We start from the raw sequence: 55,684 nt of genomic DNA, 5'->3' as shown, positions 1-55,684 counted from the left end.
CTTCGCAAATCCTTGAGCCGGATAGACCTCATCCTCACCTATGGCGGCGGCAATCCCGTGGTCGACGCCTATCGCAGCCTCGGTGCAGCCGACTGCGTGCCGATCTATAACGCGCTCGATCCTGAAACCCATCATCCGGTGCAGGAAGAGGCGCGGTTCACCGCAGATCTTGCCTTTCTCGGCAACCGTCTGCCCGATCGTGAAGCGCGGGTCGAGCAATTTTTCCTCGAACCGGCTGCACGCCTGCCGCAGCAAAAGTTTCTGCTCGGCGGGTCCGGCTGGAGTGACAAAGCGTTGTCGTCGAACATCGTTCACATCGGGCATGTCCCGACCCGCGACCACAACGCTTTCAACGCGACGCCGAAAGCGGTGCTCAATATCTCGCGTGCAAGCATGGCGGAAAATGGCTTTTCGCCGGCAACCCGCGTTTTCGAAGCGGCCGGCGCAGGCGCCTGCCTGATCACCGACTATTGGCAGGGCATCGACCTGTTTCTCAAGCCCGGCGACGAAATCCTTGTGGCGCGCGACGGCCAGGATGTCGCCGATCTTTTGGCCGGTCTGACATGGCAGCAGGCCAGGGCGATCGGACAGCGGGCGCTGAGACGCGTGCTTGCCGAACATACCTATAGCAATCGCGCCGAGACCGCCAATGCCATCTTCCGCGCCCGGGCCACGCGAGCGGAGGCTGCCGAATGACCAGTCCGCTCGATATCGTCATCCTCGGCCTCTCCTTGTCGTCGTCCTGGGGCAATGGTCACGCAACGACCTATCGCGCCCTCATCGGCGGCTTGCACGCTGAGGGGCACCGGGTGCTGTTCCTGGAGCGCGACGTGCCCTGGTATGCAGCGCATCGAGATCTTCCGGATCCCGACTTCTGCCAGCTCGTCCACTACAGCGACATCGATGAGATGATCGAAAACCATGCCGATCGGATCAAGGCGGCGGAAGCCGTGATCATAGGGTCATATGTCCCATCCGGCGTCACCGTTATCGACAGGATCGCCGCCCTTAAGCCACGACGGCTGTGCTTTTACGACATCGACACCCCGGTCACACTGGCGAAACTCGACCGTGGCGACGAGGAATATCTGGCGCGCCGACAGCTTGCGACCTTCGACGCCTGCTTCTCGTTTTCGGGCGGAGAGGTGTTGGCGCGGCTCGAACGTCGATACGGCGCGCGCAAGGCGATCGCTCTCTACTGCTCCGTCGATGCGAGCCGATATCAGGCAACGGGCGAGCCGTTCCGCTGGGATTTCGGCTATCTCGGCACCTACAGTTCCGACCGGCAGCCAACGCTGGAGCGGCTGCTGGTCGAGCCTGCCAGGCAGCTGCCGCATCTGAGCTTCGTGGTTGCCGGTCCTCAATACCCCGACAATATCGACTGGCCGGCAAACGTCGAGCGGATCGAGCACCTGCCTCCTGCCGATCATCCGAGCTTCTACAGCCGGCAGCGTTTTACGCTCAACGTCACGCGAAGCGACATGATTGCCGCGGGCTGGTCACCCAGCGTGCGGCTGTTCGAGGCCGCTGCCTGCGGCACGCCGATCATCAGCGACGACTGGCCCGGGCTGGAAGAACTCTTTGCCGACGGTCAGGCAATCATCATCGCCAAAGGATCGGATCATGTGATCGACGCCCTGACGAAAATCTCTCCCGACGGGCGTCGTGCGCTGGCATCGGCCGCCAGGGCGACGGTGCTTGAGCGCCATACCGGCGAGGTGCGGGCTCGTGAACTCGCCGCCGCCTTGCGAGAACTGCCAGAAGAAGGGGTGAACGACAGCGCCCCCGAACCTCAATCCATTTCAGCCTAGGAGACGCATGATGCTGCAAAGGACGCGAAACGGAAGAGTGAAGACTGTGCTTGTCGCCGGAGGAGCCGGTTTCGTCGGCTCGCATTTATGCGATGCGCTGCTTGCCCGCGGCGATCGGGTAATCTGTGTCGACAGCTATATCACCGGATCTGAGGACAATATCCGGCCGCTGATCAACCATCCGAAGTTCCGTCTGATCGAAAAGGACATCTGCCATCTGGATAGAATCGACGAGCCTTTAGACCAGATCTACAATCTCGCCTGTGCGGCATCGCCCCCACAGTATCAGGCAGACCCGGTGCATACGATGATGACCTGTGTTGCCGGCACCGGCAATCTGCTTTCGCTGGCCGAACGGCACCGCGCCTCGTTTCTGCAGGCGTCGACGAGCGAGGTCTACGGCGATCCCGTCCAGCATCCGCAGACGGAGGACTACCGCGGCAATGTCAGCTGCATAGGCCCGCGCGCCTGCTACGACGAGGGCAAGCGGGCGGCGGAAGCACTTTGCTTCGATATGCTGCGGACCGGCAAAGTGGACGCACGTGTCGCCCGCATCTTCAACACCTATGGGCCGCGTATGCAGCCGAGCGACGGGCGGATCATCTCCAATCTGCTGGTACAAGCCATATCAGGCGCGCCGCTGACGATTTACGGAAGCGGCGACCAGACGCGCTCCTTCTGCTTCGTCAGCGATCTCGTTGCAGGTCTGCTGGCGCTGATGGATGTCGATCCCAATCCGGGCGTCCCGGTCAATCTCGGCAATCCCGGCGAATTCACGATCAACCAGCTGGTCGACATGGTGCTGGCCATGATGCCGTCGACATCGGTCGTCGTCCACAGGCCGCTGCCGCAAGACGACCCGCAGCGCAGACGGCCCGACATTTCGCGGGCAAAAGACCTTCTCGGCTGGCAGCCGACGATCCCGCTTGCCGAAGGTCTGCGCCTGACCGCCGATTGGTTCATCGCCGCGGCCCGTCCTGACGGAGGCTTCGATGGCGCGAAGGTCACGCGGCGCTCGAACTGGAGGCAAGGTGCAAAAGCCGGACGCACTGCGATCGGCGTCTGACATGTGAGCGATGAACGACGAAGGAGAGCCAGATGGATGCAGCACAGCCGACAAGAGATCAGGACCTGCAAAAGCGGATTCAGGAACTCGGGCCGTGGTTTCAGAATTTGAACATCGGCGGCCACATGACAGCGGCCGATCATTTCCTCGGAGACTATCCCACCTTCAAGTGGAAAGGGTTTCAGCATGTGCTGCCGGCCGATCTCAGCGGCCTCAGCGTGCTCGACGTCGGCTGCAACGCCGGCTTCTATGCCCTTGAGATGAAACGCCGCAACGCCGCCCGTGTCGTCGGCATCGATTCCGACCCGCGCTACCTGGCGCAGGCCCGCTTCGCGGCGGAACAAGCGGGAGCGGACATCCAATTCCGGCAGATGTCGGTCTATGACGTCGCCCAACTGGGTGAAAAATTCGATCTGGTGATCTTCATGGGCGTGCTCTATCACCTGCGCCACCCCCTGCTGGCGCTGGATCTTCTCTATGAACACGCTGTCGGCGACATGATGCTGTTCCAGTGCCTCCAGCGCGGCGACGAGCGCATTCCCGACCTCAAGGAAGATTACGACTTTTCAGAATGGAGCATCTTCGACCAGCCGGAATATCCGAAGCTTTTCTTTGTCGAGGAACGTTATGCGTCCGATCCGACAAACTGGTTCATTCCCAACCAGGCGGCGGTCGAGGCGATGCTGCGCAGCGCCGGCTTTCGAATCGACGATCATCCGGAACGCGAGGTCTATCTGTGCCGACGAGGCCAACGCCATTATGCGGTTGAGGAGCCGCCCCGGATGGCCGCGCCTTGAAAGGCTCGTTTCGTCGGGCCACAGCTGCGGGAAGCATTGGATTTCAATAAGGCGGAAAGCCTGCCGCAGCATGCGGTGCACGGGCTTCAACCGGCCGCTTGCTCAGCCGTAGCCGAATATCGAAGTGGTTGAGGGTGCCGGGCAGGTCGTCGACTGTCAGAGACGGCTGAAGCAGCGTGATATCTGCCTGCGACAACAGCGCACCGATGGCGAAGCTTGCAATCGCCGGTACGAGATTGTGGGCTGGACAAATGGCAACACCAGCGCTGAAAGGTACGAATCCGACTGTCGGCAAGGTGTCGTTGGGCCCCCAGATACTTGGTTCCATCCGGTTTGCATAAGCCAGCTCGGGATCACGGTGAAAGAAGGGCGCGAAGATGATGACGCCCGTGCCGCGCGCCACGGTCCTGTCGCCTTTGATCTCCTCGGTCAGCTCTCTGAGGATGACGGGTGTCGTCGGCCAGAGGCGCAGAGCCTCGAGCAGGCAACTGCGCGTGAAGGGACGATCAAGTTCGGGATCTTTAACTTCGTCAACGGCTTTGGCCCAGTAGCTCGGATGGCAGGCAAGCAGCGCAAGCGTCCGGAAAACGGCAATTCCAGCAGCGTCGAAGGCAAACAGCCATTGGGCCACCTGACTTTCTAAATCGAAATCGCTGCCTTTCGGCAGCCGACCAATCAGGCTGCCCTCCTCCGGCTGGCGCAGATATTGACCCAGCTGCTGCTGAAACTGCCGAAGCTTGCGCCGATCGATGGAAGCTGCAAAAGCCCAATTCGCCCGACTTCGAAGGTCGTTCAAGGTCTTCGTCAAAGTGACGTCGTTGCGCGCGCGATCGCCGAGTACGGTCCGGCGAACAATCCGGAACCAGGCTTGCGAGAACGCAGACCAATCGAGTTCGTTCGGCCGGTCGGCACCAATGCCGTCCAAAATCTCCGGGAGTTCGGAATCGACGATCGTCTTGAAGCGGGCCGAAGAGGGATGCAACCGGTCCGCGCTTGCCAAAGCATGTTCATGAATCGGCCGAAGCTCGGCCCGCCGCGAGGCATCTGAGATCAGCACGTTTTTCGGTTCGAAATGCGCAAGAGCGGCGCGCTTCTCCCAGGTTGCCGTGGCAAATGGCTGGGGCGAACAGTGGAGCACCGTGGAGACGTCGGCAGGGTCAAGGATAAGCAGCTGCGGCCGGAACGGTATAGACAAGAGGAGGGGTGCCCGGCCATATTTTTTCACCAGCCGCTGCATCTGCCTGACGGCGCTGATATCCAGACCCTGCCGCTGTGCCAGGCGTTCCATGATCGGGCGGCGAATGATGACGCCTTTGGCCGCCGTCGGAACCATGACAGCCGCAACCACGCGCAATGTGTCGATCCAGCTGGCGCGATTTATACGGGCGAAGCCGGCGGGTCTTGCGTTGGAAAAGACGGCCTGGCTGCGAGAGTTCATGATCCCAAAGCCCCTTGCTGCATGGAATATCCGATCGGCTTTATTTCCGAACCAGGACAACGGCCGATTGTTCCGGCCTGAACCACGATCCCCGATAGACGCATACCGCTTGGAGGCAGCGGAACAGAAGCTGGCTCGCTTGCGTTGTTTCGAGCGCATAGATGCGTGGAGGCCCCATGCCTGACGAACCTGCCGCAACCGCACCTGACCTCGAACCGCGAAAGGGCAGCCCGAGCCCTCGTCTCGACGAGAGCGAGTTCAAGAAGCGTTTCCTGAGCCAGTTCAAGGATCGGGCGTACGAGACTTTGGAACATGAACTCGGCAAAGTCGCCGCGGCTGCATGGGATGCTTACGCCAATTCGCGAAAGAGCCCGATAACCAGGAAGGCTGGACCGGGCTTTGCCGATCCCGACTATGATCTCGCCACCGATTGGCTTGCGGCGAGAGACGAAATCCGCGCTGCGCAAGCGCGCTTCGAGGATGAGAGCGCGCCATTGCGCGTCCTCCTCATCAATGGTTCGTCGCGAAGCGAACATAGCTGTCCGGGCGAGCTTTCCAAAAGTTTTCGGATGGTCGAAATCGCCAAGGAGGTGTTTGCCGCCGCCGGCGTGATCGTCACCGTCCTCGACCTCAGTCGCATCGCTTCCGAATACGGCCGACAGATTCATCCGTGCAAGGCGTGCTTCTCGACATCGGCCGCACTCTGTCATTGGCCGTGCTCCTGCTATCCGAATTACTCTCTCGGACAGATCCACGATTTGATGAACGATATCTATCCGATGTGGGTCGAGGCCCATGGCATCATGATCGTCAGCCCGGTGAACTGGTACCAGACGCCCTCGCCGCTGAAACTGATGATCGACCGGCTCGTCTGCGCCGACGGCGGCAATCCGGACCCGACAAGCACGCATGGCAAACATGCCAAGGAGGCCAAGGAGCTTGAGATGCAGGGATGGGACTATACACGCCATCTTTCCGGCCGCCTTTTTTCGGTCGTCGTTCACGGTGATACCGAAGGGGTCGAGAATGTCCGGCGCAGCGTCTCCAACTGGCTGACGTCGATGGACCTCATCCCGGCCGGAGCATTGGCCGAGGTCGAACGTTACATCGTTTATTGGGAGCCCTACGCCACTAGCCACAATGCTTTTGAAAGAGACAAAGCCTTTCAGGAGGAGGTGCGCAATGCCGCCCGAACGCTTTTGGAGGGCATCACGTTACGCCGCAACGGCAAGATGGTGGCGGCCGGAAGACGATTGAAGCAGCCGCGTGAGAAGTAGACGGGATTGCCGATCTCGTCTGGATCGACGCGTCAGGGTAATCTACTCCTTGCCTGAACCTGGTTCAGCCATTTTGGCATGCTGATGAGCAAGAATGCTTGCCGGCGTCACATTGGCGACGGCCGCCTGCAGTTTATTCTTCCAGCCGCTGACGATATCCCCTTCACCGTCCATCATGGCATCGAAGCCGATCTTGGCGACGTCAGCCGGATCATCCTTCTTGGCCTGCCCGACGGAGGTATCCATGAGATCGGCGCGCTCGAAAAATTCAGTATCGGTCGCGCCGGGCATCAGGCAGCTGACGGTCACGCCAGTCTCTTTCAATTCCTCGCGCAGGGCGAAGGAGAAGCTGTTGATGAAGGCCTTCGTTGCATTGTAGACGGCCTGGTAGGAGCCGGGCATGAAGCCGGCGATGGAGCCGGTCAGCAGAATGCGACCCTCGCCGCGGCTGCGCATCAGGTTGCCGACCTGCTGGACGAGATAGATGGTGCCGACGATGTTCGTATCGACGACTTTTCGCGCTTCCGCAAAATCCTGGTCGAGGAAACCCTTGCCGAGGCCGCGCCCGGCATTGGCCATCAGCAAATCGACCGAACGCCCGGAAGCTTCGATGGCTTCCATCAGCCGGTCGACGCCGTCTTCGGTGGAGAGGTCGGTTTCGATCGCCTGGACCGACGTGCCAAACTCCTTCAGGCTCGCCGCTGCCTGCTGGATGCGTGTCTCGTCGGCGGCGATAATCAGATCATAGCCTTCCTGCGCCGCGCATTTGGCAAGTTCATAGCCAATGCCCGTCGAGGCGCCGGTGATCACCGCGAGACCTTTTCCAAGTTCATTCCTATCCATGTTTTGTCTCCTAGAGTTCGGAAAAAGCTGAAGCCACCGAACCTGAAAAGAGAGGATATGTTCCGGCGGGCGGCGTCTCGGCGTGCGGTGCGGGAGCCTCGGCGGATGCGCCATGTGGCTCCCGACGTTCAGCCTCACAAAGGACGGCTGTGTGATGATTGCTGATTGGCGGCGACGGAAACAGAAGCGCGATTAGTCGATGAGTTGGTTCCCCAGCAGCGACTGCAGGGTCTCGCGGGCGCGGCTGACGCGGCTTTTCAAGGTGCCAACCCGGCAGCCGCAGATCTTGGCGGCATCTTCATAGCTCGTTCCGGCCGCCACCAGCGTTAGCGCACGGCGTCTGTCGTCGGAGAGGCGGGTCAGCGCCTGTTGCAGCTCGCGCTCGCGAAGCGCCCATTCCTGGCTCGGGGCAATTGCGACTTGCTCCATCGTCACGTCCATTCCGACCGGCTCACGCTGCCGCCGGCGATAGTTGCTGCAGAACGTATTTCGAAGGATTGTGAAGAGCCAGGATTTGAGAGAAGTGCCGGGATGGTAAAGATGAATTGAATTGAACGCTTTCAGCAGCGTTTCCTGCACGAGATCATCGATGTCGTCCTCACTGCGCAGGAATCTCCGGGCAAAGGCGCGCAACGCCGGTGTCAGTTCGACAATCTCCAGCTCGATCGAGGATGTTTCTTCGCAATGTGACGCAGGACGTGGTGAAGATAGAGACGTCATTTTTCTCTCCTGGGATTGAAAGGAAAGTCCCGAACATCCTAATCGTTGCCGTGCGGTATCGGACAAACATGTCGTTTCGCTCATCGGCGGACCTCTCCCCAAGCGACGGAAACACAACGATGCCGGGAGGCTGTGGCGGACCGCGCGCACTAGCGTTGCCGGAAGGGATTTTCGCGGCGCGATTCGACTTTAGAACGGCAATCCGGCCGGATCGTTCCTGTGCGATGTCGCACAGTATTGATAACCTTCGCATTATCCGCCGTGCATCAGAGAGCTGCGTTCGAATCCGGTGAAAAATGGCGGCAGGCCGGGAACAACAGGTGTTGGCAACTGTTGGAACTGTCGGCGGCGACAGGCCAGCGATAGACGATTGTCTTCCTGCCTCAGTGTTAAATGAGTTCAAATATGAGCGTAATCAGTTTCAACAAACTTCGCGACGCCCGCGAAAGGCCCGACGCTCAGTTCGTCCGAATGGACGAACACGGGCGGGCAATCTATCTGTTCGCCCTCGAATACAAGATGGGCCTCTCGACTTGGTCTGCCAAAATCTGGGCCTATTCATTCGAAGATGCCGAGATGCGCGTGAAGGCAATGCGCGAAAGCCTTACGGTCTGCGGCCAGCTTCATGCGTCGATACGCGCTTAGCCGGCCTAAGAGGCTTGACTTGCGAGTGATCTGAAGTCGCGCCTGGCAAAACACAAGGCTGGGGCTCTCAAACATCGAAAATGTCTTGCCGTTCAAGTCCGCCTCCAATCCCCTTCCGATCGCCTTTGCCATTTCCTCAATAGGACGATGTATGCTTGTTGCCGCAATCTCAGCGATTCGGCTCCAGGACCTTCAGCCAATGACCAGAGCAAGACGCCGCCGCATCATCCGGACCCGACGAACCCTGACCGGGCTTGCCCTCGTCGGCTCGATTTCGTTTCTGGCCGGCATGACCGATGCGACCGGTCTTCTGCTGACCGGCGATTTCGTCTCCTTCATGACGGGGAACACGACGCGGGCGGCACTGGCCTTGAGCGACGGCAATCTTTATCACGCCGCGGTGCTGATCTCCGCCATCGTCGTTTTCGTGCTCGGCAATGCGGCAGGCATCGTCATCTCTCATGTCTCGCAACGCCGCATTTTCGTGGTGCTTGGCTGCGTCGGGCTGGTTCTGGCGCTCGCCTCGATGATGACGGTGCAGAACATGCTCTTCGCACGGTTCTACATGATCGTTTTTTCCATGGGCATGGTGAATGCTGCCGTCGAACACATCGAAGGCCTGCCGATCGGGCTGACCTACGTGACCGGCGCCCTGTCGCGTTTCGGCCGCGGCATCGGCCGCTGGATCATCGGCGATCGTCGTGTCGAATGGACGATCCAGATCGTGCCCTGGGGCGGTATGGTGCTCGGCGCGATCGCCGGGGCCGTCCTGACACGGCTGACAGGCGCCCATGCGCTGTGGCTGGTCTCCCTCTTCGCCATGGTGCTTGCGCTTGCCGCCATGCTCATCCCGCGGCCGCTTCAGCGCCGCTTCAACCAGAAGATCGCACCGAGCGGATCGGCCATCACGCGCGCGAAATAAAACCGTCGCATTCCTGTCACCGTCGAATCGGATAGGAAGGACCGCCGTCCATCCTCAAGGAGTGGGTCTTGTTCCTGATTTCGAAGCTTGTCTGGATTTTCGCTCAGCCGCTGTCGCTGGCATTCTTCCTCGTCTTCCTTGCCCTGCTTGCCGGCCTTCTGCGCTGGCGTATCTTAAATATCCTCGGCGCAGCTGGTTCGGCCCTCATCCTCTTCGTCACGCTCTACACCACGGCCGGCAACCTGCTGATGCAGGGTCTCGAGCAGCGGTTTGCAAAGCCCGCCGTCGATCCCGATAGCCTGCAATGCATGATCGTGCTCGGCGGCGCCTTCGAAAACGAGGTGAACACGGCGCGCCACGGCATAGAATTCAATGGTGGAGCCGACCGCTTCATCGAAGCCCTGCGGCTCGCGCAGAAATTTCCGCAGTCGCGCATTCTGGTATCGGGCGGCGACGGCTCCATCTCCGGCATCTATGAAGGCGATGCGGCGGCATCCGAGCGTTTCTTCCCGCTCTTCGGCGTCGGCAGGGATCGCCTGATCGAGGAGAGGCAATCGCGCACGACCTTCGAAAACGCGGTCAACACCAAGGAATTCCTGGCAAGCCAGGGCCTTTCCAATTGCCTGCTGATCACCTCGGGTTTTCACATGCCGCGGTCCGTTGGCATCTTCCGCAAGCTCGGCATCGATATTGTGCCCTGGCCGACCGATTATCGCACCGACGGCCAGGTGAGCCTTGGGTTGGATTTTACCCAGCCGAACCTCAATGCGCAGAACATGGCGACGGCGATCCGCGAATGGTACGGCCTGGTCGGCTATTATCTCGCCGGCCGCACGTCGGAGCTTTATCCGCAATAGAGCGCCGCGCGTCCGATAGGACGCGCAAAGGACGCTCTATCACTTTGAATCAGTGTATAATCCCGAAAGATTTTCGGGATTATACACTGAGAGCTACTTCTTCGAGATGGTGACGAATTTCGTGCCGCGGACGCGGGCCGTCACGATGCAGGGATCACCTTCGGTGCGGTCGCAGAAGCGCGGATGCATCTTCATCGCCAGGACCATGTTGCCGAAGCGCTGGACGAAATCGTAGCCATAGATCTGTGCCGTCGCGATCATGAAATAACCGCCTTCGGCAACCTGCAGGTAGAAATTATAGGTGCAGCCGTCGTCATTGCATTGCGGCCCCTTCTGCCCGTCGCAGGTCAGCTGGCCCTCGTTGACCACCGCGTCGATCAGGCCGTCATTGTTGATGTCCTGCCGGATGATGAAACCGTCGGCAAACTCGGCCGTCTTGCACTGCTCCTGGAAATGTTTCTTCTCGTAGATCTCAGGGTCGGAGATCAGTGATTGCTGACTGAGGGCGACAGCCGGCATGGCAAGCAGCAGGACGATATTCAGAACGGCGAGCACCAGCGTTTTCACGGCTTTCCTCTTTGGATAAAGGCTCCTAATGCGTGTCGCCCAAAAGTATGCAGCGGTTTTGGGACAGCGACATGCATCAAATCAAAGACTTCAGCTTTATGGCCGCGCCGCCTTGCGCCGCCCTTGCCGCCGTGATTGATTCCCGAGAACAGGATGATTTTAGGCCTAGTTGGCCTAAAATCTGAATCCTGTTCTCAATTCAAGAGTGAGAGCATGATGTCGTCCGAAAACCGCTCACACTTTTCGGCATCATGCTCTGAACTTCCGCCGGTTCCGGGGCTCGCATGTCTCTGCTCGTCTATCTCGATTATGCCGGTATTGCGCTGTTTGCCGCAACAGGCGCACTTGCCGCCTCGCGCAAGCAACTGGACCTGATCGGTTTTTTGTTTTTCGCCATGGTGACGGGAACCGGCGGCGGCACCGTGCGCGATATCGTGCTCGGCCGCGTGCCGGTCTTCTGGGTGCTGAACCCCGCCTATATCCTCGTCTGCTGCATCGTGGGCGTCATCGTTTTCTTCACCGCCCACCTGCTGGAATCGCGCTATCGGCTGCTGATCTGGCTGGATGCGATCGGCCTTGCCGCCTATTGCGTGATCGGCGCTGCCAAGGGCCTCGCCGCCACCGGTTCGCCGACAATTGCGATCGTCACCGGCACGCTGACGGCGACCTTCGGCGGCATCCTGCGCGATCTGATGGCAAACGAGCCTTCGGTGCTGTTGAGGCCGGAAATCTACGTGACCGCAGCCCTCATCGGCGCCAGCGTGTTCACACTCGCCAATGCGCTTGGAATGCAGCTCTATCTGGCGTCTGCCTGCGGCGTCGTGGCCGCCTTTGCGGTGCGCGGTGGAGCCCTGTGGTTTGGCTGGACCTTCCCGACCTACAGGCACAAGCCCGGCCGGCATCCCGACGATGTCATGTGAAGCCTAATGCATGTCGCCCAAAAGTGCGCAGCGGTTTTGGGACAACGACATGCATAAAAATAAAGATCTAAAGGGCGTCGCATGAGGCCGATTCGGTGCGACGCGCTAAAGCATGTCGCGCAAAAGTGTGAAGCGGTTTTGCGACAACGACATGCGTAAAAACAAAGATCTAAAGCGAAAGGAGCGAATCTGAAAGATCGCGACGCGCTTTAGAGGCGTCGTCAGCTCTGCTTCGCCCGCAGGCGGATCACCACGTCGACATGGGCGATCTCCATGCCTTCGGGCGGTTCCGGCAGATTGGCGATCGTCAGGTTGCTGACGGGAATGTCGAGCACCTCGTTCTCGCCTTCGACGAAGAAGTGGTGATGATCGGAAACATTGGTGTCGAAATAGGTCTTGGCGCTCTCGACGGCGAGAACGCGGATGAGACCGGCTTCCGTGAACTGGTGCAGCGTGTTGTAGACGGTTGCCAAGGACACCGGCACGCTGGCGGCAACCGCCTCCTCGTGCAGTTCCTCGACGGTCAAATGCCGGTCGCCCTTGGCAAACAGGAGGTCGCCGAGCGCGACGCGCTGGCGGGTGGGGCGCAGGCCTGCACCGCGCAGCCTTACCTCTATTGCGATCGGGAGTGCACCCGTCATCAAAACCAACTCCGGTTATTCTGGCATAAAGCAATCATGTTTCTTTAAGCGGTATAACTTTTGCATCGGAGCCTTTCAATAGTTCAATGGGGACGGGAGCCTGATAAACGCGGCAAAAACGGGCTTTTGACGCAATTAGGTCTGGTCCCAGCCCTAGCCTTCCTGTATGCGACCACCAAATAATGGCGCAAGCCTGGTCCGGGGCGATGAATGAAGCTGCCTTGCTTGTGCTTCATTTTCTGACGAACTTGGACTACACGTTCACATCCATCGGCTTGACGCGGGGGGAAGAAGAAACTTTATGACGACCAGACAGTCCAGCTTCTCGTATGAAGAACTCATCGCTTGCGCACATGGCGAGCTGTTCGGCCCAGGCAATGCGCAGCTGCCCTTGCCGCCCATGCTGATGGTTCACCGCATCACGGACATTTCCGAAACGGGCGGCACCTTCGATAAGGGCTACCTCAGGGCGGAATACGACGTACGCCCGGACGACTGGTATTTTCCCTGCCATTTCGAAGGCAATCCGATCATGCCGGGCTGCCTCGGTCTCGACGGCATGTGGCAGCTGACCGGTTTCTTTCTGGGTTGGCTCGGCGAAGAAGGCCGCGGCATGGCGCTTTCGACCGGCGAAGTAAAATTCAAGGGCATGGTCCGGCCGCAGACGAAGCTGATCGAATATGGCATCGACTTCAAGCGTGTCATGCGCGGCCGTCTGGTCCTCGGCACCGCCGACGGCTGGCTAAAGGCGGACGGCGAGACCATATATCAGGCGGCCGACCTTCGCGTCGGTCTATCGAAAGACAAGACGGCCTGAAACCGCATTTCGAGCGGCTGACGAAAACAACAAAGGTTTGATCAGATGAGACGGGTAGTTGTCACAGGTCTGGGTGTCGTGTCCTCGATCGGAAACGACGCGGCCGAAGTCACCGAATCCTTGCGGCAGGCAAAGTCGGGTATCTCCTTTTCGAGCGATTTCGCCGAACATGGATTCAAGTGCCAGGTCTGGGGCAGTCCCAAGCTCGGTTCGGCGGAACTTGCCGAACTGGTCGACCGCCGCGCCATGCGTTTCCTGTCGCAGGGCGGCGCCTGGAACCATGTCGCCATGAAGCAGGCGATTGCCGATTCCGGTCTCGAGGACAAGGATATCGGCAACAACGAGCGCACCGGTATCATCATGGGCTCCGGCGGCCCGTCCACCCGCACCTTGATCGAAGCTGCCGAGATCACCGTGAAGAACAACAGCCCGAAGCGCATCGGCCCCTTTGCCGTGCCGAAGGCGATGTCCTCGACTGCATCGGCCACGCTCGCCACCTGGTTCAAGATCCACGGCGTCAATTATTCGATCTCGTCGGCCTGCTCGACGTCGGCGCATTGCATCGGCAACGCCGCCGAGATGATCCAGTGGGGCAAGCAGGACGTGATGTTCGCCGGCGGCCACGAGGATCTCGACTGGACGATGTCCAACCTCTTCGACGCCATGGGCGCCATGTCCTCCAAATATAACGACACGCCGGACAGCGCCTCGCGCGCCTATGACGTCAACCGCGATGGTTTCGTCATTGCCGGCGGCGCCGGCGTGCTAGTGCTCGAGGAGCTGGAACGCGCCAAGGCCCGCGGTGCCAAGATCTATGCCGAAATCGTCGGCTACGGCGCAACCTCTGATGGATACGACATGGTCGCCCCGTCGGGCGAAGGCGCTATCCGCTGCATGCGCCAGGCGCTCGCCACCGTCAAAGGCGATGTCGACTACGTCAACACCCACGGCACCTCGACGCCGGTCGGCGACAGCAAGGAAATCGGCGCCATCCGCGAAGTATTCGGCTCGAAGATCCCGCATATCCAGTCGACCAAGTCGCTGACCGGCCATTCGCTTGGCGCTGCCGGCGTGCAGGAATCGATCTATTCCCTGCTGATGATGCAGCAAGGCTTCATCGGCGAAAGCGCCCATATCACCGAGCTCGATCCCGAATTCGAAGGTGTCCCGATCGTGCGCAAGCGTATCGACGACGCGAAAATCGACATTGCCCTCTCCAATTCCTTCGGCTTCGGCGGCACCAACGCTACGCTCGTCTTCCAGCGCTATAACGGATAATAATAATATGACGGGAATCATGCAGGGTAAGCGCGGGCTCGTCATGGGCGTCGCCAACAACCACTCGATCGCCTGGGGAATATCAAAAGCTCTCGCCGCACAGGGTGCGGAACTCGCCTTCACCTATCAGGGCGATGCGCTCGGCAAGCGCGTCAGGCCGCTTGCCGCCGAGGTCAGCTCGGATTTCGTCCTGCCCTGCGACGTCGAGGACCTCGCCTCGGTCGATGCCGTGGTCGACGCGATAAGCGAGCGCTGGGGCAAGCTCGATTTCATCGTCCATGCCATCGGTTTTTCCGACAAGAACGAGTTGAAGGGTCTCTACGCCGATACGACGCGTGAGAATTTCAGCCGCACCATGGTCATTTCCTGTTTCTCCTTCACCGAGATCGCCAAGCGCTGCGCTCCGTTGATGGAAGATGGTGGTGCGATGCTGACGCTGACCTATAATGGCTCGACGCGCGTCATCCCGAATTACAACGTCATGGGCGTTGCCAAGGCAGCGCTCGAGGCTTCGGTGCGCTATCTCGCCGCCGATTACGGCCCGCGCGGCATCCGCGTCAATGCCATTTCCGCCGGTCCGATCCGCACGCTTGCCGGCGCCGGCATCTCCGATGCGCGCGCGATCCTCTCCTGGAACCAGCGCAATTCGCCGCTGCGCAAGACCGTGACCATCGATCAGGTCGGCAGCTCGGCTCTCTACCTGCTCTCCGACCTTTCCTCCGGCGTCACCGGCGAAATCCACTTCGTCGACGCCGGCTTCAACGTCACGTCCATGCCGACGCTGGAAACGCTGCGCAAAGCGGACATCGAGTAAACGCTACCCGTTTTGAAACTCAAAGGCCGTGCGCAGATGATGCGCACGGCCTTTTTGTTGTTCGATGATGGGATCAGCGTCGAAGCCGCGTAGGCTTATTTCTTCGCCCACAGCACCTTGAACCGGGCGTTGCGGCAGGTTTCGCCGCTTTCCCTGAAATTCGCCGCCAGAACCGGCTCGTAAGGCAGGCCGCGATTGGCGACGAGCATCAGGCGACCGCCGCCGCGAAGGGCGGATGCGGCAGTCTTGATAATTGCCTGGCCGAGCGCCGGCTCGGCCGCGTGCCCCTCATGGAAGGGCGGGTTCATGATGACGAGATCGTATTTATCTTTGACCGGCTCACCCGCCAGATCGTGCCAGAAGAAGCGCACAGGCGCGTTCGGGCAGTTCTTAGCCAGATTATCCCTGGCAGCCTCCAGAGCCGCGTGATCGGCCTCGTAGAGGTCGAGGCGCGTCAGTCCACGCGACTTCCGCGCCATCTCGACGGAGAGATAGCCCCATCCGGCACCGAAATCCGCAACGTCGCCGGTGAAATCCTCAGGCAGGCGCGAGGCGAGCAGCTCTGATCCGGCATCGATGCGGTCATGCGAGAACATGCCGGCGGTTGCATTGAAACGGCCGTCGACGCGCACCGGCGCCTTTGCCAGCTTGGAAATAATCTCGTCTGCATCCGCCGGCCGGCCAAACCAGAAGGCGACGCCGTGATATTTCGGCATATGGTCGACGGCGAGATTGAAACCTTCCATCCGCTTGCGCAGCGGCTGGATGCCGTCTTCCTTGGCGCCGGCAACGACGATCAGGCCGCCGAGCCGCGTACGGGCGATAGCAGCGGCAAGATTGGCCTCGTTCTCACCCTTGTGCTTGGTGCAGAGCACCAGAGCCGCATCGTAGTCCTCGCCGTCTATCTCGGGCTTCGCTTCGATCCGCTGGGCCAGCAACTGCCGATAGAGCGGCCGAAAGCCCTGGACGGCGCTGAGCGAGGCGGCAAAGCCTTCCGGCAGCGCAAAGCCTGCCTCGGCGCCGAGGAAGAGCACGCGCTCGCCCTCGCCGGGCGCCGCGACTGTGCCGCTGGCAAAGGGATGGAACAGGGTCTTCAGCGTCTCGCTGCTCATGGTCTCGTCTCGTCTTCTCATACGAAAAAGGGCGCGGAAGCATTCCCGCGCCCGGTAGCAAATTTGGAAGGCGGCTTATTCGGCCGCTTCTTCCTTCTTCTTCTCGTTCGGGATTTCCTGGCCGGTGGCCTGGTCGACGACCTTCATCGACAGGCGAACCTTGCCGCGTTCGTCGAAGCCGAGCAGCTTGACCCAGACCTTGTCGCCTTCCTTGACGACGTCCTGCGTCTTGGCAACACGCTCGGAAGCGAGCTGCGAGATGTGGACGAGGCCGTCACGGGCGCCGAAGAAGTTGACGAAGGCGCCGAAGTCGGCGGTCTTGACGACCGTGCCTTCGTAGACCTGGCCGATCTCAGGCTCGGCGACGATCGAGTGGATCCACTTGCGGGCCGCTTCGATCTCCTTGCCGGAGGACGAAGCGATCTTGACGGTGCCGTCATCCTCGATGTTGATCTTCGCGCCGGTCTTTTCGACGATTTCGCGAATGACCTTGCCGCCGGAGCCGATGACTTCACGGATCTTGTCGACCGGGATGTTCATGACTTCGATGCGCGGAGCGAATTCGCCGAGCTGGCCGCGGCTTTCGGTGATCGCCTTGGACATTTCACCGAGAATGTGGACGCGACCGCCTTGGGCCTGGCCAAGGGCGACCTTCATGATCTCTTCGGTGATACCAGTGATCTTGATGTCCATCTGCAGCGAGGTGATGCCGTCGGCGGTACCGGCGACCTTGAAGTCCATATCGCCGAGGTGGTCTTCGTCGCCGAGAATGTCGGAAAGGACAGCGAAGCGATCGCCTTCCAGGATCAGACCCATGGCGATACCGGCCACCGGCTTTGCCAGCGGAACGCCGGCGTCCATCAGAGCGAGCGAGGTACCGCAGACGGTCGCCATCGAGGACGAGCCATTCGACTCGGTGATCTCGGAGACGACGCGTAGCGTGTAGGGGAACTGCTCAGGCGTCGGCAGCATCGGACGGATCGCGCGCCATGCGAGCTTGCCGTGGCCGATTTCGCGGCGGCCCGGGGAGCCCATGCGGCCGGTCTCGCCAACCGAGTAGGGAGGGAAGTTGTAATGGAGCAGGAAGCGCTCCTTGTACATGCCCGTCAGGCTGTCGACATACTGCTCGTCTTCGCCGGTGCCGAGGGTGGCAACCACGATCGCCTGGGTTTCGCCGCGGGTGAAGAGCGCCGAACCGTGGGTGCGCGGCAGAAGACCGACTTCCGAAACGATCGGACGGACGGTTTCGAGGTTGCGGCCGTCGATGCGGCTCTTGGTGTCGAGGATATTCCAGCGGACGATCTTCGCCTGCAGATGCTTGAAGATCGCGCCGACTTCTTCGGCCGTGTACCGGGCTTCGCCTTCCTCGGGGAGGAAGTGCGCCTTCACCTTCGCCTTGACGGCGTCGACGGCGGCGTAGCGGTCGGCCTTCTGGGTGATCTTGTAGGCTTCGCGAAGTTCACCTTCGGCAAGGCCGAGCATTTCGGTTTCGAGAGCGGAGTAGTCTGCCGGCTGGAAGTCGCGCGGCTCCTTGGCGGCCACTTCGGCGAGCTTGATGATCGCATCGAGGACCGGCTGGAAGCCCCTGTGGCCGAACATGACGGCGCCGAGCATGACGTCTTCGTTAAGTTCCTTGGCTTCGGATTCCACCATCAGCACGGCGTCGTAGGTGCCGGCGACGACGAGGTCGAGGCTCGATTCGTCCATCTCGTCGAGATGCGGGTTGAGAACGTATTCGCCGTTGATGTAGCCGACGCGTGCACCGCCGACCGGGCCCATGAAGGGAACGCCGGACAGCGTCAGCGCTGCCGAGGTAGCGACCATCGACAAGATGTCCGGGTCGTTTTCGAGGTCATGCTGGATAACGGTAACGACAACCTGCGTGTCGTTCTTGTAGCCCTCAGGGAAAAGCGGGCGGATCGGGCGGTCGATCAGGCGGGAAACCAGCGTTTCCTTTTCGCTCGGACGGCCTTCGCGCTTGAAATAGCCGCCGGGAATCTTGCCGGCCGCATAGGTCTTTTCCTGGTAGTTGACGGTGAGCGGAAAGAAGTCCTGGCCGGCCTTCGGCGCCTTGGCCGAGACGACGGTGGCGAGAACGACGGTTTCGCCGTAGGTGGCGAGAACCGCGCCGTCGGCCTGACGGGCGATCTTGCCGGTTTCGAGTTTCAGCGGGCGGCCGGCCCACTCGATTTCGACCGTGTGTGTATCAAACATGTCTTGTCCTTCAATGCGGGAGCACGCGCCATCGCCGATATCAAGGCGCAGCGCACAGTCGACCGCAATCAATGTGACGTATCACGGGCAAGACAACGGGAGGCTTTTCATCCTCGGTTTCCTCAGGCTTTCCAGAGAAACCGGGCCAAAGCTCATTGACAAGCCTTGGCCGAAAGCATCCGGCAATCCTGCCCCATGACAGGTCAACGGTTGGTTTGGCAGAACCGGCCCATCCGGGTCTGCCGGTCTTTCCACCGCTAAAAGATAGGGCGCGGCTGGAACATTTCATCGGGAGCCGTATCCCGAAACACATCCAGCGGGCGCTCGGAAAGCGCCCGCCGGACAATCTTAGCGGCGGATACCCAGGCTGGTGATCAGCTTGGAATAGCGGCCTTCATCCTTCTTCTTGAGATAATCAAGAAGCGAGCGGCGGCTCGAAACCATCGTCAGCAGGCCACGGCGGGAATGGTTATCCTTCTTGTGGTCCTTGAAGTGTTCGGTCAGGTTGTTGATGCGTTCGGTCAGGATCGCGACCTGGACTTCCGGAGAACCGGTATCGCCTTCAACGGTCGCATATTCCTTGATCAGCGCAGACTTGCGCTCAGCAGTGATCGACATCGGGTGATCCTTTCTAAGAGGAGGAGATAAAGTCGCCAAAAGCCGGGATGTCGTCCAGCTTTGGCCGTGAATGCGAGCAGGCAAACCTGACGCTGGCGCTGCCTATAAACCAAATAAGCAGCAATGGAAAGAGGGGAGCTCCCGCAGCGGTTTTCAGCGGCCCGCCATGGCGTCCCGGATCATCGCATCGTAACCCGCGGGATCCTGCAGCATGGCGAAATGGCTGGCATCTTTCAGGATCACGAGCTTGGCGCCCGGAATGTCTTTCGCCATCATCTCCGTATGGTCGAGCTTTACGGCCTCATCATGGTCGCCGATGGCGAGCGTGACCGGCACCGTGATCTTTCCAAGATCCGCTGCCGTCCAGGCCGGCTGGGTCTCCCACATGTGAGAAATCTGTTTGACGAAGGCGTCGTATTCGTTCGGCGTCGGCGACAGCTTCCGGTAATAGTCGCCGGCGACGTTGATGTAGTCGTTGAAGGTCTTGTTGTTCATCACGTCGGCCTTGACGCCGTCGGTCGTGACGTTGGCGGCCTGGGCAATGACGCGCGTCAGCTTCTCCGGATTTTTCATCGCCATGTCGATGCCGATGATGCCGCCGTCCGACCATCCCACAAGCGTCACCTTGTCGATCTTCAGATAGTCGAGAAGGGCGACGTAGTCAGACGTCATCAGGTCGTAACCGAAGGGCTGCTGGCTGCGCGTCGAGCGCCCATGTCCGCGGCTGTCGGCAACGATGACCCGATGATCCCTCGCAAAATCGACGACCTGGTGACCCCAGACCTCGGCATTTCCAAGACCGCCATGAATGAACAGGATGGGGTCGCCTTCGCCATATTCGGCGTAATACATCTTGATGTCGTTCACCTCGGCCATGCCGCTCGTCTTTGCCGCCGGCATCGAAGGAAAGGCCGGAAGCTCGGCCCAGCGCTCGGCGGATCGGGCGCCGGCAACGGCGAGAAACATCGAAAAGAACGTCAGGATTCCGATAGCAGTTCGGCGCATGATCTTTCCCTCTGTCGGGCCCCCATGGCCCGACAGGGAAGATATCGCATCGCTACCGCCTGACAATCGCTGTCGTTGTCAGAAAGCCAGATAGGCTCAGGCGAAAACCCGCTTCGGGCGAAACTCACCCTGGCCGATCTCGCCGATCGCGATCAGCTTGCCGCGGGCCGTCGCATAGGCTTCGCTTTCGGCAACCGGCGCATCGCGGCCACGCACCAGGATCGGGTTGCCCATCTTCAACCGGTGCGCCTGGTCGTCATTGATGACGAGATGGGGCAGGGAGGATAGCGCTTCGCAGGTGTTGATCAGCAGCGCGTCGAGGGCCGCCAGGCGCTCGTCCATATCCTCGATCGCTTCCAATGCCACGAGATCCGCGAGCGGCACCATGGCCTCTTCTGCGAAGGGGGCGACGAAGGTGCGCCGCAGCCCGGACACATGGCCGTAGCAGCCGAGCTCGCGGCCGAAATCACGCGCCAGCGCCCTGACATAGGTGCCCTTGCCGCATTCCACTTCGAAATGCGCGCTATCGGTGTCCGGGCAGGCGAGCAAGGTCAGCCGGAAGATATCGACTTCGCGCGAGGGGATTTCGACGGTTTCGCCTTCGCGCGCCAGATCATAGGCACGTTCACCTGCGATCTTGATCGCGGAAAACTGCGGCGGCACCTGGCTGATGGTACCGATATATCCAGGCAGGATATCGCGGATCTGCTGTTCGCTCGGGCGTTTGTCCGAACTCTTGGTCACTTCGCCCTCGAGATCGTCCGTCGCGCGCTCCTCGCCCCAGCTCACCGTGAATTCATAGATCTTGCGGCCATCCATCACGTAGGGAACGGTCTTTGTCGCGTCGCCGAGCGCGATCGGCAGCATGCCGGAGGCGAGCGGATCGAGCGTGCCGGCATGACCGGCCTTCTCAGCCTTATAGAGCCACTTGATCTTGGAGACGGCTTCCGTCGAGCCGAAATCCACCGGCTTGTCGAGGATCAGCCAGCCGGAAATCGGCCGGCCTTTGGGTTTGCGTGGTTTGGACATGCGTCTCTTCTGTTTATTGTTCGTCATTATCGCCGTCGAGGTCGCGGCTCACCTCGGGCGAACGCAGCAGCTCGTCGATCTTCTTGTAGTTGTCGAAGCTGGTATCGTCGCGGAAGCGCACCTCCGGCATGTATTTCATCTGCCGAAGCTGCGGCCCGAGCCGGCCACGGATGAACCTTGCATGACGGTTCAACGCCTGGATGACAATGCTGTGGTCGGAAACGCCGAGCGGCGTCACATAGGCGGTGGCGATCTTGAGGTCCGGCGACATGCGCACTTCCGAGATCGAGATCACGGTCGCTTCGATGACGTCGTCACGCACTTCGCCGCGCTGCAGCACCTGGGTGATCGCGGCGCGAACCTGTTCGCCAATGCGCAGCATGCGCTGCGAAGGCGCGGAAGAAGTTGGTCTGGTCATTGTTATCTCTATTTGCCGATGCGGCTGGGAATCGAACCCGTCAAAGGAGAGCGTCCATGACTCTTTTGGTCGAAAAGGTCAAGTCAGCAGATGCCCGAAAGCCATCCGCCGGCTGGCGGATGGCTTTCGGAAAAGTTCAGGCGCAGCAGCTTAGAGCGTGCGCGTGATATGCTCGACGCGGAAGCACTCGATGACGTCGCCGGCGCGCATGTCCTCGTAGTTTTCGAAGGCCATGCCGCATTCCTGACCCATCGGCACTTCGGACACTTCGTCCTTGAAGCGCTTGAGCGTCTTGAGCTTGCCTTCGTGAACGACGACGTCGTTGCGGATGAGGCGGACGCCCGCACCACGTTCGACCTTGCCTTCGACGACACGGCAGCCTGCGACCTTGCCGACCTTGGTGATGTTGAACACCTCGAGGATCTCGGCATTGCCGATGAAGGTTTCGCGCCGCTCCGGAGACAAGAGGCCCGACATCGCTGCCTTCACGTCATCCACGAGGTCGTAGATGATGTTGTAGTAGCGGATTTCGATGCCTTCGCGTTCGGCGAACTGGCGTGCCTGCGTATTCGCACGAACGTTGAAGCCGATGATGGCCGCGTTCGAGGCTTCGGCGAGCGAGATATCCGACTCGGTGATGCCGCCGGCGCCCGAATGGACGATGCGGGCGCGGACTTCGTCGGTGCCGAGCTTCTCCAGTGCGCCGGCAATCGCTTCGATCGAGCCCTGCACGTCACCCTTGATGACCAGCGGGAACTCCTTGATGCCGACGCTTTGGCGCTGCATCATCATCTGTTCCAGCGAACCGCGCTGTCCCGACTGGCGGGCAGCCGCCTTGTCGCGGGCCAGACGCTGACGATATTCCGAGATTTCGCGGGCGCGGCTTTCGCTTTCGACGACGGCGAACTTGTCTCCGGCCTGCGGCGTGCCGGAAAGACCGAGAACCTCGACCGGCGTTGCCGGACCTGCTTCCTTCACATGGTCGCCCTTGTCGGTGACGAGAGCGCGCACGCGGCCCCAGACATCGCCGGCGACGATGATCTGGCCCGGACGCAGCGTACCCTTCTGGACGAGCACGGTCGCGACGGAACCACGGCCACGATCGAGCTGAGCTTCGATGACAGTGCCTTCGGCGGTCCGGTTCGCATTCGCCTTGAGATCGAGAATTTCCGCTTGCAGCAGGATCGCCTCGAGCAGCTTGTCGAGGTTCTTGCCGGTCTTGGCCGAAACCTCGACGTCAAGCACTTCACCGCCCATAGATTCCACGAAGACTTCGTGCTGCAGCAGCTGGTTGCGGACCTTCTGCGGATCAGCCTCGTGCTTGTCGACCTTGTTGATCGCCACGATGATCGGAACACCAGCCGCCTTGGCGTGGTTGATCGATTCGATCGTCTGCGGCATCACGCTGTCGTCGGCTGCGACGACCAGGATCGCGATATCGGTCGCCTGCGCACCGCGGGCACGCATTGCCGTGAAGGCGGCGTGGCCGGGCGTATCGATGAAGGTGATCTTCTGACCGTTCTGCTCCACCTGATAGGCGCCGATATGCTGGGTGATGCCACCGGCTTCGCCGGAGACCACGTTGGCATGGCGGATGGCGTCGAGCAGCGAGGTCTTGCCGTGGTCGACATGGCCCATGATGGTAACGACGGGCGGGCGGGAAACCAGTTCGCCATCGTCGTCGGACACGTTGAAGATCCCGAGTTCGACGTCGGATTCCGACACGCGCCTGACCGTATGGCCGAATTCGCCTGCGATGATTTCCGCGAGGTCGGCGTCGATGACGTCGCCCGGCTTCATCATCTGACCTTCCTTCATCAGGTACTTGATGACGTCGACGGCGCGTTCGGACATGCGCTGCGACAGTTCCTGAATGGTGATGGTCTCGGGCAGAACCACTTCGCGGGAGATCTTCTCGCGGGTTTCCTGCATCTGACCGCGGCGGAACTTCTCCTGCCGGCGACGCATCGCCGAGAGAGAACGGCCGCGGGCATTGTCCTCGCCGTCGACGTTGGCAGTGGTGATCGTCAACTTGCCGCGACGGCGCTCTTCATCCGTCTTCGGACGAGTCGTGACCGGCTTTGCGGGTTCCGGGCGAACGACGCGGCCACGGACGGGACCGCCGCGCGCTGCGCCACGATCGTCTTCTTCCTTTTCGTCACGGCGGCCGCGAACGGCGCCGGGGACGGCAGCGCCGGGTGCCGGACGGGCAGCAGGTGCTCCAGCCGCATCGGGACGGCGTGCGGCCGGTGCCGGCGATGCAGGCTGCTGCGGCCGTGCCGCATCGGTGCGTGCTTCGGCCGGAGCCGGTTCTGCGGCTGCGGATTCAGCAACAGCGGGTGCCTCAGCCTGCCGGATAGCCTCTTCAGCGGCCCTGCGGGCAGCGTCTTCCGCTTCGGCTGCCTTGCGGACAACCTCTTCGGCGGCACGGCGCTTTTCTTCCTCGGCGCGGCGGATCGCATCCTGGGCGTCACGCGCCTGGGAGTCGGCAAGCGCGCGGCGGCGGGCATCCATCTCTTCCGGCGACAGATGGTTCAGCACCACCGGGCGCGGACGATCGTTCTGGCGCGGCGGCTGGTGAGACTGCTGCGGCGGACGCTGGTTCGTCTGGTTGTTGTTGCCCTGCTGGACCCGCGGAGCCGGCGTCGGCTGTTGCGGACGCGCCTGCACGGGTGCGGGCGCCGGTTCGGCTGCGCGCACGGGGGCCGCCGGAGCGACGGGCGTGATCGGCTTTTCGTCTTCCGGGCGCATCGGACGCCGCTTACGGGTCTCGACGACGACCGCCTTGGTGCGACCTCGACCCATATCCTGGCGAACGGTGCCCTGGCTCATCCCCGATGGTTTCAGGGTGAGTGTCTTTTTGCCCGCTACGCTGATTGTCTTGTCGTCGTTACTATCAGTCATTCGTTCCCGTTCCTTCGGACAGGGAGCGATGACTAGATCAGACCCTGTCGTTCAATACTGTCGATCAATGAGTATGGGACCGGCCGATGCCGGTGACCGCCTCATTGTTTTTGCCGGCCAGCGCCGCCCGCTGCCCGGGACTGACCGCCATTACGGTACTGTTCGAGCATCTTTGCGCGCTTCACTACACCTTCACCCGCCTGCCCTGCAAGCACTGCGGCATGGATAAAAGCATTCTGGCCCATCAGGCCTTCCATTTCGCTCTCCGAGAAGAGACGGAAGGAAGGTATCTCCTCCTCGGTCTCCATTCCGAGGTGCCAGGCCTTGCGGGCCTGGTCGATTTTCCGGACGCCGTCGTCCGCTGCACCGGTCGCGTGGAACACCGCAAGGGCTGCTCCGCTTCTGACCGCGGCATCCACTTTCGAGGACCCGCTGACGAACTGGCCGGCTTTCCGCGCCATGTTCATCATCTGCATCAATTGCGCAGCGAGCAGCCGATCGACACTCGCTCCGAGATCGTCCGCCGCCTTTACATCCGTCTTCAGCGCTCGGGCGAAGAGCTTCTTCGCCACCGCCCTGTCGACCAGCGACCGGTCGATCTTCACCCAGCATCCGCGTCCCGGAAGCTCGCGCTTCAGATCGGCGACAACTGTTCCATCGGGAGCGGCGACGAAGCGGATCAGCTCTTCCGGCAATCCGCTTTCGCGCGTCACGATGCACATGCGTCCGTTCACGTCATAACCTGCAAGATCGTCGTCCTCGAGAGGAGCGTCCGGTTCATGCGCGGTCATCATGCTTCTTGTTCGGCTTCGGTGACCTCTTCTTCGGTCCCCTTTGCCAGGTCCTCTTGCGTGATCCAGCCAGCCGAAAGGCGGGCCTGGACGATCATTTGTTCTGCTTCGACACGCGAGACGTCGAACTTCGAGAACAGGCCCTCGAACTTCTTCGTTTCGCCGTTCTTGCGCTCCGACCAGCCGACGAGATCGTCGGCAGCGCAGCCGGCAAAATCCTCGATCGTCTTGATGCCGTCTTCGCCGAGCGCCACCATCATCTGGGCGGTCATGCCGTTGATCTCCCGCAGTTCGTCCTGGACACCGAGCGCCTTGCGCTTCTCGTCCATCTCGGCTTCGAGACGCTCGAGGAATTCGCGGGCGCGCTGCTGGATTTCCTGCGCCGTCTCCTCGTCGAAACCGTCGATCGAAGAGATTTCGTCGAGATCGACATAAGCCAGTTCTTCAACCGCGGCAAAACCTTCCGAAGCCAGAACCTGGCCGACCATCTCGTCGACATCGAGCGAATCCATGAACAGGTTGGTGCGCTCGTTGAATTCCTTCTGGCGGCGTTCCGATTCCTCGGCCTCCGTCATGATGTCGATATCCCAGCCGGTCAGCTGCGAAGCGAGGCGGACGTTCTGGCCGCGGCGGCCGATCGCAAGCGACAGCTGCTCGTCGGGAACAACGACTTCGATACGCTCGGCATCCTCGTCGAGAACGACTTTGGCGACTTCGGCCGGCTGCAGGGCATTGACGACGAAGGTCGCCGGATCTTGGCTCCACGGAATGATGTCGATCTTTTCGCCCTGAAGCTCGCCGACGACGGCCTGGACGCGTGAGCCGCGCATGCCGACGCAGGCGCCGACCGGATCGATCGAACTGTCGTTCGAGATCACCGCGATCTTGGCGCGCGAACCCGGATCGCGGGCGACCGACTTCACCTGGATGATGCCGTCGTAGATCTCCGGCACTTCCATGGTAAACAGCTTCACCATGAATTGCGGATGCGTGCGCGACAGGAAGATCTGCGGGCCGCGCTGCTCACGACGGACGTCATAGACATAGGCACGGACGCGATCGCCGTAGCGGACATTTTCGCGCGGGATCATTTCGTCGCGGCGGATGATGCCTTCGCCACGGCCGAGATCGACGATGACGTTGCCGTATTCGACGCGCTTGACGGTACCGTTGACGATTTCGCCGACGCGATCCTTGAATTCGTCGAACTGGCGGTCGCGCTCGGCTTCACGCACCTTCTGCACGATCACCTGCTTGGCCGACTGTGCGGCGATGCGGCCGAAATCCATCGGCGGCAGCGGATCGGCGATGAAATCGCCGAGAGCGGCGTCCGGGTTGCGGTCGCGGGCCAACTCCAGCGGGATCTGCGTCGAATAATCCTCGGCCTTTTCGACGACTTCGAGCAGGCGCTGCAGGCGGATTTCGCCGGTCTTCGGATTGATGTCGGCCCGGATGTTGGACTCGGTGCCGTAACGGGAGCGTGCCGCCTTCTGGATGGCGTCGGCCATTGCGGCCAGCACGATCTCGCGGTCGATGACCTTTTCGCGCGCCACTGCATCTGCGATCTGCAGAAGTTCGAGCCGGTTCGCACTGACTGCCATTGTCTTGTTTCTCCGTCTTTACCCTAGGGTTCCCGTCCCTGGAGCGGTCTGTTGATCGGTTATTCTTCGTCGTCCGCTTCGTTCTGGTTGGCGGCCTGGGCTTTCGCCAGCTTGTCGGCGCGCAACGCGTCGCGGATCAGGTCGTCGGTCAGAATGAGCTTCGCATCGCTAAGCGCCGTGAAGGGAATAGTGACCTTCTGCTCTTCCCCATAGGCGACCTGGTCACGCTCGAGCGTGAAACCATCTGTGCCTGCCTCGACGATCTTGCCGCGGAAGCGCTTGCGATTGTCGATCAAGATTGACGTCTCGCATTTCACAAGGTGGCCCTGCCAGCGGACGAAATCGGATTTCCGTACCATCGGACGGTCGATGCCGGGCGAAGACACTTCCAGATGATACTCTTTATCGACCGGATCTTCCACATCGAGGACGGGAGAAATCGCCATCGAGACTTCTTCGCAATCCTGAACCGTCATCGTGCCGTCGTTGCGTTCGGCCATGACCTGCATCGTCGCACCGTTCTGGTTCATCATGCGGACGCGGATAAGGCGGAAGCCCAGATCGACGAGAACGGGTTCGATGATATCGGCAAGACGCTGGTCGAGCCCGGTTTCGGTAATCAGCCGCGGCTCACGTTCATTGTCTGCGTTTGTCAGATCCGACAAGCGGTGCGCTCCTCGCAATTTCATGCTTTTTCGGCGATCGCGCTAATAAAAAAGAGCGGGTCCTTGCGGCCCACTCTTCATCAAGCGATCAAGAATTTGAGAGGCATATAGTCGGGTTTTTCCGAAATTGCAAGGTCTGCGACCGATTCGGCCAATTCGCTTCCGGCGACGTGATGAGGCCTATGGCCGGCGCCTGTCTTGCGCATATATTGCCGCTGGCGCGCAATAACAAAAGCGGGAGAAATCGTGGCCTACACTTCGTCGACATTGGCGCCTTTGCGGCACGATACCTACCGCACCATCTGGTTCGCGAGCCTTTCCTCGAATTTCGGCGGCCTGATCCAGGCAGTCGGTGCGGCCTGGATGATGACGACGATCACCGCCTCGGAGGACATGGTGGCGCTGGTGCAGACCTCGACGGCGCTGCCGATCATGCTGTTTTCGCTGATATCGGGTGCGCTGGCCGACAATTATGACCGCCGCCGGGTCATGCTGACGGCGCAGTGCATGATGCTCACCGTCTCGGCGCTGCTGACGGCCTCAGCCCTGCTCGGCTGGATCACGCCTTGGCTGCTGCTCTTCTTCACCTTCCTGATCGGTTGCGGCACCGCGCTCAACAATCCCTCCTGGCAGGCCTCGGTCGGCGATATGGTGCCGCGTGCCGATCTGCCGGCAGCGGTCACGCTGAACAGCATGGGTTTCAACATCACCCGCAGCGTCGGCCCGGCGATCGGCGGCGTCATCGTGGCGGCTGCCGGCGCGGCCGCGGCCTTCGCGGTGAACACGCTGAGTTACCTCGCCCTGATCTACGCCCTGCTGCGCTGGCGGCCAGCCGCGCCTGTCTCGACCCTGCCGCGAGAGGCACTCGGCAGCGCCATCTTTGCCGGCCTGCGTTATGTCTCGATGTCGCCCAATCTCGAAAAGGTCCTCGTCAGGGGGCTGCTCTTCGGCATCGGCGCCAGTTCGATCCTGGCGCTGCTGCCGGTCGTCGCCCTCGATCTCGTCGCCGGCGGCCCGCTGACCTATGGTTTCATGCTCGGCGCCTTCGGCATCGGCGCGATTGGCGGTGCGGTGCTGAATGCGAGGCTTCGCCAGGTGCTTTCCAGCGAGATGATCATCCGGCTGTCCTTTGCCGGCTTCGCATTGAGCGCGGTTATTGCAGCCGTGAGCCCGAGCGCCGTCTTGACCTCCGCCGGGCTGCTCGTTTCCGGCGCCTGCTGGGTCTCCGCACTTTCGCTGTTCAACACCATCGTCCAGCTTTCGACGCCGCGCTGGGTGGTCGGCCGGGCGCTGTCGCTTTATCAGACCGTCACCTTCGGCGGCATTGCCGGCGGCAGCTGGCTGTGGGGCATTGCCGCCGATCGCTACGGCGTCGCCGATGCGCTGCTGATGTCATCCGTCGTCATGCTGCTCGGCATCGCGATCGGTCTGCGTTTTTCGATGCCGGCCTTCGCCTCGCTGAACCTCGATCCGCTGAACCGCTTCACAGCGCCGGCGCTCAGCCTCGACATCACGCCGCGCAGCGGCCCGATCGTCATCCAGGTCGACTATGAGATTGCCGACGACGACCTTGCGGAATTCATGGCGCTGATGGGCGAGCGCCGCCGCATCCGCATCCGCGACGGCGCCCGCAATTGGGCGCTGATGCGCGATCTTGAAAATCCGGGGCTGTGGACGGAGAGCTATCATACGCCGACATGGGTCGAATATATAAGACACAACCAGCGGCGTACGCAGGCCGATGCCGAAAATATCGACAGGCTGCGCGCGCTCCATCGCGGCGAAGGTCCGCCTCATGTTCACCGCATGATCGAGCGCCAGGCCATTGCGCCAGGTGACGATGTCTTCCACAAAGCGCCGATCGACCTGCATCATTGAGAACAGTCAATGCATAATTTCAGGCTCGCCCGCCTATCCGATCTTGCCGCCATCGTCCGGCTTCTTGGCGATGACGATCTCGGCGGCGCCAGAGAAATCGTCTCCGATCCCGTCGATGCACGTTATCTCTCGGCCTTCGCCGCGATCGAGGCGGATGCCAACCATTTGTTGGCTGTCGCGACCGATGCGGCCGACCAGGTCGTGGGCAGTATGCAACTGAGCTTTCTTCCCGGCCTCTCGAGGACGGGCATGTGGCGCGGCCAGATCGAAAGCGTGCGTGTGGCAAGGGATCTTCGCGGCTCGGGCCTCGGCGCGCAATTCATCGAATGGGCAATTGCTCAGTGCGCCGAGCGCGGCTGCGGCTTGGTGCAGCTGACATCGGACAAGGCGCGACAGGATGCGATCCGCTTCTACGAGAGGCTCGGTTTCGTTGCCAGCCATGAAGGGCTGAAACGCACTCTCTAGAGCAATTCCAGGAAAAGTGCGAAGCGGTTTTCCGTCCGGAATTGCGTCAAAACAAAAGGTTAGAGCGGTTCGGCGTTTCCATGAAAAGCTGAACCGCTCAAAAGCCGATTACTTCAGCTTGCCCTTCATCGTCGCCTCGGGAAAGCATGTCGGCTTCATGCCGTTCTTTGCCTGCCACTGGCCGATCGAGCGCCGGGTCTTGTAGCCCGGCAGACCGTCGGAACCGCCGACATCATAGCCCTGCCGTTCCAGCGCCTTCTGCATGGCGGCGACGTCCGAGCGCAACATCTTGCCGACATCGCCCCACCGGCCCTGGAAGGCGCCGCCATTATAGGCGATCCGGTCGGCAAGATTGCCGATATAAAGCGCGTAGAGATCGGAATTATTGTATTCCTTGATGATGTAAAAATTCGGCGTGACGATGAATTCCGGTCCGTCGCGGCCGGCCGGAACCAGCATCATGCCCTCAGCCTTCATTTCGCCGGAGGGAAAGCCCTTGCCGGAGATGCGGTCGATGCCGAGCGAGGCCCAGTGCGACAGCGGCTTTGCCAGATCGGGTCCCTCCTGCGCGCAGGAGACCGCCTCCGGTATCGACACCTCGAAGCCCCAGTCGCGGTTGCGCTGCCAGCCTTTCTTGACCAGGTAATTGGCGATCGAGGCGAGCGTATCGGGCACCGAGGTCCAGATATTGCGATGCCCGTCGCCATCGAAATCCACGGCATATTTCAGATAGCTCGTCGGCATGAATTGCGGCTGGCCGAGTGCGCCCGCCCACGAACCCTTGAAGTTGGCAGGTGTGACGTCGCCGCCGTCGAGAATATGGAGTGCGGCCACCAGCTCGGTGCGGAACATCTCCTTGCGCGTCGACATGAAGGCCTTGGTCGCCAGCACCTCGATCGCCGAATTCGGGATCTTCGCCGCACCGAAGCCCGTCTCCCGGCCCCAGATGGCAAACACGATCGAGCCCGGCACGCCATAGGTTTTTTCGATCCGCTTCAGCGTCGAGCCATATTGGGCGGCAAAGCCGCGTCCCGTTGCGGCAAGCTTCTTCAGCTGGTCTTCGTTGAAATAGGGAGCGGGCGAGGAAAATTCGGCCTGCGTCTGCTTCTGCTCCTTCGGCGGCGGGAAACCCGGCGGAGCGAGATCGGGCAGGTTCCAGTTCAGCGTGATGCCGGAGAAAGCGGCTTGAAAGACCCTCTCCGAAATGCCGTTCGCCTTCGCCTCCGGCCAGAGGTCGCTCTGCACCCATTTTTCGAACTGCACCTCGACATCGGTTTTTGAAGGGGCCGCGTAACAGGAGAGGGGCAGGAGAGCTGCCGTTAAAGCGAGTGCGAATATCCGCAGCCGCCGTGGAACACCCCCCTCTGCCCTGCCGGGCATCTCCCCCACAGGTGGGGAGATTGGCTGGGCGCGGAGGTTTCCGCCGATAGTCGACGTTTCTGCGCGGCAAACTGACAATGAAGCGGGAAACCAAAGCCACTTGTGATCTCCCCCCTTGTGGGGGAGATGCCCGGCAGGGCAGAGGGGGGGGTGGTGCAACATACGCAAGCCTCCCTATATCACAGTCCGCGCTCGAAGTGCCGCCGCAAGCGTGCCCTCGTCGAGATAATCGAGCTCGCCGCCGACAGGCACGCCATGCGCCAGCCGCGTGATCTTCACGTCGAGCCCCTGCAATTGGTCGGTGATATAATGCGCCGTCGTCTGTCCCTCGACCGTGGCATTGACCGCGATGATCAACTCCCGGATGCCGCCTTCGCCGACCCGGTCGATCAGCCCGCGAATGTTGAGATCGTCAGGACCGACCCCGTCGAGCGGCGACAGCGTGCCGCCAAGCACGTGGTAGGCGGCGTTCATCGCGCCTGCCCGCTCCAGCGCCCAGAGATCCGATACGTCCTCGACGACGATGATGACGGATTGATCGCGCTGCGTGTCGGTGCAGACAATGCAGGGATCGACCGTATCGACATTGCCGCAGCGCGAGCAGATCTTCACCTTGTCATAGGCCTCGCCCATTGCATTCGACAGCGGGCCGAGCAGCTGGTCTTTCTTCTTGATCAGATGCAGTGCCGCCCGGCGCGCCGAGCGCGGCCCGAGGCCCGGCACCTTCGCCAGAAGCTGGATGAGTTTTTCGATTTCGGGTCCGGTGACTCGTTTTGCCATGCGCCGTTCTTAACTGATATGGAACGAAAACGGAATCGCGGAAGGATCGGCCATCCCATGAAAATCCTGGCCCTGTGCGCCGGCAATCCGGAAAGATTACCGGGCAAGAGCTACAAGACCGGCATCTTCAAACACGCCGTCAACGGCGCGGTGATGATCGACGCCGAAGGTCTCGTCGGCGATGCGATCTGCAACCGCAAACACCATGGCGGCGTCGACCAGGCGGTCTATGTCGAGGGATCGCTGACGCTCGACTGGTGGGGCACGGAGCTTGGCCAGCCCTACGAGCCCGGCACCTTCGGCGAAAACATGGTGATCTCAGGCCTCGACAATCGCGACGTCGCCGTCGGCGACCGGTTCACATCGGGGGACATCATCCTCGAAGTCACCGCATGTCGCATGCCCTGCGCCACCTTCGCCGCCAGGATGGCCGATCCGAAATTCGTCAAACGCTATACTGCCGCTGCTCGTCCCGGCATCTACTGCCGCGTCATCCAAGGTGGCGTAGCCGAGGCTGGGATGCCTTTCGATTATCGACCCTTTACGGGAGAGAAAGTCACGATGCCGGAGCTGATAAAGACGTTAGGCCGCCGCCTGTCCGAGGCGGACCGATCGCGATATCTCGCCGCACCGATCCACTACAAGCTGAGAGCGTTGTTGGAAGCCGGACGCTGACCACTGGGCATACGTGGCGTATAGATCAAAACGGCAGCTTGAAGCCCGGCGGGATCGGCAGGCCTGCCGTCAGCGCCTTGGTCTTTTCGGCGGCCAGCGCCTCGGCCTTGTCCTTGGCGTCCTTGTGGGCGGCGACGATCAGGTCCTCGAGGATCTCGACATCGTCTTCCTTGAACAGCGACGGATCGATCTTCAGGCTCTTCAGCTCGCCTTTGCCCGTGATGACCACGGCGACGAGACCGCCGCCCGCCTTGCCTTCGGCCGTGAGCTCGGCGATCTCCGCCTGCATCTGCTCCATCTTGGCCTGCATTTCCTTGACTTTGCCCATCATGCCCATGATGTCGCGCATCGTCTCGCTCCTTGTTGAAACTTTAGAATTCTATGTCGTCGCCCGGCAGGATGTCACCTTCCTCGGATTCGGCGGCGGCCGGTGGCGTCGCCTCGCCTTCCTCCTCCGGTTCGGGCGCCCGTACGCGTACGTCGATGATCTTAGCACCGGGAAAATGTGCAAGGATTGCCGCCACGTCAGGGTCCTGGCGCGCGTCGATCACATGCTGTTCCCGCGTCCTGGCCTCCGCTTCGACAAGCGTCGGCTGGCCCTCGTCGCGGCTGAGGCTGACGATCCAATGGATGCCGGTCCATTCCTTCAGCTTGACGGCCAACTCGTTGAGCAGCGTCGTCGGCGCACCGGGAGCCAGGCTGACGTCGAGCCGGCCGGCTTCGATCCGAACCGGGCGCAGGAAGGTGCGCACCATCGCCTTCAGCTTCGGATCGCGTTTCTCGGTGGCGAGGTTGACGATATCATTGACCGAATTGACCGGGACGAGCGGCTTCGGTGCCTCCGCCGGTTTTGGCTCGATCCGCCCGACAGGCATGGTCTCCGGCTGGCTGCTCGGCACGGCACGCAGCATCGCCACCGGCGCGGAAGACGGCGGCTGGCTCGGCGCGGTTTCCGCTGCACGCGCCGCGACACTGCTTTGATAGGGAACCCGTGTACCGTTGCCGCCGCTATTGCCGGACGGCGGAACCGCGGGTCGCGGGCCGGCATTGTCGCCGGAAAATTCGGCAAGCCGCCGCGCCGCGTCCTCGGGCGCCGGCAGATGCGCGGCATGCGCAAGCCGGATCAGCACCATCTCGGCTGCCCCTGCCGTCCGCGACGAGCCTTCCGTTTCCGGAATGCCCTTGAGCAGCATCTGCCAGATGCGCGACAGCGTCGTCACCGCAACGCCCTTGGCGAATTCCGCCGCCTTGGTGCGCTCAACCTCGCTGAGCGAAGGATCGTTTGCCGCATCCGGCACATATTTCAGCCGCGTCACCAGATGGGTGAAATCGGCAAGATCGGTCAGCACCACTACCGGATTGGCGCCGGCTTCGTACTGGTTCTGGAACTCGCCGAGGGCGGCGGCGACATCGCCTTTGACGATATGCTGGAAGAGATCGACGATCCGGGCGCGATCGGCAAGGCCGAGCATGCCGCGCACGGCTTCTGCCTGCACGACGCCCGCGCCATGAGCGATCGCCTGGTCGAGCAGCGACAGGCCGTCGCGCGCCGAGCCCTCGGCAGCACGCGCGATCATCGCCAGTGCGTCCGCTTCCGCCTCGATGCCTTCCTTGGCCGCGATTGTCGTGAATAGCCCGACGAGATCGGAGGCGCTGATGCGGCGCAGGTCGAAGCGCTGGCAGCGCGACAGCACGGTAATCGGCACCTTGCGGATCTCGGTGGTGGCAAAGATGAACTTCACATGCTCCGGCGGCTCTTCCAGCGTCTTCAACAGGCCATTGAAGGCCTGCGTCGACAGCATGTGCACTTCGTCGATGATATAGACCTTGTAGCGCGCCGAAACCGGCCGGTAGCGCACCTGCTCGATGATCTCGCGAATATCGTCGATACCGGTGTGGGAAGCGGCATCCATCTCGATCACATCGACATGCCGGCCTTCCATGATCGCCTGGCAGTGCTCGCCCGGCGTGCGGAGGTCGATCGTCGGCTTGTCGATTTCCGATGTCTTGTAGTTCAGCGCCCGCGCCAGGATGCGCGCCGTCGTCGTCTTGCCGACGCCGCGCACGCCGGTCAGCATGTATGCTTGGGCGATGCGGCCGGTCTCGAAGGCGTTGGTGAGGGTGCGGACCATCGGCTCCTGGCCGACCATCAGGTCCGTGAAATCCTTGGGGCGGTATTTGCGAGCCAGCACTCGGTATCCGGTGCCCGTCGAGGCGGCATCTTTTGATTGTCGCTCGGTGTCGCTCATCGCCCTGCTTGTCGCCCGGACTGTCGGGCACTTCGTGGAGAGAAGGTGGGAGGCTGGCACGATGACCCGTGCCGGGCTCGTTAGGGCTGCTTCCTTCCGGACCTGACCCGGTTGGCGAGTGGCTCGTCCACCACCAACCTCCCGGATGCACATATCGGCAATATCGTCATCAAAAGCAAGCCAACATGCGAAAAAACTGCTAGTCGTTGGAAAACATGAGGAGAATGCCCTTTGAACGGTTTCGTGCTCGACCCCAGGCTCGAAAATGACAGCATCAGCATCATGGTCACCGGCCTCTGCGATCTGAGATTGTCGAAGGACGCCCGCTGGCCGTGGCTCATTCTCGTGCCGCGCCGGGCTGATATCACCGAAATCTTCGAACTGACGCCGCTCGACCAGGTGCTGCTTGCCTTCGAGACGGAACTGGTCGCCAAGGCGCTGAAGAAGATCACCGGCGCGACAAAAATCAATGTCGGGGCTCTTGGCAACATCGTCCGCCAGCTTCATGTTCATGTCATTGCCCGCTTCGAAGGCGATGCCAACTGGCCGGGTCCCGTCTGGGGCTTCGGGCGCGCGGAGCCCTACGAAGACGGAAAGAGAGACGAATTTACAGCGAAGCTGCGGGAAGCCCTGTCATCATGAGTCATTCGCTTTTCGATTCGGATGCGCCGCATCCGGAACCCAGCAATCTCACGGCCTTTGCCGCCAACGATCTCAACCGCGATTCCGAGCATCGCGACGAACAATCCGTCGAAAAGGCGCTGGCCAAGGAAGGCACCCATATCTTCGCCTTCACTAGGGATAAGCTGGTGCTGAAGCATGACGGCCAGGTGCTCGACCCGCTCTTTGCCCGCTACGAGCTGCAGGAATTGCAGCCGGATTGGGACGAGACCGTGCTTCTCGGTTACCGCAAGAGCGGCGAGCCGCGCCTTGCCGTTCCCGTCGGCATCGACGTCGACGACCTCACCAGCCACTATAAGCCTGCCGACGGTCGCACGCTGTTTCGCGAAATGCTGATCGACGAAGTGTTGCTCGGCGAATTCGCCCAGGCCGCGAGCCTCATCCGCTGGAATGGCGACAATCGCTTCTGCGGCCGCTGCGGCTCGGCGATGGAGATCCACATCGGCGGCTACAAGCGTGTCTGCGCCGCCTGCGAACACGTAATCTTCCCCCGCACCGACCCCGTCGTCATCATGCTGACGGTCGACGAGCAGCGCGACCTCTGCCTGCTCGGCCGCAGCCCGCATTTCGCGCCGGGCATGTATTCCTGTCTCGCCGGCTTCCTCGAACCCGGCGAGACCATCGAGAACGCCGTGCGACGCGAAACGCTGGAGGAATCGGGCATCCGCACCGGCCGCATCCGCTATCACGCCTCGCAGCCCTGGCCGATGCCGCATTCACTGATGATCGGCTGTTACGCCGAGGCGAAATCCACCGAAATCAGCCGCGACGAGACCGAGCTGGAGGATTGCCGCTGGTTTACCCGCGAGGAAACGATCGAGATGCTGGAACGCCCGAGCGCGACAGGCAAGGCCTCTCCGCCGAAAGGGGCGATCGCCCACCGCCTGATGCGCGACTGGGTGGAGTGGAAGCGCTAGCGTCATGCCCATCGCCCGCTCGGAACGGCTGCTGACGCTGCTCCAGACGCTCCGGCGTTACCGGCGGCCGGTGACTGGCACGGTGCTGGCACAAGAGACCGGGGTGAGCTTGCGGACCCTCTATCGCGATATTGCCAGCCTGCAGGCCCAGGGCGCGATGATCGAAGGCGAAGCCGGTATCGGCTACGTGCTGAAGCCGGGCTTCATGCTGCCGCCGATGATGTTTTCCGAGGAGGAGCTGGAGGCATTGGTGCTCGGCTCGCGCTGGGTGGCCCGCGCCGCCGAGCCGCGCCTTGCCGGCGCCGGCGCCGATGCACTGGCCAAGATTGCCGCCGTGCTGCCGGCCGATATGCGCGAGATGATCGATTCGGCAGCGCTTTTCGTCGGTCCCAAACGCAGGGACGAGGACAAGGCTGACGTTTCGGCCATCCGCAGGGCGATCCGCCTGGAGCGTATCCTCGAACTGCATTATGGCGACGAGCAGGGCCGTATCTCGCGCCGCCGCGTCTGGCCTTTCGGGCTCGGCTATTACGAGCATGTGCGCGTCCTCATGGCCTGGTGCGAACTGCGCCAGGATTTTCGCCATTTCCGTACCGATCGCATCATCGACATGGCCTTGCACGAGGTGCGTTATCCGCGCCGCCGCACAGTGCTCCTCAAGGAATGGCGCGAGACGCAGGACGTGCCGATGGAGAACTGAACGCTGCTGCCATAAACTGTCAGCAGATGGAGTTATTATCAGTGCCAATCCACCAGGAAGGAGTACTGATCATGGTAACGCCTCCAGCCATTCATTTCACCAACGACCGTTTTACGGCCGAGTCCTTTGCCGATGTCATTTCGGCCGAGACTTTTGCCGATGTCCACCAGTCAGCGCGCTCAGGCCTGCTGCACCTGGTCATGAACATTTTCCGATTTCGCAGAGGAGACCGCACCGGCCTCGACCTTGAAGCGACACCGGATTACCGGAAGCGCGACCTCGGCTTCATCGACGGACGCGACCCGCGCCGCGAGGACCGTTTTCCGCTTTAGGCCGTGCCTATCCTTATTAACATTCCACCCGACGAGAACGGGGCGTTGCGATCGCTGCGTCCCGTGCACTCTGCTGCCATTCATTGTCAGCAGGTGATCTCTCGCCGCGCCATTCCACAACAACGGGAGAACCAAAATGACCAGCCCCAATCTTATCATTCTTTACGTCAAGGACCCGGGTGAAAGCGCCAGCTTCTACCGGAACCTCTTGAACCGCGAACCGGCCGTGGAAGCGCCGAATTTCGTCGCCTTTCCGCTTGAGGGCGGCTTCACGCTCGGCCTTTGGCGGCGCAGCAAGGTCGAGCCGCAGCCCTCCGCCATCGGCAATCGAGGCGAAGTGGCGTTCATGGTCGAAGGAGAAAATGCCGTCGCCAGGCATTATGAAGACTGGCGCCAGCGCGGTCTGCCGATCGCCCAGGAACTGACCGAACTGGATTTCGGCCCGACCTTCGTCGTGCTCGATCCCGATGGCCATCGGCTGCGTGTCTGTGAGCCGGATAAATGAATTTTGGCGCTCTGATTGTGGGGGCTTTGTCTCACAATCTCGTCGTGCCACATCCGCCCCCTCTGCCCTGCCGGGCATCTCCCCCACAGGTGGGGAGATTGGCTGGGCGCACCGGCTTCCCAAGCAATCAGCGTTGCAGCATGGCGAAACGGTAGATGAGCAGGAAGGCCAACCCACTTGTGATCTCCCTCCTTGTATGGGAGATGCCCGGCAGGGCAGAGGGGGGTCTACTTGCACCCCTGGACCCGCTGTTTAAAGCAGGCCTCGCATCGCATGCCCCGTGTAGACGCCGAGGATGCGGACTTTCTCGGAAAAGAACCGCAGCTCCTCCAACGCCCGGCGCACGTTCGGATCGTTCGGATGGCCTTCGATATCGGCGTAAAACTGCGTCGCCACGAATTTTCCGCCGAGCTGATAGCTTTCCAGCTTGGTCATGTTGATGTTGTTGGTGGCAAAGCCGCCGAGCGCCTTGTAGAGCGCGGCTGGAATGTTGCGGACGTTGAAGACGAAGGTGGTGACGACCTTTTCTTCCGCCGAATTCCGTTGCGCCCATTCCTCGTCGCGGGACAGGACGACGAAGCGGGTCACGTTGTTTTCCGTATCCTCGACATTTTCGGCGATGATCTCAAGCCCGTAGAGATCGGCGGCAAGGCGTGGCGCCAAGGCGGCCATCGAGCGGTCGCCGGTTTCCTGCACGAGTTTCGCCGCCCCCGCCGTATCGCCGGCGATCACCGGCTTCCAGCCATTGGCGCGAACGATCTTGCGGCACTGGCCGAGCGCGTGGATATGGCTGTGCACCGTGCGGATCTCGTCCTTGATAACACCGGGCAGCACCATCAGCTGGAAGCGGATCGGCATGAAATATTCGCCAATGATGTGCAGCCGCGACTCCGGCAGTAAATGGTGAATATCGGCGACGCGCCCTGCGATCGTGTTCTCGATCGGGATCATCCCGATATCGGCGTCGCCGTTGTCGACCGCCGTGAAAGCGTCCTCGAAGGTCTGGCAGGGCAGCGGCTCCATGGTCGGAAACATGTCGCGGCTGGCCATGTCGGAATTGGCGCCGAATTCGCCCTGAAAGGCGATCCTGTTGGTCTTGATGTTCATGATGGTTCCGTCAGTTCGACTTTGCGGAGAGGATGCACCGCGCTTTTTCGAGGTCGGCGGGAGTATCGACACCGAGCGGAACCGTGTCAACGATCTCGGCGTCGATGCGCATGCCGGCTTCCAGCGCCCGCAGCTGCTCCAGCGATTCGCGCTTTTCGAGCGTTGAGGGGCCGAGCGAGACGAACCGTTCGAGCGCAGCGCGCCGATAGGCATAAAGGCCGATATGATGGTAGAGCGGCCCCTGGCCGTAAGGCGCGGTTGCCCGCGTGAAATAGAGCGCGTGTAGCCGGTTGGCGGAAATCGGCGAGCCGACGATCTTGACGATGTGCGGCGCGGTTTTGTCTTCCTCATTGTCGATTTCGGTCGTCAGCGTACCGATATCGACCGCCTCGTTCTCGAGCGGGCGCAAAGCCGCGCGCACCGTTCCCGGATCGATCGTCGGCAGATCGCCCTGGACGTTGACGATGATTTTCGCCCTTCCCTCCGGATCGACTTTCGTCAGCGCCTCAAAGATCCGATCGGAACCCGATTGATGGTCTGCACGGGTCATGACGACTTCGAAGCCGGCGGCGGCCACGGCATCGAACACTCTTGTGTCGTCGACGGCGACGACGACGCGGCCGATGACTGCCTCCCTGGCGCGCATCGCCACCTGCACGATCATCGGCAGACCGCAAATATCGGCCAGCGGCTTGCCCGGAAGCCGGGTGGAGGCCATGCGCGCCGGGATCAATACGAGCACGCCGTCTAAATTTGAATCACTCATGGTTCGGGCCTTCTATTCCGGGCTGAAAAGTGTCAAAAAGTCTCACGCACAAGACCATTTAGACAGTTGCAACGATCACCCAAAAGACATAGGTTCCGCGCGATTTCAAGATGGTCCGGTTTATGGTCTGCCGGCTGCAAGGGGAGCATTGCAGATGAATTCATACGTCAATACGGCCGTTGGGGCGCTGCTCGGAACGATTTTCGTTCTGATGTCTGTCTCCATCGCGTCCGAAGGGATCTTCCATTCCGAAGCACCGGAAAAGGAAGGTTTCGCGATCGTTGCCGAAGAGGCGCCCGCTGCTGGCGGTGAGGCTGCGCCTGCCGTTGCCGTTCCGATCGCTCAATTGCTCGCTTCAGCAGATGCCAAGGCCGGTGAAACTGCCTTCAAGAAGTGTCAGGCCTGTCATGACGGCGCCAAAGGGGGACCGAACAAAGTCGGTCCCAACCTCTTTGGTGTCGTAGATCGCCCGATCGCCTCGCATGCAGGCTTCGCCTATTCCGCTCCCATGAAGGATTTCTCCAAGGGCGGCAGCGAGAAGTGGACCTTCGAAAATCTCAACAAGTTCCTGCTGGCGCCAAAGAAGGACATTCCAGGCACCGCCATGGGCTTTGCCGGTCTGGCGAAGGATCAGGAGCGCGCCAACGTCATCCTCTACCTGCACACGCTTGCCGATTCGCCGGTCCCGCTGCCGGATCCGAACGCCGCGACGCAGTAACGCGCCAGACAATCGCAAGACATCGAAGCCCGGCCCGCAAGCCGGGCTTTTCTTTGTGTGGATATCAGCTCAGGCGCCGAGGAAATAGGCCCAGAGCGAGACCGTGATGGCGCCCAGCGCCGTCGTCACGGTGATCGTGGAGGCGGCGAGGCTGTGACCGACGCCGAAGCGATTGGCGATCAGCCAGGCGTTGACGCCTGTCGGGACGGAGGACGTCAGCACGATTGCTGCCGTCCATTCGGGGCTGAGATCGAGCAGATGGCTCGCCGCCCACACGCAGCCGGGCAGCAGCAGCAGCTTCAGGCTCGAGGTAACGCTGGCGATGCCGAGATTGCCGGAGACGCCGTATCTCTCCAGCGCCATGCCGAGCGATATCAGCGCCGCCGGACCGGCAATGCCGGCGATCTGCCCGACGACCGTTGCTGCCGTTGCCGGCATGGTGAGACCGGAAAGGTGCATGGCCATGCCGGCTGCAAGGCCGATCACCAGCGGGTTGCGCACGAGGTTGACTGCGATCTGGCGGAGCACGAGCATCATGCTGCGATCGCTTTTGCCGGCGATCTTGCGCTCGGCATGCTCCATCAGCACCGTGCCGGCGACCATCATCACGGGCAGATGCACGGCAAGCAGGATCGACAGCGCCACCAGCCCTTCGTCGCCGACGGTCCGTTCGACGAGGGGCAGGCCGATAAAGATATTGTTGGCGAAGGCCGAGGAAACGCCGGCCAGCACGCCGATCCGTTCGTCGCGGCCGAAGAGGCGTGTGGCGGCGATATGGCCGGCCGTCCAGGTGATGGCAACGCCCGAAAAATAGACGATCCAGAGCCGGAAGGGCGAGGCGCCATGAAAATCCGCCTCGGCGATGGTGCGGAAGAGCAGAAGCGGCACGGCGATCTTGAAGACGAATTCGCTGAGCGCTTCGCCGACATTCGACGCCATCAATCCGCTGCGAACGATCACCCAGCCGATGAGAATCAGAATGAAGACGGGAAGGACGTCGAAAATGATGGCTGACATAAGGGAGGCTGCTCTGCGCGGGGGAGTATATGACCTCTACAGCGCCGCGTCTTTTCGAGAGGCGCAAAGGACGCTGTAGTACTTTTGAATTAAGGATTATGCAGTAGCAGCAAACGGCTTGGAATGAAAAGGCAATAGCCGCCCGCTCCGGCAGCCCGGGCATCCGAAAGCAAAAAAAGCGGGCACAGCCCGCTTTTCCGCTCCGGCCTTTGCCGGATATCCGGATCATGAAGCTGCCAGTTCATCCGTGGTCAGCATCGCGCCGGTAAGATCGAAGGGATCATCCCTCGTGCGCCCGGCTGCAACTGAAAGCTGCTCATGCCGGTCTTCCTGCGAGTATTTCTAGATATTGAAAATGACAGGGACATGACGAACAGGCGGCACTTTTGCGAAGAAATAGAGAAGCCATCCACCATTTATCCTTCCAAACCGCGGAAATTTCGCTAAGACCAAACCCCGGCTATCACAAACTCCGGGACCCCCCATTTCATGACAAGATTCGATGTTCTGACAGTCGGCAACGCAATCGTGGATATCATTGCCCGTTGCGACGACCAGTTCCTCATTGACAACCAGATCACCAAGGCGGCGATGAACCTCATCGATGCCGAACGCGCCGAACTCTTGTATTCGCGCATGGGACCGGCGCTCGAAGCTTCCGGCGGCAGCGCCGGCAACACGGCGGCGGGCGTGGCGAGCCTCGGCGGCAAGGCTGCCTATTTCGGCAATGTCGCCCAAGATCAGCTCGGTGACATCTTCGCGCACGATATCCGCGCCCAGGGCGTCCATTACCAGACCCGGCCGAAGGGCACCTTCCCGCCGACGGCGCGTTCGATGATCTTCGTCACCGAGGACGGCGAGCGTTCGATGAACACCTATCTCGGCGCTTGCGTCGAGCTCGGCCCGGAAGACGTCGAGACCGACGTCGTGGCCGACGCCAAGGTTACCTATTTCGAAGGTTATCTCTGGGATCCGCCACGCGCCAAGGAAGCGATCCTCGATTGTGCCCGCATCGCCCATGAAAACGGCCGTGAAATGTCGATGACGCTGTCCGACAGCTTCTGCGTCGACCGTTATCGCGGCGAATTCCTCGATCTGATGCGCTCCGGCAAGGTCGATATCGTCTTCGCCAATCGCCAGGAAGCGCTATCGCTCTACGAGACCGACGATTTCGAGGAGGCGCTGAACAGGATCGCCGCCGATTGCAAGATCGCCGCCGTGACGATGAGCGAGAATGGCGCCGTCATCCTGAAGGGCCGCGAGCGTTTTTACGTCGATGCGATCAGGATCAGGGAAGTGGTCGATACGACCGGTGCCGGCGATCTTTTCGCCTCCGGCTTCCTCTATGGCTACACGCAGGGACGCTCTCTCGAGGATTGCGGCAAGCTCGGCTGCCTGGCTGCCGGCATCGTCATCCAGCAGATCGGCCCGCGCCCGATGACCTCGCTTTCCGAGGCAGCTAAACGGGCAGGGCTTATTTGAAGGCTTCGCCGGGATAGGCGCCCCAGATCTCCGACTGCGCCACCCAGCCCGAGGCGCCGTCGGATTCGGCACGGCACCAGTCGCCGTTGCATTCGCCGATCGTCAGCATCACGCCGGGTTCGAGCTTCGCGACGATCGAGGCGGAGGGCTGCGCCTCGCGGCGCAGATTGACATAGATGCCCTTGCCCTTGGTCTTCATCCATGGGGCGGCAATCGCCGCGCGCTGGCCTGACAGCAGCGACTGGTTGACCCAGCCTTCGGTGCCGTCGGCATCGCGGATGCGGCGCCAGTTGTCGTATTCCTGGATGATCTCCACCGGCAGGCCGGATTTCAGGTACATCCACGACACCGCGTAATCCGTTCCCGGACCGATGCGCAGGTTGACGCGCTTGGATTTCAGCGTAACGAAGCGCGGCAATGGCAGTCCGCTTGGTCCCTTGGCCGCCTGCGCATGGGCGAACTCGACGGTTCCCATGGACGCAGTCAAGGCGACGGCAAGGGCGAGGCAGGACTTCAGGACTTTGCTGCGCATGGAAGTTTCCGTTTGCTCGAATTCGCGGGCAGGCACGGCCTGCTCGCGCTCCGGGCTCTGACATTCCCCGGCTGCACCACGAGTTTTGTTTGTCTTCGCGTGCGGGTCTGGTAGAAAATGCCCGGAATGGGAAAATTATCACCCCTCTTGGTTAAAGACCTCTGAACAAGGCACCACAGGCAGCCATGACAGCGAAGAAAAAACCGAAGGTCTACATCACCCGCAAGCTGCCGGATGCCGTCGAAACCCGCATGCGCGAACTCTTCGACGCCGAGCTGAACATCGACGACGCGCCGCGCTCCGTTCCCGAGCTGATCGCTGCGGTCAAGACCGCCGATGTGCTGGTGCCGACTGTCACCGATCGCATCGACGCGGCGCTGATCGAACAGGCGGGACCGCAGATGAAGCTGATTGCGAGCTTCTCCAACGGCACCGATCACATCGACGTCGAGGCGGCGGCGCGCAAGGGCATCACCGTCACCAACACGCCGAACGTCCTGACCGAGGACACCGCCGATATGACCATGGCGCTGATTCTCGCTGTTCCGAGAAGGCTCGGCGAAGGTGCGCGCGTGCTGACCGACAAGCCGGGCGAATGGGCAGGCTGGTCTCCGACCTGGATGCTCGGCCGGCGTATTCACGGCAAGCGGATCGGCATCGTCGGCATGGGCCGCATCGGCACGGCGGTGGCCCGCCGCGCCAAGGCTTTCGGCCTGTCGATCCATTACCACAACCGCAAGCGCGTCAATCCGGCCGTCGAGGACGAGCTGGAGGCGACCTATTGGGAAAGCCTCGACCAGATGCTTGCCCGCGTCGACATCGTTTCGGTCAATTGCCCGTCGACGCCGGCGACCTTCCACCTGATCTCGGCGCGCCGTCTGGCGCTGCTGCAGCCGACGGCCTATCTCGTCAACACTGCGCGCGGCGACGTGGTCGATGAAGCTGCGCTGATCAAGTGCCTGAGGGAGGGACGGATCGCCGGGGCCGGCCTCGACGTCTTCGAGAACGAGCCTGCAGTCAACCCGAGGCTCATCAAGCTCGCCAATGAGGGCAAGGTCGTGCTGCTGCCGCATATGAGTTCGGCGACGATCGAAGGCCGCATCGACATGGGCGACAAGGTCATCATCAATATCCGCACCTTCATCGACGGTCACAGACCGCCGAATCGGGTACTGCCAGGGCGTTAGAGCGCATCTCAGGATCGAGATACGCGAGGCGCATCAAGACGCAAGGACCTTGCGCATCTCGATGAACGTCGTCCTGGCAAAGCCGGGGTGGGCCTTTTCGGCGGTTCTGGAAAATCCCCAGGCGGCAAAGACGGCGTGGTTGTCGGTAAGTTCGATCCGCGTTTCCAGCCGCAAGGCGGGAAGGCCGAGCGCCACAGCGGTCTCCTCGGCAATTGTCAGCAGTCGTTTGCCGAGGCCCTTGCCCTGCACCTCAGGCAGAACGGCGAGCTTGCCGACATAGAGACAATCGGCCTCCGGCCGCAGGAAGAGGCAGCCGACCAGCTTTTCGCCGTCGATGGCGACATGGCCGATCTCGGTCCCGGCCTTTTCGGCCAGTGATGCGGTCGTCAGCTTGAGCGCCGAAGATGGCGGGTCGATCCTGCCATTCATGGAGGCGAAGGCGGAAAGGATCAGCGTCAGCAGTTCATCCCAGCGCGTGAAAGTCTGATCAAGCGGAACAATCCTCATCCCGCTTGTCTCTGTGTCGTACGGCGTCGTTTGTAGCGGATGGTGTCGAAGCGGGCCGAGAGCGCGTCGTAGAGCAGCAACCGTCCGACCAGCGGTTCGCCGGTGCCGGTGATGAGTTTGATCGCCTCCATCGCCATCATCGTGCCGATGACGCCGGTCAGCGCGCCGATGATGCCGGCCTCGGCGCATGCGGGAATCAATCCGGCCGGCGGCGCTTCCGGAAACAGGTCACGATATCTAGGGTTTGGCGTTCCGTCCTCAGCCGTTTCATAGGGCTTGAGAACCGTCAACGAGCCGTCGAAGCGCCCGACGGCGCCGGTGACGAGCGGAATGCGCGCTTCATCAGCCGCATCGGCGGCGGCATAACGGGTGTCGAAATTGTCGGAGCCGTCGATCAGCAGATCGAAGCCCGAGAGCTGACGGCGGGCGGCCTCCGGGGAAAAGCGTTCCTCGAAGCGGATCAGTCGGACATGCGGATTGAGCCTGGCGATGGCGAAGGCGGCGCTCTCCGTCTTCAATTCGCCGATCGTGCCGGAATCATGGATCACCTGGCGCTGCAGGTTCGACAGCGACACCCGGTCGTCGTCGACGATCCCGAGCGTGCCGACGCCGGCTGCGGCCAGATATTGCAGGACCGGCGCACCGAGGCCGCCGGCGCCGATCACCAGCACGCGGGCGGCTTTCAGTTTCTGCTGACCGGCGCCGCCGATCTCGGGCAGCAGGATGTGGCGGTGATAGCGCGCGATTTCTTCCGGGCTGAGCGGTTCCATGGCGCCGATGTTATCATGACGCCCGACGCCGGGAAAAGCCGCCTCCGTCATTCGAACACCCTTCCGTCGGCCACCGTGAAAAACTGCGCCCTGTCGCCGAGTGCCGAAAACATCGCGCGATCCGTTCCGGTCATGAAGGCCTGGCCGCCGAGCCCGTCGATAAGGTCGAAGAGCGCGGCGCGGCGGCCCTCGTCGAGATGGGCTGCGATCTCGTCGAGCAGCAGGATTGGCGCATGGCCGGTGAGATTGCCGACGAGCCGGGCATGCGCAAGCACCAGACCGACAAGCAGCGCTTTCTGCTCGCCGGTGGAGCAACGCTCCGCCTCCATCGCCTTTTCGCGGTGATGCACGATGAGATCGGCCCGGTGCGGCCCCTCAAGCGTGCGCCCTGCGCCGGCATCGCGGTAGCGGCTCTCCGCCAGCATCGCCGCGTAGTCGTCCTCAAGGTCGACCGAGGGGCGCGAGAACTGACCGTCCATGAAGCCCGAAAGCTGCAGCGATGCCGAAGGGAAGGGCGAGCTTTCGCGGGTTTCCTCGATCAACCGGGTCAGCAGGCCGAGCATCTCCTGCCGGGCGAGCGCCATGGCGATGCCGAGGCTTGCCATCTGCTCCTCGATGCCGGCAAGCCAGGAGGGATCGAAGCGCCCTTCATCCAGCAATTTGTTGCGGCTGCGCATGGCGCGCTCGAAATCGCTGGCGCGGCGGCCATGAGCGGGATCGAGCGACAGCACCAGCCGGTCAAGAAAGCGCCGCCGGTCGGAAGAGGCGCCGGTAAAGAGGCCGTCCATCGCCGGTGTCAGCCAGAGAAGGCGCAGATGGTCGGTCAGTTCGTCGGCAGTCTTTGCCGTCGTGCCATTGATGCGCAGCCTGCGGGCGGTGGTCTCCTCGCCCGTTTCGATGCCGGTGCCGATCTCGACGTCGCCCTCCATGCCGTCGAGCGCGGCGAAGACCGAAAAGCCGCCGGCCGCGCCGACGCGGGTAATGTCGCCATAAGCCGCACGGCGCAGACCGCGGCCGGGCGATAGCAACGAGACGGCCTCCATGAGATTGGTCTTGCCGGCACCGTTGTCTCCCGTCAGCACGGCATGCCGACCATCAAGGGTAAGGGCCGCCGCCACATAGTTGCGGAAGTCTGTCAGTTTCAGACGGGAAAGAGAAACTTTGTGCGGCATCGAATGTCCGGAATCGTAAAGCGTGACAGCTAAGCCGAAGCGGCGCTGATGGCAAGGCTGGCAGCTTTTTGGCCGCGGGGACTTGTACCGCCGCTGCTGCCGAACGTCAGGACGCGGCGGCTGGCGCCACGCAGGACATATATTTCAGATGATCCCGTGACAGAAGCCCTTGTGTCCGACATCCTCCCGATGGAACAGCAGCCATGGCACTTTCGAAATTCGGTTAAAAATACAACCATCCGAGATGCCTGACATCGCCAGACCGATCCTGTCGACAGTCATTGCCAATGTCTTCCAGCGCCGAATATTCAAGGTTTGCCGCCATCCTCCAAGGCTACTGACGCAACGTAAAGCCCAAAAAAGTTGGTTGAATTTTGCAACTGCTGGGTTGAGTTATCCGGCGCAAACGATATGGTAAACGGACCGTTTATGTATAAGAGAGTAATGAAGTGCCAGATCCGGTTGATATTATCGTCGGTCGCAACGTCAGACAGTTTCGCGCCCTTCGCCGTGTTTCTCAGCTCGAGCTTGGCGAAGCACTCGGACTGACTTTCCAGCAAATCCAGAAATACGAGAAGGGGGCGAACCGCGTTTCCGCCAGCAAGCTGCATCAGATCGCGGTTTTTCTCGACGTCGAGATCTCCGCTCTCTTCGAGGGTGCCGGCATGTCGCCATTCGGCAGCCGTGTCGAACTCAGCCCCGACGCCTATGCGCTTGCGCTGAGCTACGACAAGCTGAACTCACCGGCAGGCAAGGAAGCGGTCAAGACCATCGTCACCCTCATGACGGGGGAAGCGGCCGAAACCACCGCCTGATTCCACTGCAGCAATCACGGTTCCCACGGAAAGCACGACCTATTCAAGGTCTGGATGGCTTCCGGACGCCTGCGGGTGTGCAGCAATATTGGGAGGATGACCTGCATCAGAACAAAGACCGGAAGCAGACCGCCTGATTGAGGTTTGATGCCGCGCGCTTCAGTGAATCTCGCATTCGTGCAGCGCCATCAGCAGATCGTCCTGCGTCTGGTGGCCGGCATGATAGAGGTCGATCGCGATGCTGGCAATGGAAAGGCCTTGCTGGCTGCGAAGCTTGATGTTGCGCTCGGCGCACCATGTGTAGATGGCGCCGGCAAGAACGTCGACATCTTCGGACTGAGAGGAAAAGGCTGGCGCCATGGCTGATACCCTTGGTTTGTTTGTTCCCGCTAGCGCTAAGGACGCTCTATCACTTTGATTTGGTGCATGCCCCCGAAATCGATTCCGGCTCCCAGGGTCATGCACTGACGGCAGAGACTGAATTCATTTGGAAAACTTGCAAGCGGCATCATCTGGCTGCGTTAACGCAAGTCATCGTCCCGCCCGCCGCCGTATCGATCCGGGACAGATTCGCCGGCATGGACGGCGAATGTCGCAAATCGAGATTCCGGGAACAAAAAAACCGGAGACGTTTCCGTCCCCGGCTTTCGTAATGGGCATGTCGATCGCGGCTCAGCCTTCGAAGAATTCCTTCATGCGGGCAAAGAAGCCCGTCGATTCGGGATTGTTCTCCTTGGAGGAAAGCTGCTCGAATTCCTGAAGCAGTTCGCGCTGGCGCTTGGTGAGCTTTTGCGGCGTCTCGATCTGGATCTGGATGTAGAGGTCGCCCGTCTGCACCGAACGCAGCACCGGCATGCCCTTGCCCTTGAGACGGAACTGTTTGCCGACCTGAGTGCCCTCGGGCACGGTGACGCGGGACTTGGTGCCGTCGAGCGTCGCCACGTCGAAGGTGCCGCCGAGTGCCGCCGTCGTCATCGAGATCGGAACGGCGCAATAGAGATCGGCTCCGTCGCGCTGGTAGAATTCATGCGGTTTGACGGACAGGAAGATATAGAGGTCGCCTGCCGGTCCGCCGCGGGCGCCGGCCTCGCCTTCGCCCTGCAGCCGGATGCGGGTGCCGTCCTCGATGCCGGCCGGGATATTGACCGAGAGCGAACGCTCTTCCGTCACACGGCCCTGGCCGTGGCACTTCGGACACGGATCGGGAATGATCTGGCCGCGGCCGTGGCAGGTCGGGCAGGTCCGTTCGATCGAAAAGAAGCCCTGTGCCGCGCGCACGCGCCCCGTTCCCTGGCAGGTGCCGCAGTTCTTCGGCTGCGTGCCGGGTTTGGCGCCTGAACCCGAACAGACGTCGCAGGTGATCGACGTCGGAACGCGGATCTGCGCCGTCTTGCCGGAAAAAGCCTCTTCCAGCGTTATTTCCATGTTGTAGCGAAGATCGGCGCCACGTTCGCGGCCGCCCGACGAGCGCTGGCGCGCGCGCCCTCCACCCATCATCTCGCCGAAGATATCCTCGAAAATGTCGGAGAAACCGCCGCCAGCAAATCCGCCGCCACCGCCGCCCATGCCGCCATGCTCGAAGGCCGCATGACCATAACGATCATAGGCCGCCCGCTTCTGCGGGTCCTTGAGCATCTCATAGGCTTCGTTGATTTCCTTGAACTTCCGTTCGGCGTCCTTGTCATCCGGGTTCTTGTCCGGATGGTATTTCATCGCCAGTTTGCGAAAGGCGCTCTTCAGCTCTTTCTCGTCCGCCGACTTGGCTACACCCAGAGTTTCGTAAAAGTCCGCTTTTGCCATTAAGGATTAAACCCCGGAAATGGATTTCCGGCTGCCATGGTGAGCAGCCGGATCAGATGTTGAAGCATAACCACGCCGTCGCGGATTACGCGGACTTCTTGCGGTCGTCGTCCTTGATTTCCTCGTAGTCGGCATCAACGACATTGTCGCCGCTTTCCGCGGAGGCATCGCCGGCAGCGCCGCCTTCGGCCTGCTGTGCTTCATAGATCGCCTGGCCGAGCTTCATCGACACTTCCATCAGCGTCTGGGTCTTGGCCTTGATGTCGTCGGCATCGGGCTCGGACGCTTCCGACGCCGTTTTCAGTGCGGCGATCGCATCCGAGATCGCGGTGCGGTCGGCCTCGGAAACCTTGTCGCCGTAATCCTTCAGCGACTTTTCCGAGGAATGGATCAGGCTTTCGGCCTGGTTCCGGGCTTCGACGGCCTCGCGGCGCTTCTTGTCTTCGGTGGCATGGGCTTCGGCATCCTTCACCATCTTCTCGATGTCGGCGTCGGAGAGACCGCCGGACGCCTGGATGCGGATCTGCTGTTCCTTGCCGGTGCCCTTGTCCTTGGCCGAAACCTGGACGATGCCGTTGGCGTCGATGTCGAAGGTGACTTCGATCTGCGGCATGCCGCGCGGCGACGGGGGCAGACCGACGAGGTCGAACTGGCCGAGCAGCTTGTTGTCGGCAGCCATTTCACGCTCGCCCTGCGAAACGCGGATGGTCACGGCCTGCTGGTTGTCTTCGGCGGTCGAAAACGTTTGGCTCTTCTTCGTCGGGATCGTCGTGTTGCGTTCGATCAGGCGGGTGAAGACACCACCGAGCGTCTCGATGCCAAGCGACAGCGGCGTCACGTCGAGGAGCAGCACGTCCTTGACGTCGCCCTGCAGAACGCCGGCCTGGATGGCGGCGCCAAGCGCCACCACTTCATCCGGGTTGACGCCCTTGTGCGGCTCCTTGCCGAACAGCTGCTTGACGACTTCCTGTACCTTCGGCATGCGGCTCATGCCGCCGACGAGAACCACTTCGTCGATTTCGGCAGCAGTGACGCCGGCATCCTTGAGCGCTGCCTTGCACGGCGCGATCGTGCGCTGGACGAGATCGTCGACCAGGCTTTCGAGCTTGGCGCGAGTCAGCTTCAGCGTCAGATGCTTCGGGCCGGAGGCGTCGGCCGTGATGAACGGCAGGTTGATTTCGGTCTGCTGCGAGGACGAAAGCTCGATCTTTGCCTTTTCCGCAGCTTCCTTGAGGCGCTGCAGGGCAAGCTTGTCGTTCTTCAGGTCAATGCCGTTGTCTCTCTTGAACTCGGCAACGAGATATTCGACGAGACGCATGTCGAAGTCTTCACCGCCGAGGAAGGTATCGCCGTTGGTGGACTTCACTTCGAAGACGCCGTCGCCGATCTCGAGGATCGAAATATCGAAAGTGCCGCCGCCAAGGTCGTAGACGGCAATCGTCTTGCCTTCTTTCTTGTCGAGACCGTAGGCAAGCGCTGCAGCAGTCGGCTCGTTGATGATACGCAGGACTTCAAGCCCGGCGATGCGGCCGGCATCCTTGGTTGCCTGGCGCTGCGCGTCGTTGAAGTAGGCGGGAACGGTGATGACGGCCTTCTCGACCTTCTCGCCGAGATAGGATTCGGCGGTTTCCTTCATCTTCTGAAGGATCATCGCGGAAATCTGTGCGGGCGAGTAGCCCTTGCCATTGGCTTCGACCCAGGCGTCGCCATTGTCGCCCTTGACGATGGTGAAGGGAACGAGGTGCTTGTCCTTCTCGACGGTCGGATCTTCGTAGCGGCGGCCGATCAGGCGCTTGACTGCAAAGAGCGTATTCGTCGGGTTGGTGACTGCCTGGCGCTTGGCCGGCTGACCGACGAGGCGTTCGCCATCATCGGAAAATGCCACCATGGAAGGGGTCGTACGCGCACCTTCCGCGTTCTCGATGACCTTCGCGTCCTTGCCGTCCATAACTGCGACGCAGGAATTCGTCGTTCCGAGGTCGATACCAATTACTTTTGCCATGTCATTCTCTCCTTGAAGCAAGCTGTGGGAACCCCGAGAAGGCATTTCCCTGACAGCCCCTTACGGGATGGGTCTACTTAAGATTACGCAATCGTGATTGCGGTGATGCGGCGTATATAAGGAGCGGTTTTCTGGACTGCAAGGCGAGAAATGGCCCGGAATCCAGCAAAACGAATGTGTTGCATTCAATTTTGACAGTAGCCGGGAAAGAGGTCGCCCTGTGTCCGGAAACCGGCCGATTTCTGAAGCATGTCGCGCAAAACCGTGTAGCGTTTTTGCGACAACGACATGCGTAAAACAAAGACTCAAAGCGCGAGGCGCGAATCCGAAAGATCATGGCGCGCTTTAGAGCATCGGGCGTGGGCCGGGCATGCAGCAAAGATCTCACTGGCCCATGATCAGATCGAGCAGCGTCGTGCGCCGCGGCTGGACGGAAGAGGTTGTCTGCGGGCCCCCGACATCCCCAGGCGGCACCATGCCCTCATAGTTCGAACCTCCGCCTTCGGCAATGTCTGCGGGAGGAACCGGGCCGTTGCCAGAGGTTGCCGCCTGCTGCCGGGCAGGCGCTTGCGGATAGCGGTTTGCATTGTCGTCGCCGCCGAAGACGCCGGAAATGATGCCGCCGATCGTCGATGGCGGCGCTTCGGCCGTCACCGGTTGTCCGCTGCCCAGCTGCCCGTCGCCCGGTGCCTCAGCCATCGGCTGACCATTGTTCGGATCGGCGATCAACTGGCCGTTGCCGAAGAGCGGTGCCGGCGAAAGACCCTTGTGGGCGGCGATCATGAATTCCTTCCAGGCCTTGGCCGGCAAGCCGCCGCCGGTCACTTTCTTCATCGGCTTGCCGTCGTCATTGCCGAACCAGACCCCGGTGGTGAGATTGCTGGTGAAGCCGACGAAGAGCGCGTCGCGCGAATTCTGGGTGGTGCCAGTCTTTCCCGCCGCCTGCCAGCCGGGGATCTTGGCGCTCTTGCCGGTGCCGTTGTCGATGACGCCCATCATCATCGCATCCATCTGGGCGACGATCTGCTCGGACAGCACGCGCGGCGGGCTGTCATAGGTATTTTCGTAGAGAACTTTGCCTTCGGCCGTCGTCACTCGGCGGATGACGTGCGGCGTCGCCTTGTAGCCGCCGTTCATGAAGGCGGCATAGGACGCGGTGAGTTCCATCAGAGACACCTCGGACGTGCCGAGCGCGATCGAGGCGTTCGGCTGCAGCTCGCTTTCAATTCCGAGCCGGTGGGCAAGCTTGATCACCTGATCCGGTCCGTCATACATCACCAGCTGGGCGGCCACCGTGTTCAGCGATTTGGCAAGCGCAGTCGCCAGCGTCACTTCGCCATTGTATTTCTTCTCGTAATTTTCGGGCGTCCAGTCGCCGATCCGAATCGGCGCGTCGTTGAACACCGAATAGGGCGTCAGCCCCTTCTCGAGTGCTGCGGCATAGACGAAGGGCTTGAACGAGGAACCCGGCTGGCGTTTGGCCTTGACGGCGCGGTTGAACTGGCTCGTCGCATAGTCCCTGCCGCCGACGAGCGCCCGGATCGCGCCGGTGCCGTCGATCGAGACAAGGGCCGCCTGCGAGGCGTCGAGTTTGCCGCCCTCCTTGTCGAGTACGTCGACCAGCGATTGCTCGGCCTTCTTTTCCAGCGACTTGTCGATGGTCGTATCGACGATGACGTCTTCCTTGACGTCGCCGATCAGACCCGGCAGCGCGTCCATCACCATGTCGGCGACATAGTGCCCGGCGCCCGACCAGTAGCTCTTGGCCGAAGCCGGGGTCTGCGACATCGCCGTCTTGACCTCGGAATCGGTGATGAAACCCTGTTCGCGCATCGCCGCGAGCACGAGTTGGGCGCGTGCATTCGCAGCTTCCGCATCGCGGGCCGGCGAAAGCCGCGACGGCGCCTTGAGCAGGCCGGCCAGCACAGCGGCCTCGCCGAGGTTTACGTCACGCGCCGATTTGTTGAAGTAGCGGCGCGAGGCTGCCTCGACGCCATAGGCGTTCGATCCGAAGAACACCCGGTTTAGATACATGGCAAGGATCTGGTCCTTGGTGTACTTCTGCTCCAGCCACAGCGACAGCAGCACCTCCTGCACCTTGCGTTCCAGCGTTCTTTCAGGCGAGAGGAAGAGGTTCTTGGCAAGCTGCTGCGTCAGCGTCGAGCCACCCTGGACCATGTGGCCAGCCGTGAGATTGGTCACGATCGCCCGGCCGAGGCCGAGCGGATCAACGCCGAAATGCGAATAGAAACGCCGATCCTCGATGGCGATGACGGCTTCCGGAATATAGGGCGACATGTTTTCGAGCGACAGCGCCTCGCCGCCGGTGGCGCCGCGATTGGCAATGACGCTGCCGTCGACAGCGGTGATCTTGACGTTCGGCGGCCGCTCCGGGATCGCCCATGTGCTGGCGCTCGGCATGCGCGAGCCATAATAGACCACGAGCCCGGCAACGCCGATGCCGGCCCAGATGAAAAGCACGACGCACCAGTAAATCATGCGGCGCATGAAGCCGAACAACCCGCCGCCTTCACGCTCCCGCGGCTCGCGCCGTCGCCGGGAGGCGGGGCGCTGCGGCGGGGGGTTCGAGCCGCCGCGGCGCGGAGATCGGCCTCCGGCGATGCGATCGTCGGCATCGAGCGAGAATTCGTCATCGTCGCGTGCCGGGCGGCCGCTGAAGGAGGGTTCTATTCTGTCGCCTGATCTGCCTCTGCCTGCCATCGCGGACCGGTCACACCCCATGTTCGATCGCGAAGTCAGCTTCGCATAACGGCGTCCTTCTCCAGCGCGGCGCGTCTTTTAGACACACAAAGCACGCTGCAGCGGGCACCGTGATCACCCGACTGAACTGTAAATGCGGCGATTTAACGGGGTGTTAATAATGGAAAGTAAAGCAGATAGCGCCGCTCAGAACTGGCGAGCCTCGTAATCGTCGATGGTCTCCGGATCCTGCTTATATTCCCACTCGCCCAGATGAAAGCGGCGCCAGATCTGGCCGGAAGGATTGAGGTTCGCCCCATCGGTGAGGCGCACAGGCAGGATAGGGTTGTGTTTATGCCAAACGGTAACATCTGTAGCGGCCGCCCGAGGGGCGAAAAGCCCGAAGAAAGCCAGGTAGTCTTGCGTCATTAGGGTCCAGCCTCGAACGGATCAAGATTGATCCGCAACTTCACAAAAATGCAATAAAGAATCCTGCAATACAAGAGCATCGCGGTGGCCTCACATCAAATTGTCGGTGACCGCATTCGAGGATCGATGCTTCCCCCCCGGCTCTTATCTTGCGCTCACCGGCCAAGCCGCACGCCTCATGAAAAAAGACCTGAAGTGCGTCACGTGAATCACTGATGATACGACGCATTTTTCAGTGCCGGGCGTCTTTTCGAGAAACATAAAAAATGCTGCAACACATTGAATTGCCACATTTTGTTTCGTCAAATCGGTTCTGCTTCAAGGAATTATGCAGCAGGTGGAACCAAT

General features: G+C 61.3%; 55 protein-coding genes and 1 other RNA gene (1 of these 56 only partly in view). 24 read left to right on the top strand and 32 right to left on the bottom strand.

Annotated features, from left to right (window positions below):
• The 4 genes in view from RWK44_RS15045 to RWK44_RS15030 are tightly spaced (at most 32 nt apart) and all read left to right on the top strand, a layout consistent with a single transcriptional unit that may run on beyond the window.
• A protein-coding gene (locus RWK44_RS15045) for a CgeB family protein (protein WP_316029018.1) crosses the window boundary here: on the top strand, nt 1-696 show its 3' portion. It extends 393 nt beyond the left edge of the window; 696 of the gene's 1,089 nt are visible here — the last part of the coding sequence; the start codon falls outside the window, past its left edge; the stop codon is at nt 694-696.
• On the top strand, nt 693-1,811 hold the full coding sequence (locus tag RWK44_RS15040; RefSeq protein WP_316029017.1) for a CgeB family protein: 1,119 nt from the start codon (nt 693-695) through the stop codon (nt 1,809-1,811). Before RWK44_RS15045 ends, RWK44_RS15040 begins: the two co-directional genes overlap by 4 nt.
• A gap of 10 nt (nt 1,812-1,821) precedes the next feature.
• Entirely contained in the window at nt 1,822-2,877 is a 1,056-nt protein-coding gene (locus tag RWK44_RS15035) for a UDP-glucuronic acid decarboxylase family protein (RefSeq protein WP_316029054.1), read from the top strand.
• Between the two features lie 32 nt (nt 2,878-2,909).
• Nucleotides 2,910-3,674: a TIGR04290 family methyltransferase gene (locus RWK44_RS15030; protein WP_316029016.1), complete on the top strand. Its 765-nt coding sequence runs from the start codon at nt 2,910-2,912 to the stop codon at nt 3,672-3,674.
• Between the two features lie 43 nt (nt 3,675-3,717).
• On the opposite strand, the gene RWK44_RS15025 is transcribed toward RWK44_RS15030, so the two are convergent.
• Complete coding sequence (locus tag RWK44_RS15025; RefSeq protein ID WP_316029015.1) at nt 3,718-5,112, bottom strand: cytochrome P450; 1,395 nt, start codon at nt 5,110-5,112, stop codon at nt 3,718-3,720.
• 176 nt (nt 5,113-5,288) lie between these two features.
• On the opposite strand from RWK44_RS15025, the gene RWK44_RS15020 reads away from it, so the two are divergent.
• Nucleotides 5,289-6,389: a flavodoxin family protein gene (locus RWK44_RS15020; RefSeq protein WP_316029014.1), complete on the top strand. Its 1,101-nt coding sequence runs from the start codon at nt 5,289-5,291 to the stop codon at nt 6,387-6,389.
• A 42-nt stretch (nt 6,390-6,431) separates the two neighbouring features.
• Here the strand turns inward: RWK44_RS15020 and RWK44_RS15015 are convergent, their stop codons facing one another.
• Both RWK44_RS15015 and RWK44_RS15010 read right to left on the bottom strand, forming a co-directional pair.
• A complete protein-coding gene (locus RWK44_RS15015; protein ID WP_316029013.1) occupies nt 6,432-7,232 on the bottom strand; it encodes an SDR family NAD(P)-dependent oxidoreductase in 801 nt (266 codons plus the stop codon).
• Between the two features lie 192 nt (nt 7,233-7,424).
• The gene (locus RWK44_RS15010) at nt 7,425-7,952 is read right to left on the bottom strand and encodes a sigma-70 family RNA polymerase sigma factor (protein ID WP_131665457.1); all 528 of its coding nucleotides are present in this window, start codon (nt 7,950-7,952) and stop codon (nt 7,425-7,427) included.
• A gap of 405 nt (nt 7,953-8,357) precedes the next feature.
• Between RWK44_RS15010 and RWK44_RS15005 the strand changes: the two genes are divergently transcribed.
• The 3 genes from RWK44_RS15005 to RWK44_RS14995 all read left to right on the top strand — a co-directional run bounded on the left by RWK44_RS15005 (nt 8,358) and on the right by RWK44_RS14995 (nt 10,376).
• Nucleotides 8,358-8,597, top strand: a complete 240-nt coding sequence (locus tag RWK44_RS15005) for a hypothetical protein (RefSeq protein ID WP_131665391.1) — start codon at nt 8,358-8,360, stop codon at nt 8,595-8,597.
• 199 nt (nt 8,598-8,796) lie between these two features.
• Nucleotides 8,797-9,519, top strand: coding sequence for a YoaK family protein (locus tag RWK44_RS15000; protein ID WP_025396624.1), 723 nt, complete (start codon nt 8,797-8,799; stop codon nt 9,517-9,519).
• Nucleotides 9,520-9,587: 68 nt separating this feature from the next.
• Nucleotides 9,588-10,376: a YdcF family protein gene (locus tag RWK44_RS14995; RefSeq protein ID WP_077977137.1), complete on the top strand. Its 789-nt coding sequence runs from the start codon at nt 9,588-9,590 to the stop codon at nt 10,374-10,376.
• 93 nt (nt 10,377-10,469) lie between these two features.
• Here RWK44_RS14995 and RWK44_RS14990 read toward each other — a convergent pair whose 3' ends face one another.
• Entirely contained in the window at nt 10,470-10,943 is a 474-nt protein-coding gene (locus RWK44_RS14990; RefSeq protein WP_003544300.1) for a hypothetical protein, read from the bottom strand.
• A gap of 284 nt (nt 10,944-11,227) precedes the next feature.
• Between RWK44_RS14990 and RWK44_RS14985 the strand changes: the two genes are divergently transcribed.
• Nucleotides 11,228-11,863, top strand: a complete 636-nt coding sequence (locus RWK44_RS14985; protein ID WP_017962724.1) for a trimeric intracellular cation channel family protein — start codon at nt 11,228-11,230, stop codon at nt 11,861-11,863.
• Nucleotides 11,864-12,084: 221 nt separating this feature from the next.
• Here RWK44_RS14985 and irrA read toward each other — a convergent pair whose 3' ends face one another.
• A complete protein-coding gene (irrA, locus tag RWK44_RS14980) occupies nt 12,085-12,504 on the bottom strand; it encodes an iron response transcriptional regulator IrrA (RefSeq protein ID WP_131665388.1) in 420 nt (139 codons plus the stop codon).
• Nucleotides 12,505-12,805: 301 nt separating this feature from the next.
• Here irrA and fabA point away from each other — a divergent pair, with 301 nt between their 5' ends.
• From fabA to fabI, 3 genes are read left to right on the top strand one after another with little or no spacing between them, the layout of a single operon-like run.
• Nucleotides 12,806-13,321: a 3-hydroxyacyl-[acyl-carrier-protein] dehydratase FabA gene (gene fabA / locus RWK44_RS14975; protein WP_017962726.1), complete on the top strand. Its 516-nt coding sequence runs from the start codon at nt 12,806-12,808 to the stop codon at nt 13,319-13,321.
• A 45-nt stretch (nt 13,322-13,366) separates the two neighbouring features.
• Nucleotides 13,367-14,599 (top strand): beta-ketoacyl-ACP synthase I, encoded by a 1,233-nt coding sequence (gene fabB, locus RWK44_RS14970; RefSeq protein ID WP_077977140.1) that lies wholly within the window; start codon nt 13,367-13,369, stop codon nt 14,597-14,599.
• A gap of 7 nt (nt 14,600-14,606) precedes the next feature.
• Nucleotides 14,607-15,413, top strand: coding sequence for an enoyl-ACP reductase FabI (gene fabI, locus RWK44_RS14965; protein WP_316029012.1), 807 nt, complete (start codon nt 14,607-14,609; stop codon nt 15,411-15,413).
• Between the two features lie 95 nt (nt 15,414-15,508).
• Here the strand turns inward: fabI and RWK44_RS14960 are convergent, their stop codons facing one another.
• From RWK44_RS14960 to rimP, 10 genes are all read right to left on the bottom strand, one after another.
• Nucleotides 15,509-16,525: a class I SAM-dependent methyltransferase gene (locus RWK44_RS14960; RefSeq protein WP_131665385.1), complete on the bottom strand. Its 1,017-nt coding sequence runs from the start codon at nt 16,523-16,525 to the stop codon at nt 15,509-15,511.
• Nucleotides 16,526-16,600: 75 nt separating this feature from the next.
• A complete protein-coding gene (pnp, locus tag RWK44_RS14955) occupies nt 16,601-18,739 on the bottom strand; it encodes a polyribonucleotide nucleotidyltransferase (protein ID WP_026265531.1) in 2,139 nt (712 codons plus the stop codon).
• 348 nt (nt 18,740-19,087) lie between these two features.
• Nucleotides 19,088-19,357: a 30S ribosomal protein S15 gene (rpsO, locus tag RWK44_RS14950; RefSeq protein ID WP_003544317.1), complete on the bottom strand. Its 270-nt coding sequence runs from the start codon at nt 19,355-19,357 to the stop codon at nt 19,088-19,090.
• A 153-nt stretch (nt 19,358-19,510) separates the two neighbouring features.
• Nucleotides 19,511-20,362 carry an alpha/beta fold hydrolase gene (locus RWK44_RS14945; protein ID WP_131665384.1) on the bottom strand — a complete coding sequence of 284 codons (852 nt, stop codon included), beginning with the start codon at nt 20,360-20,362 and terminating at the stop codon, nt 19,511-19,513.
• Nucleotides 20,363-20,458: 96 nt separating this feature from the next.
• Nucleotides 20,459-21,391, bottom strand: a complete 933-nt coding sequence (gene truB / locus RWK44_RS14940) for a tRNA pseudouridine(55) synthase TruB (RefSeq protein WP_131665383.1) — start codon at nt 21,389-21,391, stop codon at nt 20,459-20,461.
• Nucleotides 21,392-21,404: 13 nt separating this feature from the next.
• On the bottom strand, nt 21,405-21,809 hold the full coding sequence (gene rbfA, locus RWK44_RS14935) for a 30S ribosome-binding factor RbfA (RefSeq protein ID WP_020052333.1): 405 nt from the start codon (nt 21,807-21,809) through the stop codon (nt 21,405-21,407).
• Between the two features lie 150 nt (nt 21,810-21,959).
• Nucleotides 21,960-24,713, bottom strand: a complete 2,754-nt coding sequence (gene infB, locus RWK44_RS14930) for a translation initiation factor IF-2 (protein WP_168283228.1) — start codon at nt 24,711-24,713, stop codon at nt 21,960-21,962.
• A gap of 101 nt (nt 24,714-24,814) precedes the next feature.
• A complete protein-coding gene (locus RWK44_RS14925; protein WP_316029011.1) occupies nt 24,815-25,507 on the bottom strand; it encodes an RNA-binding protein in 693 nt (230 codons plus the stop codon).
• Entirely contained in the window at nt 25,504-27,105 is a 1,602-nt protein-coding gene (gene nusA, locus RWK44_RS14920; RefSeq protein WP_003555785.1) for a transcription termination factor NusA, read from the bottom strand. The genes RWK44_RS14925 and nusA overlap by 4 nt, the downstream gene beginning before the upstream one ends.
• 59 nt (nt 27,106-27,164) lie before the next feature.
• On the bottom strand, nt 27,165-27,770 hold the full coding sequence (gene rimP / locus RWK44_RS14915; RefSeq protein ID WP_020052336.1) for a ribosome maturation factor RimP: 606 nt from the start codon (nt 27,768-27,770) through the stop codon (nt 27,165-27,167).
• A 198-nt stretch (nt 27,771-27,968) separates the two neighbouring features.
• On the opposite strand from rimP, the gene RWK44_RS14910 reads away from it, so the two are divergent.
• Both RWK44_RS14910 and RWK44_RS14905 read left to right on the top strand, forming a co-directional pair.
• On the top strand, nt 27,969-29,648 hold the full coding sequence (locus RWK44_RS14910; RefSeq protein ID WP_221996454.1) for an MFS transporter: 1,680 nt from the start codon (nt 27,969-27,971) through the stop codon (nt 29,646-29,648).
• Between the two features lie 9 nt (nt 29,649-29,657).
• Nucleotides 29,658-30,113: a GNAT family N-acetyltransferase gene (locus RWK44_RS14905; RefSeq protein WP_131665380.1), complete on the top strand. Its 456-nt coding sequence runs from the start codon at nt 29,658-29,660 to the stop codon at nt 30,111-30,113.
• Between the two features lie 108 nt (nt 30,114-30,221).
• Here the strand turns inward: RWK44_RS14905 and RWK44_RS14900 are convergent, their stop codons facing one another.
• On the bottom strand, nt 30,222-31,493 hold the full coding sequence (locus tag RWK44_RS14900; protein WP_316029010.1) for a lytic murein transglycosylase: 1,272 nt from the start codon (nt 31,491-31,493) through the stop codon (nt 30,222-30,224).
• A gap of 174 nt (nt 31,494-31,667) precedes the next feature.
• Nucleotides 31,668-32,273 carry a recombination mediator RecR gene (gene recR / locus RWK44_RS14895; RefSeq protein ID WP_003555792.1) on the bottom strand — a complete coding sequence of 202 codons (606 nt, stop codon included), beginning with the start codon at nt 32,271-32,273 and terminating at the stop codon, nt 31,668-31,670.
• A 57-nt stretch (nt 32,274-32,330) separates the two neighbouring features.
• Between recR and RWK44_RS14890 the strand changes: the two genes are divergently transcribed.
• Nucleotides 32,331-32,948 (top strand): MOSC domain-containing protein, encoded by a 618-nt coding sequence (locus RWK44_RS14890; protein ID WP_316029009.1) that lies wholly within the window; start codon nt 32,331-32,333, stop codon nt 32,946-32,948.
• A 25-nt stretch (nt 32,949-32,973) separates the two neighbouring features.
• Here RWK44_RS14890 and RWK44_RS14885 read toward each other — a convergent pair whose 3' ends face one another.
• From RWK44_RS14885 to ffs, 3 genes are all read right to left on the bottom strand, one after another.
• Nucleotides 32,974-33,297 carry a YbaB/EbfC family nucleoid-associated protein gene (locus tag RWK44_RS14885; protein WP_003544342.1) on the bottom strand — a complete coding sequence of 108 codons (324 nt, stop codon included), beginning with the start codon at nt 33,295-33,297 and terminating at the stop codon, nt 32,974-32,976.
• A gap of 22 nt (nt 33,298-33,319) precedes the next feature.
• Nucleotides 33,320-35,197, bottom strand: a complete 1,878-nt coding sequence (locus RWK44_RS14880; protein WP_221944914.1) for a DNA polymerase III subunit gamma/tau — start codon at nt 35,195-35,197, stop codon at nt 33,320-33,322.
• Nucleotides 35,198-35,242: 45 nt separating this feature from the next.
• Nucleotides 35,243-35,339, bottom strand: an RNA gene (ffs, locus tag RWK44_RS14875) — signal recognition particle sRNA small type.
• Between the two features lie 89 nt (nt 35,340-35,428).
• On the opposite strand from ffs, the gene RWK44_RS14870 reads away from it, so the two are divergent.
• From RWK44_RS14870 to RWK44_RS14850, 5 genes are all read left to right on the top strand, one after another.
• Nucleotides 35,429-35,839, top strand: a complete 411-nt coding sequence (locus RWK44_RS14870; protein ID WP_025396639.1) for an HIT domain-containing protein — start codon at nt 35,429-35,431, stop codon at nt 35,837-35,839.
• Complete coding sequence (nudC, locus tag RWK44_RS14865) at nt 35,836-36,795, top strand: NAD(+) diphosphatase (RefSeq protein ID WP_025396640.1); 960 nt, start codon at nt 35,836-35,838, stop codon at nt 36,793-36,795. The genes RWK44_RS14870 and nudC overlap by 4 nt, the downstream gene beginning before the upstream one ends.
• A 4-nt stretch (nt 36,796-36,799) precedes the next feature.
• Complete coding sequence (locus RWK44_RS14860; RefSeq protein WP_168268189.1) at nt 36,800-37,495, top strand: helix-turn-helix transcriptional regulator; 696 nt, start codon at nt 36,800-36,802, stop codon at nt 37,493-37,495.
• A 71-nt stretch (nt 37,496-37,566) separates the two neighbouring features.
• On the top strand, nt 37,567-37,827 hold the full coding sequence (locus RWK44_RS14855) for a hypothetical protein (protein WP_168268187.1): 261 nt from the start codon (nt 37,567-37,569) through the stop codon (nt 37,825-37,827).
• 136 nt (nt 37,828-37,963) lie between these two features.
• On the top strand, nt 37,964-38,332 hold the full coding sequence (locus RWK44_RS14850; RefSeq protein ID WP_003555800.1) for a VOC family protein: 369 nt from the start codon (nt 37,964-37,966) through the stop codon (nt 38,330-38,332).
• 252 nt (nt 38,333-38,584) lie between these two features.
• Here RWK44_RS14850 and RWK44_RS14845 read toward each other — a convergent pair whose 3' ends face one another.
• Together RWK44_RS14845 and RWK44_RS14840 are read right to left on the bottom strand one after the other, a co-directional pair.
• Nucleotides 38,585-39,439, bottom strand: a complete 855-nt coding sequence (locus tag RWK44_RS14845; RefSeq protein WP_316029008.1) for a prephenate dehydratase — start codon at nt 39,437-39,439, stop codon at nt 38,585-38,587.
• 10 nt (nt 39,440-39,449) lie between these two features.
• The gene (locus RWK44_RS14840) at nt 39,450-40,205 is read right to left on the bottom strand and encodes a 3-deoxy-manno-octulosonate cytidylyltransferase (protein ID WP_316029007.1); all 756 of its coding nucleotides are present in this window, start codon (nt 40,203-40,205) and stop codon (nt 39,450-39,452) included.
• 154 nt (nt 40,206-40,359) lie between these two features.
• On the opposite strand from RWK44_RS14840, the gene RWK44_RS14835 reads away from it, so the two are divergent.
• Nucleotides 40,360-40,923 (top strand): c-type cytochrome, encoded by a 564-nt coding sequence (locus RWK44_RS14835; RefSeq protein ID WP_221945049.1) that lies wholly within the window; start codon nt 40,360-40,362, stop codon nt 40,921-40,923.
• A 69-nt stretch (nt 40,924-40,992) separates the two neighbouring features.
• Here the strand turns inward: RWK44_RS14835 and RWK44_RS14830 are convergent, their stop codons facing one another.
• On the bottom strand, nt 40,993-41,940 hold the full coding sequence (locus RWK44_RS14830) for an AEC family transporter (RefSeq protein ID WP_168330059.1): 948 nt from the start codon (nt 41,938-41,940) through the stop codon (nt 40,993-40,995).
• Between the two features lie 489 nt (nt 41,941-42,429).
• On the opposite strand from RWK44_RS14830, the gene RWK44_RS14825 reads away from it, so the two are divergent.
• Nucleotides 42,430-43,422, top strand: coding sequence for an adenosine kinase (locus RWK44_RS14825; protein WP_020052350.1), 993 nt, complete (start codon nt 42,430-42,432; stop codon nt 43,420-43,422).
• Here the strand turns inward: RWK44_RS14825 and RWK44_RS14820 are convergent.
• The gene (locus RWK44_RS14820; protein WP_168283224.1) at nt 43,415-43,954 is read right to left on the bottom strand and encodes an SH3 domain-containing protein; all 540 of its coding nucleotides are present in this window, start codon (nt 43,952-43,954) and stop codon (nt 43,415-43,417) included. The two genes, RWK44_RS14825 and RWK44_RS14820, sit on opposite strands and share 8 nt — an antisense overlap.
• Nucleotides 43,955-44,139: 185 nt before the next feature.
• On the opposite strand from RWK44_RS14820, the gene RWK44_RS14815 reads away from it, so the two are divergent.
• Nucleotides 44,140-45,141: a 2-hydroxyacid dehydrogenase gene (locus RWK44_RS14815; RefSeq protein ID WP_011649963.1), complete on the top strand. Its 1,002-nt coding sequence runs from the start codon at nt 44,140-44,142 to the stop codon at nt 45,139-45,141.
• Nucleotides 45,142-45,174: 33 nt separating this feature from the next.
• On the opposite strand, the gene RWK44_RS14810 is transcribed toward RWK44_RS14815, so the two are convergent.
• The 3 genes from RWK44_RS14810 to recF are packed head-to-tail and all read right to left on the bottom strand — an operon-like array spanning nt 45,175 to nt 47,590.
• Nucleotides 45,175-45,648: a GNAT family N-acetyltransferase gene (locus tag RWK44_RS14810; RefSeq protein WP_316029006.1), complete on the bottom strand. Its 474-nt coding sequence runs from the start codon at nt 45,646-45,648 to the stop codon at nt 45,175-45,177.
• Nucleotides 45,645-46,469: a molybdopterin-synthase adenylyltransferase MoeB gene (locus RWK44_RS14805; protein ID WP_316029005.1), complete on the bottom strand. Its 825-nt coding sequence runs from the start codon at nt 46,467-46,469 to the stop codon at nt 45,645-45,647. The genes RWK44_RS14810 and RWK44_RS14805 overlap by 4 nt, the downstream gene beginning before the upstream one ends.
• Nucleotides 46,466-47,590, bottom strand: a complete 1,125-nt coding sequence (gene recF, locus RWK44_RS14800) for a DNA replication/repair protein RecF (RefSeq protein WP_131640065.1) — start codon at nt 47,588-47,590, stop codon at nt 46,466-46,468. Before recF ends, RWK44_RS14805 begins: the two co-directional genes overlap by 4 nt.
• A 449-nt stretch (nt 47,591-48,039) precedes the next feature.
• Between recF and RWK44_RS14795 the strand changes: the two genes are divergently transcribed.
• Nucleotides 48,040-48,405, top strand: coding sequence for a helix-turn-helix domain-containing protein (locus tag RWK44_RS14795; protein ID WP_017962753.1), 366 nt, complete (start codon nt 48,040-48,042; stop codon nt 48,403-48,405).
• A gap of 159 nt (nt 48,406-48,564) precedes the next feature.
• Here RWK44_RS14795 and RWK44_RS14790 read toward each other — a convergent pair whose 3' ends face one another.
• From RWK44_RS14790 to RWK44_RS14770, 5 genes are all read right to left on the bottom strand, one after another.
• The gene (locus RWK44_RS14790) at nt 48,565-48,765 is read right to left on the bottom strand and encodes a hypothetical protein (protein WP_003544370.1); all 201 of its coding nucleotides are present in this window, start codon (nt 48,763-48,765) and stop codon (nt 48,565-48,567) included.
• Between the two features lie 312 nt (nt 48,766-49,077).
• On the bottom strand, nt 49,078-50,205 hold the full coding sequence (gene dnaJ / locus RWK44_RS14785; protein WP_017962754.1) for a molecular chaperone DnaJ: 1,128 nt from the start codon (nt 50,203-50,205) through the stop codon (nt 49,078-49,080).
• An 85-nt stretch (nt 50,206-50,290) separates the two neighbouring features.
• Nucleotides 50,291-52,207: a molecular chaperone DnaK gene (dnaK, locus tag RWK44_RS14780; RefSeq protein WP_027669117.1), complete on the bottom strand. Its 1,917-nt coding sequence runs from the start codon at nt 52,205-52,207 to the stop codon at nt 50,291-50,293.
• 384 nt (nt 52,208-52,591) lie between these two features.
• Nucleotides 52,592-54,928, bottom strand: a complete 2,337-nt coding sequence (locus tag RWK44_RS14775) for a transglycosylase domain-containing protein (protein ID WP_222011343.1) — start codon at nt 54,926-54,928, stop codon at nt 52,592-52,594.
• Between the two features lie 186 nt (nt 54,929-55,114).
• A complete protein-coding gene (locus tag RWK44_RS14770; protein WP_222011342.1) occupies nt 55,115-55,336 on the bottom strand; it encodes a hypothetical protein in 222 nt (73 codons plus the stop codon).
• Between the last annotated feature and the right edge of the window lie 348 nt (nt 55,337-55,684).

Source organism: Rhizobium sp. 25PS6, assembly GCF_032464655.1.
In the GTDB taxonomy this organism is placed as follows: Bacteria; Pseudomonadota; Alphaproteobacteria; order Rhizobiales; family Rhizobiaceae; genus Rhizobium; species Rhizobium laguerreae.
This window is presented reverse-complemented; position numbering and strand designations above follow the sequence as displayed.

Excerpts from the sequence above, each read along its gene's own strand:
- RWK44_RS15040 (WP_316029017.1), top strand. The coding sequence starts at position 693 with ATGACCAGTCCGCTCGATATCGTCATCCTCGGCCTCTCCTTGTCGTCG.
- RWK44_RS15035 (WP_316029054.1), top strand. The coding sequence starts at position 1,822 with ATGCTGCAAAGGACGCGAAACGGAAGAGTGAAGACTGTGCTTGTCGCC.
- RWK44_RS15030 (WP_316029016.1), top strand. The coding sequence starts at position 2,910 with ATGGATGCAGCACAGCCGACAAGAGATCAGGACCTGCAAAAGCGGATT.
- RWK44_RS15025 (WP_316029015.1), bottom strand. The coding sequence starts at position 5,112 with ATGAACTCTCGCAGCCAGGCCGTCTTTTCCAACGCAAGACCCGCCGGC.
- RWK44_RS15020 (WP_316029014.1), top strand. The coding sequence starts at position 5,289 with ATGCCTGACGAACCTGCCGCAACCGCACCTGACCTCGAACCGCGAAAG.
- RWK44_RS15015 (WP_316029013.1), bottom strand. The coding sequence starts at position 7,232 with ATGGATAGGAATGAACTTGGAAAAGGTCTCGCGGTGATCACCGGCGCC.
- RWK44_RS15010 (WP_131665457.1), bottom strand. The coding sequence starts at position 7,952 with ATGACGTCTCTATCTTCACCACGTCCTGCGTCACATTGCGAAGAAACA.
- RWK44_RS15005 (WP_131665391.1), top strand. The coding sequence starts at position 8,358 with ATGAGCGTAATCAGTTTCAACAAACTTCGCGACGCCCGCGAAAGGCCC.
- RWK44_RS15000 (WP_025396624.1), top strand. The coding sequence starts at position 8,797 with ATGACCAGAGCAAGACGCCGCCGCATCATCCGGACCCGACGAACCCTG.
- RWK44_RS14985 (WP_017962724.1), top strand. The coding sequence starts at position 11,228 with ATGTCTCTGCTCGTCTATCTCGATTATGCCGGTATTGCGCTGTTTGCC.
- irrA (WP_131665388.1), bottom strand. The coding sequence starts at position 12,504 with ATGACGGGTGCACTCCCGATCGCAATAGAGGTAAGGCTGCGCGGTGCA.
- fabA (WP_017962726.1), top strand. The coding sequence starts at position 12,806 with ATGACGACCAGACAGTCCAGCTTCTCGTATGAAGAACTCATCGCTTGC.
- fabB (WP_077977140.1), top strand. The coding sequence starts at position 13,367 with ATGAGACGGGTAGTTGTCACAGGTCTGGGTGTCGTGTCCTCGATCGGA.
- fabI (WP_316029012.1), top strand. The coding sequence starts at position 14,607 with ATGACGGGAATCATGCAGGGTAAGCGCGGGCTCGTCATGGGCGTCGCC.
- RWK44_RS14960 (WP_131665385.1), bottom strand. The coding sequence starts at position 16,525 with ATGAGCAGCGAGACGCTGAAGACCCTGTTCCATCCCTTTGCCAGCGGC.
- pnp (WP_026265531.1), bottom strand. The coding sequence starts at position 18,739 with ATGTTTGATACACACACGGTCGAAATCGAGTGGGCCGGCCGCCCGCTG.
- rpsO (WP_003544317.1), bottom strand. The coding sequence starts at position 19,357 with ATGTCGATCACTGCTGAGCGCAAGTCTGCGCTGATCAAGGAATATGCG.
- RWK44_RS14945 (WP_131665384.1), bottom strand. The coding sequence starts at position 20,362 with ATGCGCCGAACTGCTATCGGAATCCTGACGTTCTTTTCGATGTTTCTC.
- truB (WP_131665383.1), bottom strand. The coding sequence starts at position 21,391 with ATGTCCAAACCACGCAAACCCAAAGGCCGGCCGATTTCCGGCTGGCTG.
- rbfA (WP_020052333.1), bottom strand. The coding sequence starts at position 21,809 with ATGACCAGACCAACTTCTTCCGCGCCTTCGCAGCGCATGCTGCGCATT.
- infB (WP_168283228.1), bottom strand. The coding sequence starts at position 24,713 with ATGACTGATAGTAACGACGACAAGACAATCAGCGTAGCGGGCAAAAAG.
- RWK44_RS14925 (WP_316029011.1), bottom strand. The coding sequence starts at position 25,507 with ATGATGACCGCGCATGAACCGGACGCTCCTCTCGAGGACGACGATCTT.
- nusA (WP_003555785.1), bottom strand. The coding sequence starts at position 27,105 with ATGGCAGTCAGTGCGAACCGGCTCGAACTTCTGCAGATCGCAGATGCA.
- RWK44_RS14905 (WP_131665380.1), top strand. The coding sequence starts at position 29,658 with ATGCATAATTTCAGGCTCGCCCGCCTATCCGATCTTGCCGCCATCGTC.
- RWK44_RS14900 (WP_316029010.1), bottom strand. The coding sequence starts at position 31,493 with ATGCCCGGCAGGGCAGAGGGGGGTGTTCCACGGCGGCTGCGGATATTC.
- recR (WP_003555792.1), bottom strand. The coding sequence starts at position 32,273 with ATGGCAAAACGAGTCACCGGACCCGAAATCGAAAAACTCATCCAGCTT.
- RWK44_RS14890 (WP_316029009.1), top strand. The coding sequence starts at position 32,331 with ATGAAAATCCTGGCCCTGTGCGCCGGCAATCCGGAAAGATTACCGGGC.
- RWK44_RS14885 (WP_003544342.1), bottom strand. The coding sequence starts at position 33,297 with ATGCGCGACATCATGGGCATGATGGGCAAAGTCAAGGAAATGCAGGCC.
- RWK44_RS14880 (WP_221944914.1), bottom strand. The coding sequence starts at position 35,197 with ATGAGCGACACCGAGCGACAATCAAAAGATGCCGCCTCGACGGGCACC.
- nudC (WP_025396640.1), top strand. The coding sequence starts at position 35,836 with ATGAGTCATTCGCTTTTCGATTCGGATGCGCCGCATCCGGAACCCAGC.
- RWK44_RS14860 (WP_168268189.1), top strand. The coding sequence starts at position 36,800 with ATGCCCATCGCCCGCTCGGAACGGCTGCTGACGCTGCTCCAGACGCTC.
- RWK44_RS14855 (WP_168268187.1), top strand. The coding sequence starts at position 37,567 with ATGGTAACGCCTCCAGCCATTCATTTCACCAACGACCGTTTTACGGCC.
- RWK44_RS14850 (WP_003555800.1), top strand. The coding sequence starts at position 37,964 with ATGACCAGCCCCAATCTTATCATTCTTTACGTCAAGGACCCGGGTGAA.
- RWK44_RS14845 (WP_316029008.1), bottom strand. The coding sequence starts at position 39,439 with ATGAACATCAAGACCAACAGGATCGCCTTTCAGGGCGAATTCGGCGCC.
- RWK44_RS14840 (WP_316029007.1), bottom strand. The coding sequence starts at position 40,205 with ATGAGTGATTCAAATTTAGACGGCGTGCTCGTATTGATCCCGGCGCGC.
- RWK44_RS14835 (WP_221945049.1), top strand. The coding sequence starts at position 40,360 with ATGAATTCATACGTCAATACGGCCGTTGGGGCGCTGCTCGGAACGATT.
- RWK44_RS14830 (WP_168330059.1), bottom strand. The coding sequence starts at position 41,940 with ATGTCAGCCATCATTTTCGACGTCCTTCCCGTCTTCATTCTGATTCTC.
- RWK44_RS14825 (WP_020052350.1), top strand. The coding sequence starts at position 42,430 with ATGACAAGATTCGATGTTCTGACAGTCGGCAACGCAATCGTGGATATC.
- RWK44_RS14820 (WP_168283224.1), bottom strand. The coding sequence starts at position 43,954 with ATGCGCAGCAAAGTCCTGAAGTCCTGCCTCGCCCTTGCCGTCGCCTTG.
- RWK44_RS14815 (WP_011649963.1), top strand. The coding sequence starts at position 44,140 with ATGACAGCGAAGAAAAAACCGAAGGTCTACATCACCCGCAAGCTGCCG.
- RWK44_RS14810 (WP_316029006.1), bottom strand. The coding sequence starts at position 45,648 with ATGAGGATTGTTCCGCTTGATCAGACTTTCACGCGCTGGGATGAACTG.
- RWK44_RS14805 (WP_316029005.1), bottom strand. The coding sequence starts at position 46,469 with ATGACGGAGGCGGCTTTTCCCGGCGTCGGGCGTCATGATAACATCGGC.
- recF (WP_131640065.1), bottom strand. The coding sequence starts at position 47,590 with ATGCCGCACAAAGTTTCTCTTTCCCGTCTGAAACTGACAGACTTCCGC.
- RWK44_RS14790 (WP_003544370.1), bottom strand. The coding sequence starts at position 48,765 with ATGGCGCCAGCCTTTTCCTCTCAGTCCGAAGATGTCGACGTTCTTGCC.
- dnaJ (WP_017962754.1), bottom strand. The coding sequence starts at position 50,205 with ATGGCAAAAGCGGACTTTTACGAAACTCTGGGTGTAGCCAAGTCGGCG.
- dnaK (WP_027669117.1), bottom strand. The coding sequence starts at position 52,207 with ATGGCAAAAGTAATTGGTATCGACCTCGGAACGACGAATTCCTGCGTC.
- RWK44_RS14775 (WP_222011343.1), bottom strand. The coding sequence starts at position 54,928 with ATGGCAGGCAGAGGCAGATCAGGCGACAGAATAGAACCCTCCTTCAGC.
- RWK44_RS14770 (WP_222011342.1), bottom strand. The coding sequence starts at position 55,336 with ATGACGCAAGACTACCTGGCTTTCTTCGGGCTTTTCGCCCCTCGGGCG.